The 55880-nt window shown below is 71.4% G+C and carries 50 protein-coding genes and 3 pseudogenes (2 of these 53 running past the window's edge); 19 read left to right on the forward strand and 34 right to left on the reverse strand.

Features of this window, described 5'->3' with window-relative positions; translation table 11 throughout:
- Nucleotides 1–197: the 5' end (the start) of a methyl-accepting chemotaxis protein gene (locus tag LV780_RS21090; protein ID WP_108222058.1), read on the reverse strand. Its footprint begins 1474 nt before the window's first position; the window shows 197 of its 1671 coding nt (coding positions 1–197); it begins with the start codon at nt 195–197; its stop codon lies off the left edge, out of view.
- Between the two features lie 681 nt (nt 198–878).
- Here LV780_RS21090 and rnk point away from each other — a divergent pair.
- Both rnk and LV780_RS21100 read left to right on the forward strand, forming a co-directional pair.
- On the forward strand, nt 879–1319 hold the full coding sequence (gene rnk, locus LV780_RS21095; RefSeq protein WP_011911143.1) for a nucleoside diphosphate kinase regulator: 441 nt from the start codon (nt 879–881) through the stop codon (nt 1317–1319).
- A 228-nt stretch (nt 1320–1547) separates the two neighbouring features.
- Nucleotides 1548–2483, forward strand: a complete 936-nt coding sequence (locus LV780_RS21100) for a mechanosensitive ion channel family protein (RefSeq protein WP_044249865.1) — start codon at nt 1548–1550, stop codon at nt 2481–2483.
- Between the two features lie 176 nt (nt 2484–2659).
- On the opposite strand, the gene torA is transcribed toward LV780_RS21100, so the two are convergent.
- The 3 genes from torA to LV780_RS21115 form a co-directional block, all read right to left on the reverse strand.
- Nucleotides 2660–5143, reverse strand: a complete 2484-nt coding sequence (gene torA / locus LV780_RS21105) for a trimethylamine-N-oxide reductase TorA (protein WP_108222060.1) — start codon at nt 5141–5143, stop codon at nt 2660–2662.
- Nucleotides 5144–5207: 64 nt separating this feature from the next.
- Nucleotides 5208–6794, reverse strand: coding sequence for a c-type cytochrome (locus LV780_RS21110; protein WP_233864346.1), 1587 nt, complete (start codon nt 6792–6794; stop codon nt 5208–5210).
- Nucleotides 6795–7120: 326 nt separating this feature from the next.
- Nucleotides 7121–7870, reverse strand: coding sequence for a sulfite exporter TauE/SafE family protein (locus LV780_RS21115; RefSeq protein ID WP_101342031.1), 750 nt, complete (start codon nt 7868–7870; stop codon nt 7121–7123).
- A gap of 92 nt (nt 7871–7962) precedes the next feature.
- On the opposite strand from LV780_RS21115, the gene LV780_RS21120 reads away from it, so the two are divergent.
- The 4 genes and pseudogenes from LV780_RS21120 to LV780_RS21135 all read left to right on the forward strand — a co-directional run bounded on the left by LV780_RS21120 (nt 7963) and on the right by LV780_RS21135 (nt 11436).
- On the forward strand, nt 7963–8658 hold the full coding sequence (locus LV780_RS21120; protein WP_108222064.1) for a FadR/GntR family transcriptional regulator: 696 nt from the start codon (nt 7963–7965) through the stop codon (nt 8656–8658).
- Nucleotides 8658–8909, forward strand: a pseudogene (locus tag LV780_RS21125) (TonB-dependent receptor plug domain-containing protein); the annotation flags it as partial. The gene LV780_RS21120 and the pseudogene LV780_RS21125, both read left to right, overlap by 1 nt.
- Before the next feature lie 34 nt (nt 8910–8943).
- A complete protein-coding gene (locus tag LV780_RS21130) occupies nt 8944–9300 on the forward strand; it encodes a hypothetical protein (protein ID WP_233864342.1) in 357 nt (118 codons plus the stop codon).
- Between the two features lie 201 nt (nt 9301–9501).
- A complete protein-coding gene (locus LV780_RS21135; RefSeq protein ID WP_108222066.1) occupies nt 9502–11436 on the forward strand; it encodes a TonB-dependent receptor plug domain-containing protein in 1935 nt (644 codons plus the stop codon).
- A 154-nt stretch (nt 11437–11590) separates the two neighbouring features.
- Here the strand turns inward: LV780_RS21135 and LV780_RS21140 are convergent, their stop codons facing one another.
- From LV780_RS21140 to LV780_RS21155, 4 genes are read right to left on the reverse strand one after another with little or no spacing between them, the layout of a single operon-like run.
- The gene (locus LV780_RS21140; protein ID WP_108222068.1) at nt 11591–12349 is read right to left on the reverse strand and encodes an iron ABC transporter ATP-binding protein; all 759 of its coding nucleotides are present in this window, start codon (nt 12347–12349) and stop codon (nt 11591–11593) included.
- Entirely contained in the window at nt 12346–13290 is a 945-nt protein-coding gene (locus tag LV780_RS21145) for an iron chelate uptake ABC transporter family permease subunit (RefSeq protein WP_108222070.1), read from the reverse strand. Before LV780_RS21145 ends, LV780_RS21140 begins: the two co-directional genes overlap by 4 nt.
- Complete coding sequence (locus LV780_RS21150) at nt 13283–14230, reverse strand: iron chelate uptake ABC transporter family permease subunit (RefSeq protein WP_108222072.1); 948 nt, start codon at nt 14228–14230, stop codon at nt 13283–13285. The genes LV780_RS21145 and LV780_RS21150 overlap by 8 nt, the downstream gene beginning before the upstream one ends.
- Nucleotides 14227–15108, reverse strand: a complete 882-nt coding sequence (locus LV780_RS21155; RefSeq protein ID WP_117345291.1) for a siderophore ABC transporter substrate-binding protein — start codon at nt 15106–15108, stop codon at nt 14227–14229. The genes LV780_RS21150 and LV780_RS21155 overlap by 4 nt, the downstream gene beginning before the upstream one ends.
- Before the next feature lie 122 nt (nt 15109–15230).
- Between LV780_RS21155 and LV780_RS21160 the strand changes: the two genes are divergently transcribed.
- Nucleotides 15231–15569, forward strand: coding sequence for a DUF2218 domain-containing protein (locus LV780_RS21160; protein ID WP_108222075.1), 339 nt, complete (start codon nt 15231–15233; stop codon nt 15567–15569).
- A gap of 122 nt (nt 15570–15691) precedes the next feature.
- On the opposite strand, the pseudogene LV780_RS21165 reads toward LV780_RS21160, so the two are convergent.
- Nucleotides 15692–16127, reverse strand: a pseudogene (locus LV780_RS21165) (Crp/Fnr family transcriptional regulator); the annotation flags it as partial.
- 159 nt (nt 16128–16286) lie between these two features.
- Between LV780_RS21165 and LV780_RS21170 the strand changes: the two are divergent.
- Nucleotides 16287–16523: a hypothetical protein gene (locus LV780_RS21170; protein WP_108222077.1), complete on the forward strand. Its 237-nt coding sequence runs from the start codon at nt 16287–16289 to the stop codon at nt 16521–16523.
- 178 nt (nt 16524–16701) lie between these two features.
- Here LV780_RS21170 and LV780_RS21175 read toward each other — a convergent pair whose 3' ends face one another.
- Nucleotides 16702–16911: a hypothetical protein gene (locus LV780_RS21175; protein ID WP_044249857.1), complete on the reverse strand. Its 210-nt coding sequence runs from the start codon at nt 16909–16911 to the stop codon at nt 16702–16704.
- Between LV780_RS21175 and LV780_RS21180 the strand changes: the two genes are divergently transcribed.
- From LV780_RS21180 to LV780_RS21195, 4 genes are all read left to right on the forward strand, one after another.
- Nucleotides 16898–17170 (forward strand): hypothetical protein, encoded by a 273-nt coding sequence (locus tag LV780_RS21180; RefSeq protein WP_152334879.1) that lies wholly within the window; start codon nt 16898–16900, stop codon nt 17168–17170. The genes LV780_RS21175 and LV780_RS21180 overlap by 14 nt on opposite strands.
- A 265-nt stretch (nt 17171–17435) precedes the next feature.
- The gene (locus tag LV780_RS21185; RefSeq protein WP_101342024.1) at nt 17436–17711 is read left to right on the forward strand and encodes a hypothetical protein; all 276 of its coding nucleotides are present in this window, start codon (nt 17436–17438) and stop codon (nt 17709–17711) included.
- A 96-nt stretch (nt 17712–17807) separates the two neighbouring features.
- Entirely contained in the window at nt 17808–18182 is a 375-nt protein-coding gene (locus tag LV780_RS21190; RefSeq protein ID WP_101342023.1) for a hypothetical protein, read from the forward strand.
- 251 nt (nt 18183–18433) lie between these two features.
- Nucleotides 18434–18640 (forward strand): cold-shock protein, encoded by a 207-nt coding sequence (locus LV780_RS21195; RefSeq protein WP_011911127.1) that lies wholly within the window; start codon nt 18434–18436, stop codon nt 18638–18640.
- Nucleotides 18641–18824: 184 nt separating this feature from the next.
- On the opposite strand, the gene LV780_RS21200 is transcribed toward LV780_RS21195, so the two are convergent.
- The 4 genes from LV780_RS21200 to LV780_RS21215 form a co-directional block, all read right to left on the reverse strand.
- Complete coding sequence (locus tag LV780_RS21200; RefSeq protein ID WP_146172319.1) at nt 18825–19235, reverse strand: hypothetical protein; 411 nt, start codon at nt 19233–19235, stop codon at nt 18825–18827.
- Nucleotides 19198–19992, reverse strand: a complete 795-nt coding sequence (locus LV780_RS21205; protein ID WP_108222079.1) for an SDR family oxidoreductase — start codon at nt 19990–19992, stop codon at nt 19198–19200. The genes LV780_RS21200 and LV780_RS21205 overlap by 38 nt, the downstream gene beginning before the upstream one ends.
- Nucleotides 19993–20032: 40 nt before the next feature.
- Entirely contained in the window at nt 20033–20800 is a 768-nt protein-coding gene (gene hdhA / locus LV780_RS21210) for a 7-alpha-hydroxysteroid dehydrogenase (RefSeq protein WP_101342021.1), read from the reverse strand.
- A gap of 114 nt (nt 20801–20914) precedes the next feature.
- Entirely contained in the window at nt 20915–21418 is a 504-nt protein-coding gene (locus LV780_RS21215; RefSeq protein WP_101342020.1) for a hypothetical protein, read from the reverse strand.
- 200 nt (nt 21419–21618) lie between these two features.
- Between LV780_RS21215 and LV780_RS21220 the strand changes: the two genes are divergently transcribed.
- Together LV780_RS21220 and LV780_RS21225 are read left to right on the forward strand one after the other, a co-directional pair.
- Nucleotides 21619–21912 (forward strand): SH3 domain-containing protein, encoded by a 294-nt coding sequence (locus tag LV780_RS21220; RefSeq protein ID WP_101342019.1) that lies wholly within the window; start codon nt 21619–21621, stop codon nt 21910–21912.
- A gap of 175 nt (nt 21913–22087) precedes the next feature.
- The gene (locus LV780_RS21225; protein ID WP_108222081.1) at nt 22088–22975 is read left to right on the forward strand and encodes a DMT family transporter; all 888 of its coding nucleotides are present in this window, start codon (nt 22088–22090) and stop codon (nt 22973–22975) included.
- 163 nt (nt 22976–23138) lie between these two features.
- Here LV780_RS21225 and LV780_RS21230 read toward each other — a convergent pair whose 3' ends face one another.
- The gene (locus LV780_RS21230) at nt 23139–24377 is read right to left on the reverse strand and encodes an Hsp70 family protein (protein WP_117345289.1); all 1239 of its coding nucleotides are present in this window, start codon (nt 24375–24377) and stop codon (nt 23139–23141) included.
- 258 nt (nt 24378–24635) lie between these two features.
- On the opposite strand from LV780_RS21230, the gene LV780_RS21235 reads away from it, so the two are divergent.
- Both LV780_RS21235 and LV780_RS21240 read left to right on the forward strand, forming a co-directional pair.
- Nucleotides 24636–25505, forward strand: a complete 870-nt coding sequence (locus LV780_RS21235; RefSeq protein ID WP_233864304.1) for a viral aspartic protease — start codon at nt 24636–24638, stop codon at nt 25503–25505.
- Nucleotides 25505–26581 (forward strand): lipocalin, encoded by a 1077-nt coding sequence (locus tag LV780_RS21240; protein ID WP_233864307.1) that lies wholly within the window; start codon nt 25505–25507, stop codon nt 26579–26581. The genes LV780_RS21235 and LV780_RS21240 overlap by 1 nt, the downstream gene beginning before the upstream one ends.
- Before the next feature lie 105 nt (nt 26582–26686).
- Here LV780_RS21240 and LV780_RS21245 read toward each other — a convergent pair whose 3' ends face one another.
- The gene (locus tag LV780_RS21245) at nt 26687–27583 is read right to left on the reverse strand and encodes a LysR family transcriptional regulator ArgP (protein WP_108222087.1); all 897 of its coding nucleotides are present in this window, start codon (nt 27581–27583) and stop codon (nt 26687–26689) included.
- A gap of 72 nt (nt 27584–27655) precedes the next feature.
- Between LV780_RS21245 and LV780_RS21250 the strand changes: the two genes are divergently transcribed.
- Nucleotides 27656–28285: a LysE/ArgO family amino acid transporter gene (locus tag LV780_RS21250; RefSeq protein WP_108222089.1), complete on the forward strand. Its 630-nt coding sequence runs from the start codon at nt 27656–27658 to the stop codon at nt 28283–28285.
- Here LV780_RS21250 and LV780_RS21255 read toward each other — a convergent pair.
- A pseudogene (locus LV780_RS21255) lies at nt 28230–28790 on the reverse strand (recombinase family protein). The gene LV780_RS21250 and the pseudogene LV780_RS21255 sit on opposite strands and share 56 nt — an antisense overlap.
- A gap of 668 nt (nt 28791–29458) precedes the next feature.
- On the opposite strand from LV780_RS21255, the gene LV780_RS21260 reads away from it, so the two are divergent.
- Nucleotides 29459–31147, forward strand: a complete 1689-nt coding sequence (locus LV780_RS21260; protein ID WP_101342014.1) for a methyl-accepting chemotaxis protein — start codon at nt 29459–29461, stop codon at nt 31145–31147.
- Nucleotides 31134–32090, forward strand: coding sequence for a phosphate/phosphite/phosphonate ABC transporter substrate-binding protein (locus tag LV780_RS21265; RefSeq protein ID WP_080517500.1), 957 nt, complete (start codon nt 31134–31136; stop codon nt 32088–32090). Before LV780_RS21260 ends, LV780_RS21265 begins: the two co-directional genes overlap by 14 nt.
- A gap of 534 nt (nt 32091–32624) precedes the next feature.
- On the opposite strand, the gene LV780_RS21270 is transcribed toward LV780_RS21265, so the two are convergent.
- From LV780_RS21270 to LV780_RS21990, 17 genes are all read right to left on the reverse strand, one after another.
- Nucleotides 32625–36434 carry a translocation/assembly module TamB domain-containing protein gene (locus LV780_RS21270; protein WP_233864310.1) on the reverse strand — a complete coding sequence of 1270 codons (3810 nt, stop codon included), beginning with the start codon at nt 36432–36434 and terminating at the stop codon, nt 32625–32627.
- Nucleotides 36435–36438: 4 nt separating this feature from the next.
- Nucleotides 36439–37068, reverse strand: a complete 630-nt coding sequence (locus LV780_RS21275; protein WP_233864312.1) for a hypothetical protein — start codon at nt 37066–37068, stop codon at nt 36439–36441.
- On the reverse strand, nt 37065–39023 hold the full coding sequence (locus LV780_RS21280) for an ATP-binding protein (protein WP_108222093.1): 1959 nt from the start codon (nt 39021–39023) through the stop codon (nt 37065–37067). Before LV780_RS21280 ends, LV780_RS21275 begins: the two co-directional genes overlap by 4 nt.
- Nucleotides 39020–40567, reverse strand: coding sequence for a hypothetical protein (locus LV780_RS21285; RefSeq protein WP_108222094.1), 1548 nt, complete (start codon nt 40565–40567; stop codon nt 39020–39022). Before LV780_RS21285 ends, LV780_RS21280 begins: the two co-directional genes overlap by 4 nt.
- 68 nt (nt 40568–40635) lie before the next feature.
- Nucleotides 40636–41769 carry a hypothetical protein gene (locus LV780_RS21290; protein ID WP_108222096.1) on the reverse strand — a complete coding sequence of 378 codons (1134 nt, stop codon included), beginning with the start codon at nt 41767–41769 and terminating at the stop codon, nt 40636–40638.
- 4 nt (nt 41770–41773) lie between these two features.
- On the reverse strand, nt 41774–44374 hold the full coding sequence (locus LV780_RS21985; protein WP_108222098.1) for a collagen-like triple helix repeat-containing protein: 2601 nt from the start codon (nt 44372–44374) through the stop codon (nt 41774–41776).
- Nucleotides 44368–46434 (reverse strand): phage tail protein, encoded by a 2067-nt coding sequence (locus tag LV780_RS21300; protein ID WP_233864315.1) that lies wholly within the window; start codon nt 46432–46434, stop codon nt 44368–44370. The genes LV780_RS21985 and LV780_RS21300 overlap by 7 nt, the downstream gene beginning before the upstream one ends.
- On the reverse strand, nt 46427–48817 hold the full coding sequence (locus LV780_RS21305) for a putative baseplate assembly protein (RefSeq protein WP_108222102.1): 2391 nt from the start codon (nt 48815–48817) through the stop codon (nt 46427–46429). The genes LV780_RS21300 and LV780_RS21305 overlap by 8 nt, the downstream gene beginning before the upstream one ends.
- A 4-nt stretch (nt 48818–48821) precedes the next feature.
- Entirely contained in the window at nt 48822–49220 is a 399-nt protein-coding gene (locus LV780_RS21310) for a GPW/gp25 family protein (protein WP_011911207.1), read from the reverse strand.
- A 103-nt stretch (nt 49221–49323) separates the two neighbouring features.
- Complete coding sequence (locus tag LV780_RS21315; RefSeq protein WP_108222104.1) at nt 49324–49719, reverse strand: PAAR-like domain-containing protein; 396 nt, start codon at nt 49717–49719, stop codon at nt 49324–49326.
- 1 nt (nt 49720) lies between these two features.
- Nucleotides 49721–50659, reverse strand: a complete 939-nt coding sequence (locus LV780_RS21320; protein WP_108222106.1) for a hypothetical protein — start codon at nt 50657–50659, stop codon at nt 49721–49723.
- A 106-nt stretch (nt 50660–50765) separates the two neighbouring features.
- Nucleotides 50766–51239 carry a phage baseplate assembly protein V gene (locus LV780_RS21325; protein WP_011911204.1) on the reverse strand — a complete coding sequence of 158 codons (474 nt, stop codon included), beginning with the start codon at nt 51237–51239 and terminating at the stop codon, nt 50766–50768.
- A complete protein-coding gene (locus LV780_RS21330; protein WP_108222108.1) occupies nt 51232–52413 on the reverse strand; it encodes a phage late control D family protein in 1182 nt (393 codons plus the stop codon). The genes LV780_RS21325 and LV780_RS21330 overlap by 8 nt, the downstream gene beginning before the upstream one ends.
- The gene (locus LV780_RS21335) at nt 52410–53102 is read right to left on the reverse strand and encodes a CIS tube protein (RefSeq protein ID WP_101341146.1); all 693 of its coding nucleotides are present in this window, start codon (nt 53100–53102) and stop codon (nt 52410–52412) included. Before LV780_RS21335 ends, LV780_RS21330 begins: the two co-directional genes overlap by 4 nt.
- Before the next feature lie 3 nt (nt 53103–53105).
- Nucleotides 53106–53285, reverse strand: a complete 180-nt coding sequence (locus tag LV780_RS21340) for a hypothetical protein (RefSeq protein ID WP_044249875.1) — start codon at nt 53283–53285, stop codon at nt 53106–53108.
- A 9-nt stretch (nt 53286–53294) separates the two neighbouring features.
- Complete coding sequence (locus LV780_RS21345) at nt 53295–53813, reverse strand: phage tail protein (RefSeq protein WP_101341147.1); 519 nt, start codon at nt 53811–53813, stop codon at nt 53295–53297.
- A 64-nt stretch (nt 53814–53877) separates the two neighbouring features.
- A protein-coding gene (locus LV780_RS21990) for a phage tail sheath C-terminal domain-containing protein (protein ID WP_108222110.1) crosses the window boundary here: on the reverse strand, nt 53878–55880 show its 3' portion. It continues 202 nt past the right edge of the window; 2003 of the gene's 2205 nt are visible here — the last part of the coding sequence; its start codon lies off the right edge, out of view; the stop codon is at nt 53878–53880.

A 55880-nucleotide genomic window follows, 5' to 3' on the forward strand; every position in this document is an offset into this window, starting at 1 on the left:
TTGTGCAGCGCGATGTCGAACTCGAGCTGCGCCGCGATCAGGCGGTCGCCTGCGCGCACATAGCCGAAGTCGCGATGGATGAGCGTGTCGAGAGTGCCGGTGGTGCGCCAGAGGCCCAGCCCGGCCAGACCGACCGACAGCCCGGAAAGGCAGAAGAACAGCAGGAAGCTCGCCGTCAGGCGCAGCTTGATTGTCATTCAAATTCTCCGTGGGAATCAGAAGTCTTCAAGACCAGATCGGATCTTGTGCCGCCAACAGGTGAACAGGATCCTGCGCGGTTGGAAAAGCTTTTATTCCGCCTTTCGGGGTGGGTGTGGCAATACGCTCCGGCCGCGCGCACCGCCGGGCAGGCGCGGGGTGGCTGCAACAGGACCGTGCCAGAAAGGCCACAGTGCGGGGCTATTCGCGGGATTCGTCGGGCGCTCTTGTTTTGACGGCCGCAGGGGCCTACCTTCCCTGCATGTTGACGCTCCTTCATATGGCCGGCTTCCGGGTCTTCTGCGGTTCGCTGCTCACGCACGCTCTGCCCCGGGCAGAGGCGGTCACCCGCTGACGCCTCTTCCCGGGGCGCTGTCGTCTTCCCAGATCCGGATCTGCCAGGCGGACATCGTCCGCAAGGAGCCATCATGCCATCCCCTTCCGAAGTCCCGCCGCCTCCGGGCGCGGGGTGCGTCCCGCATGGGTCCGGCGCCGCGCCGGGCCGGGATGCTCCGGCCGCGCTGATCAGCTGACGCTGGCTGCCTGAAGGGGCCTGCCGAAAGGCGGGCCTCGCGGGCGCATGGCGGGTGTCCGGGGGTCTCCCGGGCGCCTGCCGTGGCCAGCCAGCCGCCGGGTCCGCCCAATTCCCCCTTTTCCAGTCCCTTTTACGGAGGTTCCTCATGTCCCCCACTCCGCGCCGTTCGCAGCCGGCCATCGACGTCACCTTGATCGAGCGCCTGGACACGCTTGCCGGCGCCGCCATCGCGCGGCTGCCCGATGTGGCCTATCCGCTGATCAACAAGCTGACATCCGCACGACTGCTGGCCCCCGCCCGCCTGCCGTCCGATGTCGTCACCATCGGCAGCGAGGTGCTGTATCATGACGATCAGGGCGCGCGTGACCGGCGCGTGACGCTGTCCTGGCCCGAAGATGCCGACATCAGCCGCAGATCCGTGTCGATCCTGACCCCGGTGGGCGTGGCCCTGCTGGGTCTGTCGGCGGGCGATCGGTTCCAGTGGCAGACCCGTGCCGGAGAGCGGCGCAGCCTCACCGTGCTGCAGGTCGGGTCGGAGCCCCGGCCCGTTGCGGCCCCGGCCGCGCCGCGCCCCGAGCTGTCCTGACGGGCCAGGGAGGGAGGCTGCCATGTCGCATCGGATGATACCCGCCCGTTGTGCCGAATGCGGCGCGGCCATTCCCCGGGCCGCCGCCGGACGCTGTCCCTCCTGCCGGGTCGGGTTCGCCCCGGCGGGGGTCGGCTCAAGGTCACCCTCTCAGGGGGGGCCGATGTCCCACATCGGCCGCCCTGCCGGGAACGGCGCAGCCGCGCCCCGTCCGCCCGGGAGGCGGCCGTGATCAGGCTGCGCCCCTTGATCGCGCCCGCGCTTCTGCTGCTCGGCATCGCCGGCATGACCTTCGCGCAAGCCGAGGTGAGCCGGCGCTTCGACATGGCTCCGCTTGGCCGGAACGGGCAGAACGCGCTGCAGATGGCGGCCTATCTGGGCGTCGCCTGGCTTCTCAGCCGGATCCTGGGTCAGTTGCTGGCCCGGCTGAGGCCGCACAGCCGGCCGGTGCCGAAGCTGCTCGGCGACCTCGTCTCGGCCCTTCTGTTCCTGACGGCGATCGTCTCGGGGGTGCTGCTCATCCTGGGCCACGGCGCCGGCAGCGCGCTGGCGGGGTCGGGGGTCATGCTGGCCCTGTTCGGCTTCGCGATCCGCAACGTGGTGGCGGACACGCTCTCGGGGATCGCCCTGGGGCTGGAGGCCCCGTTCCGCATCGGGGACTGGGTTGATATCGAGGGGCTGGGCAAGGGCCGGGTGGTCGAGATCGGCTGGCGCACCACGCGGCTTCTGACGCGCGACTCGACCTATGTGATCCTGCCCAACAGCCAGGTCTCGCGTCAGCGCATCGTCAACTACAGCGCGCCCCGGTCCGAATTCCGGGCGCAGATGGAGATCAAGCTGGGACATGCCACTCCGGCGGCCGAAGGGGCGGAGCTTTTGCACAAGGCCCTGCGCGACGCGCCGCTGATCCGCCAGTCGCCCGCGCCCGACGTGCGCATCCAGGCCATCGAGCCCGATGGGGTGCGGTACGCGCTGCGCTACTGGCTCGGTCGGTTCGATCACGAATGGGATTGCCGCGATGCGATATGGCGTGAGGTGGATGCGGCGCTGCGCCGGGCCGGGATCTCGCTGCCGCAGCCCCCGGTCGCCATGCTCTACGCCCGTGAGGGAGGCGCGGTGCCAGGGGCGGGGATGCCGGCCAGCGTCCCCGTCGCCATGCGCTGACGCCCGGCGCTGTCGCAGATGGGCCCCGCAGGAGGGGCGCGAAGGCATGGTCCTCCGGGAAGGGACCCGCGCGTGGCCAGGATCTCCGGCTCAGGCAATGCCGGGGCCGGTCCTGCCGTACTGATGCCTGCCGCTTTGCCGAAGCCTTCGTGGCGCCGCGCCGGTCCGGGCCGGGATCATGCCCCCGGCTCGAGGAAAACCCGGACCTCGGGGGGCGTCCCCTCGTAGCGCTCGACCTCGCAGACGGCGGTCTGGCCGCAGTTGCCCTGCGACAGCCGCGAGGTGGCGATGCCGGTGGTCAGCACGTTGACATCGCCATAGCGGCACAGGCTGCCCGGCGTGCGGGGGTCGGCCGGGTCATACCAGCCGCCTTCGTCGATGCGCACCACGCCGGGGCGGATCTCGTCGGTGATGCGGATGCCGACAAGGATCTGGCCCCGGTCGTTGAAGGCGCGGGCCAGATCGCCGTCCTTCAGCCCGCGCGCCGCCGCGTCGGCCGGGTTCATCCAGCAGGGCTCGCGCCCGGCGATGGCGTAGTCCTCGCGCAGGATGGTGCCGCAGAGCTGCGAATGAAGCCGCTTCACCGGATGGTTGGCCGCCACGCCCAGCGGATGGTTCGCGGTGGGGCCGTCCAGCCGCTCGATGGGTTCCATCCAGGTCGGATGCGGCGGGCAATCGTCATAACCCATCGCCTGAACCGCGCGCGAGAAGATCTCGAACTTGCCGCTGGGGGTGCCGAGCGCGTTCAGCAGCGGATCGGCGCGGAAGGTGGCATGACGGACGAACTGGCGCTGCTCCTCGGGCAGGGGGAAGGCCAGCGGCTGGTTGCTGTTCCAGAACACGTCGAACACCGGCATTTCCATACCCTTGGCCCGCGCCTCGATCATCGCCGCCTCATAGAAGCTGCGGATCCAGTCCATCTCGGTCTGGCCCTCGGTATAGGCGTAGCCGAAGCCCAGCTTGTCCGCGACCGCGGTGAAGATGTCATAGTCGGACCGCGCCTCGTGCAGCGGCTCGATCAGCTTGCGCATCGCGACGATGTGGCTGAGGGCGTAGTCGCCCACCTGCTCGATGTCGTTGCGTTCGTAGGAGGTGGTGGCGGGCAGCACGATGTCGGCGTGGCGGGCCGTCGCCGTCCACTGGAAGTCCTGCACGATGAAGGTCTCGAGCGCCTGCCACGCCCGCACCATCTCGTTGCGGTCCTGATGGTGCGAGAAGGGGTTGCCACCCGCCCACCAGGCGAGTTTCAGCGTCGGCAGCGTGATCTTCGTGCCGTTGTAGTCCATCGTCGCGCCGGGGTTCAGCAGCGTCTCGACCAGCCGCGAGACCGGGATCGCGACCGTTCCGCCCGCCGAAAGCCACGCCGCGCCGCCGCCGGCCGACTGGCCGGGCGTGTCGGTGATGCTGGGCAGGATCGGCGACAGATGCGTGGGCGCGCCGCCGTTGGCATAGTGATAGCTGAGCCCGTAGCCGCCCCCCGGCAGGCCGATCTGGCCCAGCATGCAGGCCAGCGTGACCAGCATCCAGGTCGATTGCTCGCCATGGTGCTGGCGCTGGGTGGAATAGCCGAGCGCGAGCATGGTGCGGTTGGCGGCAAAACGGCGTGCCAGATCGCGGATGGTCTCGGCCGGGATGCCGCACAGGTTCGCGGCCCAGTCGGCCGTCTTGGGCGTGCCGTCGCTCTCGCCCAGCAGGTAGGGCAGGAAGCGGTCGAAGCCCACGGTGTATTTCGCGAGGAACTCCGCGTCATGCAGGTTTTCGCTGTAGAGCGTGTGGGCGATGCCCAGCATCATCGCGGTGTCGGTCTGCGGCCGGGGCGCGATCCACTCGGCATCCAGATATTGCGCGGTCTCGGTGCGGATCGGGTCGATGCAGATCGCCTTGGTGCCCTTCTGTTTCAGCCCGTCGATCCCGAGGAAGGCGCCGTGGTCGGCCACCTGCCAGCAGATCTCCGAGTTGCGCAGCGGGTTGGCGCCCCAGAACACCATGAGTTCGGTGTTCTCGACGACGTTCGGCCAGGCCGTGCATTGCTCGTAAACCTCGATCGAGCCGGTCACATAGGGCAGGATCACCTGGGCCGCCCCGGTGGAATAGTCGCCCATCGAGCTGGTGAATCCGCCGTTCAGCTTCAGGAGCCGCCGCAGCAGGGTCTGGCAGTTGTGCATCCTTCCCGGGCTCTTCCACCCGTAGGAGCCGCCGAAGATCGCCTCGGGGCCGTAGCTGTCGCGCACCCGCACCAGTTCGCGCGCGAGAAGCTCGGTCACTTCGTCCCAGCTCACCCGGACGAAATCATCGGTGCCGCGGCCGGCGGGGTCCGCGCCCGGCCCCTGTTCCAGCCAGGCCCTCCGTACCATCGGATACTTGATCCGCGTGGGCGAATAGATCGAATCCAGCACCCCCTTCAGTTGCGGCGAAGGCCAGGGATCCCCCTCCCAGGGCCGGATCGCGGTGGCGCGCCCGTTCTCGACGGTCGCGCGGAACATGCCCCAGTGGCAGCCGGTCAGGATCTCGGTCCCGGCCGACTGCGCGAAGGCTGCGCCGCGCGGAAGGGCGGCATCCGCCATGCCGAGGGCCGCCACGGTCGCGCTCTGGCGCAGGAAGCCCCGGCGCGAGAGGCCGCGTTTGCGATCGTCGCCCGGTCTGCCGCACGAATTGCTCATCTGAGGGTGTCTCCTCTGTCGTCGAATGTCGGATGTTGTCCTGCGGAGGCGGCGGCGAGGCGCCTCACTCCGCCTCGGCCAGTGGCCCGACATCCCTGGAATGGTTCTGCAGATAGGCCAGCAGCAGACGATACTGCTCGTCGTTCAGCGAGGTGAAACGCTTCATCGCGTTCAGGTTGCCGATCCACTGGTTCGCGAGGTAGCGGTCGGTGTGCGGCAGGCTGTGGCAGGTGGCGCAACTGCTGTTGAACAGATCGCCCGCATAGCCCCAGAGCGCCGGCAGATCGGCATGAAGCCCCTGCCCATCCACCCAGGCGGTCAGGCTGGCCCGCGCCCAGGGCTGCCCGGTGCCCGGATCTTCCTCCGGCGCCTTGCGGCTGACCGCGGCCATGGCCGCATCGCCCAGCACCGCCAGCAGGATGCGCTGGCCGCGTTCGGCATAGACCACCTGCTCGGCCCCCACGGCCTGCCAGCCGTCGAGGCGGACCTGCATCCGGTCGCCCTCGCGGGCCAGCACCTCGAGGCGCGCCCCGCCAAGGAGCTTGCCATCCTCGGCGCCCTCCGTGCCCACGCGGGCCGGATCGAGGAACAGCGGCTTTGTCGTCACCACATGCACGTCCGCGGCCTCGGCCAGCACCGCCACAGGGGATGTCGGCAGCACCGGCGCCTGGCCCGCGGGCCGCTCCAGCATCACCACGGTCGGTGTCCGGTTCGGCTCGGGGCGGCCGGGGCCGGGCGCGTCCACGGCGGGCACGGACTTGAGATACATCGCCATGGCGAGGCGATCCTCGCGCGAGAGCTGAGCGGTGTTCAGGATCACCTCTTCCATGTCGCCGCCGGCCTTCTTGCCGATCGGGCTGATCCCGGTCTCGAGATAGTTGGCGATGGCATTGACCGACCAGAAGCCGATCCCGGTCTCATCCGGCGAGATGTTGGGGAAATGGCCGTGGCCGTCGGGGGTGGGCCCGCCGCCATAGCGGCTGTCCGCGATCACGTTGCCCATGAAGCTGCGCGGCGAGTGGCACTCGGCGCAATGGCCCGCGCCTTCGACGAGATAGCGCCCCCGCGCCAGCAGGGCCTGATGCGGGTCGGCGCTGTCCTCGTCGGCCGAGGGCAAGGGCTGGCCGTCCAGGAACGCCAGCCGCCACAGGCCGATCCCGCGGCGGATGTTGTAGGGGAATGTCAGCTCGTGCTCGGGCACCTGTCCCGCCACCGGCTCGAGCGACATGATATAGGCATACATGTCGCGCAGGTCGTTGGCGTCCAGCCGCTGGTACGAGGTGTAAGGGAAGGACGGATAGAGGTTCTGCCCGTCCGGCAGTATCCCGTCGGGACCCACCCCCTCGCGCACCGCGCGGGTGAACTGGGCCAGGGTCCAGTTGCCGATCCCGTCCACCGGATCGGGCGAGATGTTGGGCATGTGGAACCGGCCAAAGTCGGTGTCCAGCACGCGGCCGCCGCCCAGCCTCGTCTGGTCGGGCTGGCCCGGCGTGGCGTGGCAGGTGGCGCAGTCGCTGGCAAGGAAGATCGTCCGGCCGTTCTCGAGATCGGCCGGGCCCGCGTCGGCCTGATCGCGCGTCGGATGGATCATCGACCAGGTGGCGGGTGAGGTCACGACCAGAAACCCCGCAACGCCCGCCAGCAGCACCATCGCAACGCGGCGCAAGCCGCGTCGCCGCGGTCTGGAAGCCTGTTCAAGCACGGCAGTCCCCTTTCGTAGGCCGTTCGCAGGAGGATCGCGTGATCCCGGAAGGATCGACCACTCGATACGAACCAACGTCAGCATGAATGACCGAAGACGGGACGTCCGCCGTCGGATCACAGTCGCTTGCCACGATAGCAGGGCAAGCCGCCCTCGCCTTGATGTGGGTCATGGCCCACCCCTCCGGCGCGCAGGCCCCGTTTCGGCCGGACCCTGCGATCCGGCCGCTGCAGGACAGGCACGGCCCGTTCGCCTGAGCGACTCCGGGCACGGTGTCACTGCAGGAAGAAGGCGAGCGACATGGTCGCACCGACCAGGGTGATGAAGACCCGGATCGCCTTCACATTGTGGATGCGCCGCGAGAGCGCCGCGCCGATATATCCGCCGACCGCCGAGGCCGCCCCCAGCACGAGCGCCTGTTTCCAGACGATCAGGCCGGCTGCGACATACACCGCCACGGACACCGCCGAGAGAACGGAGGAGACCAGATTTTTCAACCCGTTCATCTCCTTGAGGTCGGTCAGGCCGATCAGGCCGAAGGCCGCCAGCAGCAGGATCCCGACGCCGCCATTGAAATAGCCGCCATAGGTCGTGACGGCCAGCAGGACAGCCGCCGACTGGGGCAGACCGGGCGCGCCCCGTCCGGCACGGGCGACCTGCCGCGTGATCGCAGGCCCGAAGGCAAAGGCCGCGGTGGCGAAGGCCAGCAGCCACGGAACGATGCCCGAGAAAACCGCGTTCGGCGTCACCAGCAGCAGGGCCGCCCCGAGGATGCCACCCGCGGCGGACACCATCAGGACCAGGCGCACCGGAAGGCCGCGGCCCCGCCGGATGTCGGCCCGGAAGGCCCAGGCGCTTCCGAGATAGCCGGGCAGGGCCGCAAGGGTGGCGGTCGCATTGGCCATGATCGGCGGCACGCCGGTCCAGACCAGAGCCGGGAAGGACAGGAAGGTCCCCCCCCCGGCCACGGCGTTCAGCGCGCCCGCGGCAAGGCCCGCGAGGATCAGGACAAGATAGACGGTCATGGCAAGCTCCGGCCGGTGAATCACCGCTCTGCTCTTGCCCGTCGCCGGAATGGTCTGCAAATTGGTCCGCGAGGTCCCGGAGGGATGATCCCGTGCCAAGAACGAGTCCGGCCACTGCCCTGGAACGGTTGCGCCGTCTTGTCGACGCGGAAGCCCCCTCCCTCGGCGATCGTCTTCCCACCGAACGCGCGCTTGCGTGTCTGCTGGGCTGCAGCCGCCAGACCGTCCGCGCGGCGCTGCTCGAGCTGGAGCGGAAGGGCGAGATCTGGCGGCAGGTCGGCAAGGGCACCTTCCGCGGACCCGCCCCGCTTGGCCACCCCGTCAAGGAAACGATCCTGCTGAGTGCGACCGCCCCGGATCAGCTCATGCAGGCCCGGCTGATGATCGAGCCGCCCATTGCGGCCGAAGCGGCCCGACGCGCCTCGGCGCGCGACATGGCCTATCTTCAGGGCCTCGTGGCCCGGGGCCGGGGCGCGTCCGATCGCGGGCAGGCCGAGACGGCGGATGCCGCCTTCCATCGCGGCGTGGCCGAGGTGGCGGGAAATCCCCTGCTCCTGGGGTTTCTCGACTATCTGGCCAGCGCCCGGCGCCGCGCCGCCTGGCAACGGGAATGGGACCGGACCTACCGCAGGATCGGCGTCGGGGAATTCACCGGCCTGCACAGCGATCAGCATGCCGATGTCGTCGCGGCGATTGCGCGGGCCGACCCGCCGGCCGCCGAAGCCGCAATGCGCAGGCATCTCACAACCATCCTGGGCGCGATGCAGCGACCGGACGGGAACGGATGATGCCCCTGTGGGGTCGCCCCGCCAGATGCCGCCGAGGAACCGCAGACCGGGGCGGCGAATCCAAGAGCGTCAGCGAGGCGCTGCGCTACACGGCCGGCGTCACCTCGGACGTGTTCGGCGACGACAACGATTACGACTGGCTGCGCATCCGTGGCTTTCAGGCCGACCAGACCGGCGTCTTCCTCGACAATGCCCGGAACCTCTCGTTCGCCTTCGGCTCGTTCTACATCGACCCCTACACGCTGGAACGGATCGAGGTGCTGCGGGGCCCGTCCTCGGCGCTCTATGGCGGCTCGAACCCCGGCGGGATTCGTCAACTACGTCTCGAAGCGGCCGGGCGGCGACATCGGCGAGCTGACGTTCGGCCTCAACGACGCCACGAGCGCCTGGCTGGAGCTGGACTGGGGGCGCGATCTCGACGCGGGCCGGTCGGTCCGCCTGACCGGCCGGACCGAGGGCGGCGACAGGTACGACGACCTGAACGAGGGCTTCCGCGGCACGCTGGCGCCTTCCTACCGCTTCACCACCGCGAACGGGACCGAGGTGACGCTGCTGGCCAACGTGACCGGCTGCCAGACCGCCTATGTCTGCTCTTACGGCGCGGGCCGCGAGGTGGTTCTGGAAGTGACCAAGCGGCTCTGAGCCTCGCGCGGCGCCCCGGCCGAGGGGAGTGCAAGGGCATCCCGCGTCCGGGCCCCGCAATCATATCGAGAACTCGGGCGGCGCGCCCCCGCGCCGTCCGAACATGCGATTGCATCCGGCGCAGGCCTCCAGTAGCGTCACCGGAGCCAGGTTCCTCGTCCCAGCCCGCACCCCCTGCATCCGCTGAGAACCTGGAGTCCCATGTCCCCCCTGTCGTCCCGAATGATCCGGCTTCTGGCCGGCAGTGCCGCTGCCTTCGGACCGAGCACCGCGGCCCTCGCGCAGGATCTGGCCTTTTCGCTCGATCCGATCGTCGTGCAGTCCCGCGACGAGTTCGCCGAGGCCGCCGACCGTGCCACCTCGATGTATGTCGCCGATGCCGAGCTTGAGCGGGCCCGGACGGGCGACCTGAAGGATGTCTTCGCGGGCATCGCCTCGGTGTCGGTCGGCGGCGCGCTGCCGCTGACGCAGAAGATCTTCGTCAACGGCGTGGACATGCTGAACCTCGGCGTGAGCATCGACGGGGCGGCCCAGAACAACCGCGCCTTCCACCATGTCTCGGCCAACGCCATTGATCCGGGGCTGCTCAAGCAGGTGCGGGTGGATGCCACGATCTCGCCGGCCGACGCGGGCCCCTACGCGCTGGCGGGCTCGGTCGTGTTCGAGACGGTCGATGCGGCCGACATCCTGGCCGAGGGCCAGAGCTTCGGCGGCAACCTGCGCCTGAGCTATGGCGACAACGGGCAGACCGCGCAGGGCGCGCTGACGCTGGCCGGGCGCGAAGGCGGCTTCGAGTGGCTGGCCTACGGCAAGCGCGCCACGGGCGAGGATTACAAGGATGGCGACGGCGAAACCCGGCTCGGCACGGCGGCGAACCTCACGAGCGTTCTGGGCAAGCTGGCCTACGAGGCCCCCGAGGGGCACCGGGTCGAGCTGTCCGCCCTGCGCCTGCGCGATGACGAGCTGCGCCAGTTCCGGGCGAATTTCGGCGGCCTGAACGGGGTGGAGGATTCGCTCCGCCGCTATGACACGACGCGGGAAAGCTGGTCGCTGTCCTACGAGAACACGCAGGCCGGGGGCCTGTGGGATCCGAGCGTCCGGCTCGGCTATTCGGAGAGCGACATCGTCATCCCCGAGCCCTACGACAGCAACGGCCTGTCGGGCACCTGGTCGGCCACGGTCCAGAACGACTTTCACCTGAACGCGACCGACCGGATCTCGGCCGGCATCGACTGGCAGCGCCGGTTCGGGGAATATTCGAGCCCCACCTACGGCGAGTTCCTTGAGGAAACGTCGCGCAACATCGGCCTCTTCGCGCAGGCCCGGCTCGAGCCCACGGAGCGGTGGCGCCTGTCCTTTGGCGGGCGCTTCGACCGTCAGGATTTCGAGGGCGTCGATGGCAGCGACGAGCGCCATTCGGGCGGCTCGGGCAACCTGTCGGCCAGCTATGCGCTGACCGAGAGCCTGACGCTGCGCGGTGGCCTGTCCTCGATCTTTGGCGGCGTCGATATCGAGGACAACTACATCTTCAATCCGGGCTGGAGCTATGGGGACCTGCGGCCCTCGCGGGCGCAGAACGCCAGCCTCGGCTTCGACTGGGATGGGGGCGCGCTGAAGCTGGGGGGCGAGCTGTTCCTGACGGAGATCTACCGGGCCCGCAGCGCCTCGGAGAATTTCGACTTCGAGAGCCGCGGCTTCAACCTTGGCGCCACCTACGGTTGGGAGGGCGGGTTCGCGCGCTTCACCCTGTCGCACAGCGACGTGAAGGTGGATGGCGAGAAGGCCGCGGGCTACGAGGCGCTCGACTTCGGCGCGCCTCTGGGCACCGTGGCCGCGTTCGAAGTCCAGCAGGATACGACGCTGGCGGGCCTGCGCCTCGGCGGCGGGCTCGACCTTGCGCTGGATCACGACATGCCCGAAGCGGCCGATTTCGATCTCGAGGGCTATTCGGTGGTCAATGTCTTTGCCGAATATGTGCCGCCGCAGGCGCAGAACCTGACGCTTCGACTGCAGGTGGACAACCTGTTCGACACGACCTTCGCCGACCGTGCGACCTATGGCGCGGAATATGGCACCGTCACCTCGCTGAAGGAGCCGGGCCGGACCATCACCCTCAGCGCGGTGACGCGGTTCTGAGCGGGGCGGGGCGCCCTCGGGTGCCCGCCCTGGCCGAGGGAGGTCGGGGGTCGTGCAAGGTCTGGCCGGAGTGCCGGGCATTGAGCCCCGTGCACGGCCCGGCCGGAGGGCCGGGCCGTGGGTTTCGTGACCGGCCCGGCCGGACGGCCGGGCCTCAGGCGTGATGCAGGACCAGCGGGCGGCCCGCATGTTCCCCCACGGCGATGTCGATGCCGTAGAGATCGCGCAGCACCGCCGGCGTCAGCACCTCGGCGGGCGTGCCCTCGGCCAGGATCCGCCCGTCGCGCAAGGCCACGATGTGATCGGCCCAGGCGGCGGCGTAGTTCACCTCATGGACCACGAGGACCGCGCTCTTGCCGCCGTCCCGCACCGCCGCCCGCAACCGCTCGAGCAGGGCCCGCGCGTGGGCCATGTCGAGATTGTTCAGCGGCTCGTCGAGCAGCAGCCAGTCGGTGCCCTGTGCGAAGGCCATCGCCACGAAGGCGCGCTGGCGCTGCCCGCCCGACAGCTCGTCCAGAAAGCGGCCCGCCAGCGGTGCGAGGTCGAAGGCGGCCAAAGCCTCCTCCACGGCGGCGGCATCGGCGGGCGAGGGGCGGCCGCGGTGGTGCGGCCAGCGCCCGAAGCCCACCAGCTCGCGCACCCGGAGCCGGCTGGACACGCTCGTCTCCTGCCCGAGCACCGCCATGCGCAGCGCAAGCTCGTGCGAGGGGGTGTGCGACACGTCCATCCCCTCGACGCGAATGCGGCCCGCCGACAGCGGCAGAAGGCGCGCCACGAGGTTCAGGAGCGTGGACTTGCCCGCCCCGTTCGGCCCGATCAGGGCGGTCAGCCGGCCCCTGGGCAGCCGCGTCGTCACGCGGTCCAGGATGCGCGCCGCGCCCATGTGGTGCGAGACATCCTCGATCTCGATCATTTCACGCGTCCCCGCATCAGAAGCCACAGAAAGAACAGCCCGCCTGCGAACTCGACCACGATGCTGAGCGTGGCGCCCATCCCCAGGACCCGCTCGAAGAGTGTCTGCCCGCCCACGAGCAGCACGATCGCCACCAGCGCCGCGGCGGGCAGAAGCGCACGGTGGCGGGCGCTTGTCGTCAGGGAATGGGCGAGGGCGGCCACGATCAGCCCGAAGAAGCCCACGGGCCCGACGAGCGCGGTCGAGACCGCGACCAGCACCGCGACCAGCGTCAGCACCCCCAGCGAAAGCCGGTCGTAGGCCAGTCCCAGCGGCACCGCCGTCCGCCGCCCCAGCGCCAGCACATCGAGCCGGGGCGCCAGCGCCAGCGCCGTGCCGGCCGCCGCAAGGCAGAGGCCCGCGCCCAGCGGCAGCAGCCCGGCCTCGATGCGCGAGAAGGAGGCAAAGCTCTCGGCCTGCACCACCGAATAGGCGTTCGGATCGAGGATCCGGGCAAGGAAGGACGAGAGCGACCGGAACAGGATGCCGAAGATCACTCCCGTCAGGATCATCCGCATCATGTCCTGAGCCCCGCGCCGCAGCAGCGTGCCGAAGAGCAGAAGGCCCGCGGCCACCAGCACCGCCACCTCGACCGCGAAGGACAGGCTGGACGGGAGCTGCGCATGGGCCGTGATGCCGAGGCTGGCCACGAGCGTGGTCTGCATCAGCACATAGAGGGCGTCGAACCCCATGATCGAGGGCGTGAGGATGCGGTTGCCGCTGACGGTCTGGAACAGGACCGTCGCCACGGCGATCGCCGTTCCCACCACGACCAGCCCCGCCAGCTTGACCGAACGCAGGCCAAGGACGAACCGCCAGTTCGCTCCGCCCAGCCCCCAGAGCAGGTAGGTGGCGCAGACGATCAGGGCCAGCGCGGCCAGCCAGAAAAGCGCCCTATCCACGGACGGGCCTCCACAGAAGCCAGAGAAAGAGCAGCGAGCCGAGGACACCGAGCACCGTGCCGGCCGGCACCTCGTAGGGATGCCGCACGAGCCGCCCGACCAGATCGCAGGCCAGCACCAGCGCGCCGCCGGCGGCCGCCACGACGGGCAGCGAGGCGCGCAGGTCGTCGCCCATCACCCGCGAGACGAGGTTCGGCACCACCAGCCCCACGAAGGGCACCATCCCCACCGTCACGACCACCATCGCCGTCACCAGCGACACGACGCCCAGCCCCAGCCGCATCACCGCGGCGGCGTTCAGCCCGAGGCCGGTGGCCGTCCTCTCGCCGAGGCCCAGAATGGCGAACCGATCCGCCGCGAACCACGCGAGCGCCGCCGCCGCCCCCGCGATCCACAAAAGCTCGTAGCGCCCCGCGATCACGCCCGAAAACTCGCCCGACATCAGCCAGATGCCGATCAGCTGCATCATGTCGGCCTTCCAGGCGATGAAGCTGGCCACCGATTGCAGCACGCCGGCCAGCACCAGCCCCACGATCGGGACAAGCAGCACCTCGCGCGGTGGAAGGCGCCGGATCAGCGCAAGAAAGAGGCCCGCGCCCGCAAGGGCCGCGCCACTGGCCGCGGCCATCTTGATCCAGACCGGGGCCCCCGGCGCCAGAAGCGTGACGGCCAGCAGGCCGAGCGCCGCGCCCTCGGCGGTTCCGGTGGTGCCGGGCTCGACAAATCGGTTGCGCGCGACCTGCTGCATCACCACCCCCGCCACGGCCAGCGCCGCGCCCGACAGCACCACGGCGGCCGTCCGCGGCACCCGCGACACGGCCAGCAGCAGCCCCGCCTGCGGATCGGCCAGAAGCGCCGCGGGACCCATCCCCGCGGCCCCGACCACGAGGCTGGCCAGCATCAGCGCCACCAGCGCCAGAAGCATCAGGCGCAGGATCATCGGTCGAGGGCTGTGACGAGATCCTCGAGCGTGCCCATGAGCGAGCGGTAGCCGCCGCCCGCGACATAGACTTCGGCCGGATCGAGATAGACCACCTGACCGGATGTCCAGGCGGTCGTGTCCCGCACCAGCGGATTGTCGAGCACGGCCCGCGCCGAGGCGCCTTCGGCGCCGATGGCCGCGCCCCGGTCGATGACGAAAAGCCAGTCCGGGTTCGTCCGCGCGATGAACTCGAACGACACGGCGTCGCCATGGGTCGCCGCCTCCAGCTCGGGCACCGCTTCGGCCATGCCGGTCGTTTCGTGCAGCCAGCCAAAGCGCGATCCGCGCCCGAACGCCGACATCTTCGGCCCGTTGGTCAGGAGGATCAGAAGGCTCCCCTTGCCCTCGGCCGCGGCGGCAAGCTCGTCGAGCTTCGCCCCCAGCGCGGCGTCGAGCCGCTCGGCCTCGGCTTCACGCCCGAACAGGGTGCCGTAGGCCGCAAGCCGCTGCCGCGCATCGCCGATGAGGTCCGGCCCGATGGTCATGTCGAGCGTGGGCGCCACCTGCGACAGGGCCTTCACCTGCGCCGACGAGCGGCCCCCCGCGATCACAAGATCGGGCGCCAGCGCGGACAGCGCCTCGAGATCCGGCTCGAAGATCGTGCCGACGGGCGCCGCATCCAGATCGGCCAGCCCCGGCACAAAGGTCTGCACCGGCGCGCCATCCACGCGAACGCCAAGGGCTGTCACCGTGTCGAGCGCGGCGATGTCGAAGACCGCGACCCTCTCGGGCACCTGTCCGACGGTGACCGGCCCGAGGGCGGTCTCGACGGTCGCGGCGCTTGCGGGTGCCGCCAGAAGAAGCCCGGCCAGCAGGCCGGACGCAAGACGGATCATGGCGATCTCCTCTCGATGCTCCGGCGTGTGGCTTGAACTGGCTCCACGCATCGGGACGACACCTAAGGCCTTGCGCGCCTCCGGTCCAGCCCATATCCAGAGAAAAACAGTCGGAGATAGAGATGCTGACCACGACCGCCCGATACGCCACGCCCCACGCGGCGAAATATCTGCGGCAGCTGGGCAATCACTTCGCCCACAAGGTCGAGGTGCAGCTCGAGGATCACCGCGCGACCTGCACCTTCCAGACCGGCACCGCGGCGCTGGTGGCGGACGAGGGGGCCCTGACGGTCCGTATCGAGGCGCCGGACCCCAAGGGGCTGATCCAGACGCGCTTCGTGATCGACTCGCATCTTGTGACCTTCGCCTTCCGCGAGGCCTTCACGGGCCTCGACTGGAGCGCGGCCGACGGGGACGCCGCGCCCGACGGCTCACATCCGGCCGGCCTGCGGAGCGGCTGACAGCACCGCCACGGCGCCCCGTTCCTCGGATGGCCTCAGGCAGGTCGTGATGGTCATGCAGTTCACCACCGTTGCCACGATCCTGCCCACAAGGGCCAGAAGAACCACCGCGCCTAGCACGCCCCGACGCCCAGATGTTCAACCAGCATGGCCTCGTCGCGCAAGGCCGCCCACGGCACCGCCGCCGCCGGACGCGGCACGCGGTTGAAGTCCCTGAGGAGATCCTGGATCGAGACTTCGGAGGCTTCGATCCTCGTCACCGGCATGATGTTGTGATCGGACGTGCGGAACAGCAGCGACCGAAGCCCGAGGAACTCACGCGGGATCTGGACATCGACGATCTGCCGGCGCCCGTCCGGGAGCAGCTTGCAGGACGATGCCCAGCCGGAGGCGAGGTCATGGGGCGAGCGCCGCTCCTGCCCCTGATGGATCATGCCTGCCCCGGCGGATAGACGCGACGGCGTTGATGCATGGCCTCGAGAACCGTCAACTCGTCCTCGGAAAGCACGCGGCAAAGGCGTCGAGCTTGCGGCCGAGAGGGCGGTTCGCGATCGGCATGGCATCCCGGCCGTCGAAGAGCGGCTGACGTCGAACCTGTCCATCACGGCGAACCGGCATGACGCTGCTCTGGATCAGTGCCCGCCCCGCGATTGCTGCGATACTCGACGGCATCGGCAGCCAAGCATCCGATCACCACACCTGTCGTAAAGGTCCACCATGCAAGCGCCTCCCCCGGACACTGCAGGAGTCGCGGCCCTCGCGATCTGCGAGGCCCTGCTCCTCTCGCTGTTCGACAGGCAGATCCTGCCAGAGGCCGAGATCGTGGGCCTCCTCGAGGATGCGGCGGCGGCCCATGCGGGGCATCCCGAGGACGGTGATGCCGAGTTGCACAGGGAGGCGGCCCGGCTGATCGCCGGGATCAGCGTCGGGCAGAACACGCTGCGACGGCGATGAAGGGCTCGGGTGCGGCACGTCCGGACGGGGCCTGCGACGGGAGAGGGAATTCCTCGGTGCCTGATGATGCGGCGATATTCGGGCAGTTCGTTTCGTGACGGCGGGCCGGCTCTTTCGCAGGGAAGAGCCGGTTCTCATTATCCGTGGTCGAACCGGGCGGCTCCCCAGGGAACGGCGGTCATTTCCGGCCGGATTTCCGCACCGGCTTGGGCGCCGCGGGCAAGGCCGCGAGCGTCGCGTCGCGTTCGAGCCGGGCGGCCCGCTGGCGTGCGACCTGCGCATTCCGCGCATCTGTTTCGGCGGCGACAATTGCCTTGGAGGCAGCGTCGGCGCGCTGTGCGGCATGACCAGGGCCGGCGCGAACGGGGTCGGGCTTGGAGGATCGCATGGCTGTTCCTTGTTCTGTCATCGAGGTCCGTGGTCTCGCGCACATTCCGGCCGCCGCCGGGACGCGGGCGGATGCACCCGCCATCCCGCGTCGTGCCGTTCAGGGCTTCTTCAGGGTCCCCGAGCCCGACGACGGCGCCAAGGCCGTGTGGGTGCGCGTCACCGTAACGACGGCGGGCGCCTTCTTCGGCTGTTTCGGCTTTTTCGTCTGCCGGTTTCCGCGGATGTTCATGCCTTTGGCCATGGGGCTCTCCGGTTGAAGGGGTTCCGGCAGGCACGCGCCGGTCGAGGCTGCAGGAGGGAAGCCGCAGGGATTTTCGGGAAGAAGCGGGCTTCAAGAGGCGCCTCCAGTCCCGGCCCTGGTCCGAAAGGCGGCGCGGTGCAGGACCCGTGCCCTGGCTCGATATGGGAACGACAGATCCCGAACACAAGGGCCGCCGAGATCCGGCCCTTCAGGACGGCGCGCCATGCGACGCACAACGGCCCGCATCAGCGCTGCACGGTTGCTTGCAAAGGAGAGTTGCCATGAAACGGCGCACCTTCCACTGGAATGTTTCCTTCCAGGCCGCGTTCCGCCTGGGTGGCAACCTGTTCCCACCGGGGACGTACGAGATCTGGGCCGAGGTCGATGCCAGCCATCAACCGAAGGAAGTTTGCTGGCGGGAGATCCAGTTCTACATCACGATCGAGCACTGGAACCGGCGCGAGCGGCGTCCAATCGATCTCCGCGCCCTGGATGGTGCCCTGCGCCGGGATCGTGCCGCGGTCGCGAATGCAAATGTCGTCCCGTCGGACCTGTGAATACCGGCACCGCGCGGACGACCGCTCCGGACGCTCGTCGGGCATGAAGCGCCTCAGCGGGTCGCGAGCGGACCCCGAGACAGGAGGAGGACCATCATGGCCGACCGCATCGTCCGATCCACCGCGGTGTTCCTGCGGCCGTTCCGCCTGCCCGGCTTTGATGGTGAGCTTCCGGCCGGCCGCTATCAGCTGGATACCGAGATCCGGGCCCCGGCGGGCATGACGGATCCGGCGGCATGGCGGGCATCGGTTGTGGTCCATCTTCATCCCGCCGCGAACATGCCCAACCTCGCCCGGGCCCTGACCGTGCGGCTGGCGGACATCGACGCGGCGGTCGCGCGCGACGAAGCGTCGGGCCAGTCGCTCGACCGGTTCTTCCTGCAGGCGATGCTGGACGATCCCATGATCCGGATGGTCATGGAGGCTGACGGAGTGACCGAGGCCGACCTGCGCCGCCTCTACGAGCCGTGACCCATCCCGGGATGGGTCGAAGCCCCCGCTCGGGATACATGGCGCGAAGGACCCCTGTGGCTCCTGCTTCCGGCGCGGCGATATTCTGTTTTCCATCGAGGCTTGTCTTGACGGGCGATGTCTGTCATCAAGGTGGGGCAAAGCATCTTCTTTCGACCTTCTGTTTCCTTGCGGCTTCAGTTGCGACTCTGACGAAACTGAGCCAGGCCACCGCATCAAGCGGGTGGCGCACAAGACAAGGAAACATCACGATGGCCAACGGCACCGTGAAATGGTTCAACGCCACCAAAGGCTTCGGCTTCATCGCCCCGACGGGCGGCTCCAAGGACGTGTTCGTTCACGTCACCGCGCTTGAACGCGCCGGCATCCGGCAGCTCAACGACGGGCAGACCGTCACCTTCGACCTCGAGCGTGACCGCAACGGTCGCGAGTCGGCGACGAACCTCGTTCTCGCCTGATCGAACCATCTTCGGATCGACATGGACGGGCGGCCTATGGCCGCCCGTTTTGCTTGCAGAGTATCCATGGGGTATCGGTCGGCGGCAACCGCGAAGGGTCGGGCCGTGACGTTCCGCCAATGGCCCCCCGCAGACAGTCGGCCGCAAACGCCGCCCAGATCCCGCGCGCGAGCAGGGTGGCCGTTCACGCCAACCCGACGGCGCGCCCCAAGGCGTCGAGCAGACGCCACGGGTGGACCGGCTTGCCGACACTCTCGGCGCTCGCCAGAGCCTCGCCGCCGTCAAAGCCCGTGGAGGCGCAGGCCGAGCCGAGCGCGAAGGGCATCCCGGATTTCGAAGCCGCACGGCGACCGGCACCACCAGCTTGCCGCGCAGGTTCAGATCGAGCGTTGCCACATCGGGATGCGCGCTGGATCGGCTGGCCCACCGCGGCCTCGGGCAGGGGCAGGACCGAGGGGCCGAACTGGCCCGGCCCGGCGTCCTGCGCCAGCGCCGCGGCGCCCGTCAGCACAAGGCCGCAGGCCGCGGCGAGGGTCGGTCCGCCGCGACGGCCCACCTCACGACCCGAACAGGCGCACCACGGTGCCGCCGCCATGGACGTTGATCGTCTGCCCGCTGACCCAGGAGGCGGCGGGCGAGCAGAGCCAGAGCATGGCGTTGGCAATGTCCTGCGGCCGGCCGGGATGCCCGATCAGGTTGTCGGGATGCATCATCCGCTCCTGCATCTCGGGCGTGATCCCGGCGCTGGCATAGCCCTCGGTGATCACCGTCCCGATCAGGATCGAGTTCACGCGGACCCGCCGGGCCAGCATGTGCGCGAGCGAGACCATCATCTGGTTCAGCGCCGCCTTGGCCGTCGCGTAGGGCAGGATGTCACTGGCCGGCACCGCCGACGAGAACGAGCCCGAATTGGTGATCGAGGCGTTCTTCGCCTTCTCGAGCCAGGGCAGGCAGGCCATGCTCATGCGGTAGGCGCTGATCGTGTTCAGCTTGTAGGAGGCGAGGAATTCGTCCTCGGGGATCGCGGCCGGGTCCGGCTGCCGCCCGCCCCAGCCCACGTTGTTGACCAGCGTCGAGATGCCGCCGAAGGCCGCGACCGTCTCCTTCACCACCACATCGATGTCCGCGGCGTCCGTCACGTCGCAGGCCATGCCGCGGCAGTCGTTCCCGGTCTCGCGGGCGATTTTGGCGGCCGTTTCGTGGGCCATGTCGCCGTTCCGGTCGGCGATCATGACCCGGGCGCCCGCGCCCGACAGCGTCCGGGCGATCCCGGCGCCGATGTTCTGCGCGCCGCCGGTGATGATGACCGTGTGGCCGTCCATGCGGAATTCGGCAAAGGCGTCGAAGCTCATGGCGTGTCCTCGGCGATGGATGGGAAGGGTAAGGGCCGGGTCAGTCGAGTTCCTGCACGCCGCCGCCCGAGACGGTCAGGATCTGCCCGCTCACCCAGGCCGCCGCGGGCGAGCAGAGGTAGAGAGCGGCCGCGGCGATGTCGGCGGGCACGCCCAGCCGCTTGAGGGGCGTGTGCTTCAGCATCGCCGCCTCGACCTCGGGCGTGAGCACGGTGGCCAGCGCGTCGGTGCGGATCGCGCCCGGTGCGATGGCGTTGACGCGGATGTTCTTCGGCCCGAGATCGAAGGCGATGTTGCGGGTCAGGTGGCTGATCGCCGCCTTCGATGACCCGTAGGAGGCCATGCGCTGGTTCCTGTTCTCTCCCGACATGGACGAGATGTTCAGCACCGCACCGCCGCCCGCGGCCTCCATGTGCGGCACGGCCAGCTGTGTCAGCCGGAACGGGGCGAAGACGTTGAGCTCGTAGGCCCAGCGGAACTCCTCCATCGGCATGTCGAAGGGTTTCGGCCCGCCGCCCCCGGCGTTGTTGACAAGGATCGTGAGCCCGCCGAACCGATCGACCGCCGCCTGGACCGCGGCCTCCAGATCCTCTTCGCGCGTGACGTTGCAGGCGATCCCGACCGCCTGGCCGCCGGCGTCGCTGATCGCCGTGGCGACCGATCCGGCCGTGTCCTGCCTGAGATCGCTGACCACGACCGAGGCGCCCGCGCCGGCGAACATCTCGGCGATGCCGCGGCCGATGCCGGCTCCGGCGCCCGTCACCAGCGCAATCTGCCCATCCAGCCTGAAAAGACCTGGGTCGAACATACCGACGTTCCCCCGAACATGACGATGGTTGGCGCGTCAAGAGGTAGCACGGCTTCGGGCAACCGCTGAGGGGGCACCTGCCCAAAATGGGCACCCCTGCGGCCTTGAGACGCCTCAGCCGCCGGGGCGATCGCACAGGGCCTCGAGATCGGCGACGAGTCGGGCGACGCGGCGGCGTGACCTCAGATCCACCTCGGCGAGGTCGCGGCGCACCCGCGTGTCCGTCCCGCTTTCGTCCGCGAGGATGAACCATCCCCCGTCCGCCGCCTGCGCGATCCAGCCCCGCTCCTCCATCCGCGCCAGCTTGCGCCGGACCGACTCGCGCGGGATCCCGGTCACATCGGCCAGCCGGGAGGCCGAGACCGACATCCGCTCGGCCGGAACCGCGCGCGGGTCGCCTCCGGCCTCGCGGATCGCCCGCAGCCGGCGCTGGCCGATCACCGCCAGCAGGAGCATCTTCTGCAGATCGCCCTCGAAGCTGCGCGCGAGATCGGTGAGATGGTCCACCACGAACTCCACGAAGGCATATTGGTAAATCGGATAATGTTCGGCGAACCGCTCGAGCAGAACCTCGGTCCGCCCGTCCCGATCGACCTCCGCTGCCCGTGTCCTGGCCATCGCTGACCCCCCCCTCGAACCGCGCATCCCGGCAAACCGGTCCGGCCTGCGCAATGGAAGGGCACGGATGGCCTGCGTGACAACGGTTCTTTGGAGGTATCGCCTTTCGGCCCCTCCGGGCGCGGCGACCCTTGCCAGAGGGGGGCTTTCTCGTCCACATGCAGGTCGCAGCCCGCCGGATCGGGCAAAGGGGGTCCGTCATGCGTTACATGTTCCGTCCCGTGCTGGCAGCCATTCTGCTCGTGGCCGGTTGCGCTGGCGACGCAGGCGGCATGGGCAGCCGGGTCACCGTCGAACGCGCGGGAGGCGAGCTTCTGAAGCTCCGCGCCGGGCCGGGGCTGGGCTATCGTGTTCTCCTCGGCCTGCCGGATGGCACGGCCCTCGTGCGCCACGGGTGCGTGACCGAGGTGGGCCAACGCTGGTGCCGGGTCTCGCTGGTCGAGGCGCCGCGCCTGACCGGCTATGTCGCGGCCGACTATCTGTCCCGGCGCTGACCCTTGGGCGCCTGCGGCCCGACAGGCAGCCGATGCCGCACGGTGGCACCCGGTCCGCACGTCCGACTGAAACGCCATTGGTTCACCGCCGGCACACGATTATGCACGGCCGGGTTTCCCGAATGACTGGGGCGCCCGCGGTCATCGGGACCCGCCCCCTGCGGGAGCCCTCCGCATGAAGGCGCTGGCCGCCCCGACCGGCGAGCCGCTGGGCATTGTGCTGCGCATCGGCTCGACGCTCGCCTTTGCGGCGATGGGCGCCTGCATCAAGGCCCTGGGCGACGGCGTGCCGCTGGGGCAGGTGGTGTTCTTCCGGTCGGCCGTGGCGCTGGTGCCGCTGGCCCTCTTCCTGTGGTGGTGCGGCGGCATCCGCGAGGGGATCGCGACGCGCCGCCCGCTGGGCCACATCGGCCGCTGCCTGATGGGCGCCGCGGCCATGTTCACCTCCTTCGCAACGATCCGGCTGCTGCCCCTCGCCGAGGCGACGATGCTCTCCTATCTCGCGCCCGTCATGCTGGCGCTGCTGGGCTGGGCCCTGCTGGATGAGCGGCTTGGGCCGCGGCGGCTGGGCGGCGTGGCGCTTGGCCTCGGCGGAGGGGTGGCCTTCTGCCTGCCGGCCTTCTCCGGCAGCCTGCCCGCGGGGGCGGGGGTGGGCGTGACGCTGGGGCTTGTGACCGCCGTCCTGACGGCCGGCGCGCTGATCCAGGTGCGGCGTCTGACGCTGGCCGGAGAGCGCGCAGGCGCCATCGCCTTCTGGTTTGCCGTGGTCTCGGCGTTCGCGGGCCTCGCCACGCTGCCGATGGGCTGGACCTGGCCCGGAGCTGCGCAGGCGATGCTGCTGGTCGGTGCGGGCGTCTCGGGCGGCGTCGCGCACATCCTGATGACGCTGTCCTTCCGCCACGCCGAGGCCGCGGCCCTTGCGCCGTTCGAATATCTCTCGATCCTCTGGGCCGCGGCGGCGGGTGTGCTGTTCTTTGCCGAAGTCCCCGGCGCGACCTTCCTTCTGGCCGGGCCGCTGATTCTGGCCGGCGCGGTCATCGCCTCGTCGCGGGGGCGGTCGTGACGCTGGCGCCCGAAGTGTCAGGACGGATCCCGGAGACCGGCGTCGGCTTTCGCCCTAGCAAGCGGGTGGGGAAGGGGGCGCTGCTTGTGGCGCCCGATCCGTGGCCGTTCTGGGGCTGCCGGCGCTTTGTGCCCGGTCCCGCGCGGGCCGCGGCCGCCTCCGCCTAGCGGCCAGCGGTCGCCAGCGCCAGCCCGTCCACCACGGCGGTGAAGGCCTCGGCGCTCTCGATCCGGGCCGCGGGGCAGAGCGCGCGCGCCTCCTCGGCCACCAGACGCATCAGGCTCGACCCGCCGACGAGGATCACCACCGCCACGTCCGACGGCGCGACCCCGGCCTTCCGGCAGGTCTCGGCCGCCGCGTCGCGGATCAGGTCCCGATGCCGGGCGAGGGCCGCGTCCAGCGAGGCGCCGGTGATCTCGGCATAGAGCCCGCGCTCGATCCGGCCCATGCGGATCATCGCGCCGGGGCGGCCGGCGTTGGCGTCGATCTTGCCGCGCTCGACGGCAAAGGCGAGATCATGGCCCAACTCATGCTCCAGCACCTCGGCCAGACGGCCGAGCTTGCCCGGCTCAACCGCGCGCTTCGCGAGCCCGGCCACGGCCTGACGGGTCTCGCGCGTGTAGAGGAAGGGGATCTTCTCCCATGTGGCGAGATCGAGATAGAGGTCGTTCGGCATCGGCAGGCGGCCGGGTCCGAACTCGCGGCGCAGTTCTCCGCCGCTGCCCAGAAGCGGCATGGCATGGGAAAGTGAGATCGCGCGGTCGAAGTCAGTGCCGCCCAGCCGGATCCCGTGGCTGGCGAGGATCCGGCAGCGCCCCTCCTCGCCTTGAAACAGCGTGAAATCCGAGGTGCCGCCCCCGATGTCGAGGATCAGGCCGGTCTCGCCCTCGCGGCCGAGGCCGTGGCTGGCCAGCGCCGCCGCCTCGGGCTCGAAGAGGAAGGCCACCTCCTCAAAGCCCGCGGCCCGGTAGCAGGCGCGCAGATCGGCCTCGGCGCGGGCATCGCGGTCGGGGTCTGGGTGGAAATGCACCGGCCGGCCCGACAGGACGCGCGGCAGGGGACGGCCGACCTCGGCCTCGGCGCGCCGCTTCACCTCGGCCAGGAACTCGGTCACCACATCGGCCAGCCTGCGCCGCCGGCGGCCGATCAGGCGCGGTTCCTGCAGGAGGGGCGCGCCGAGCACGCTTTTCAGCGCGCGCATGTAGCGGCCCTCGTCGCCTGCGACCAGCGCCGCACCGGCGGCCGCCCCGATCCGCATCGGCCCGCCATCGGCGGGGAAGAAGACGGCCGTGGGCAGCGTCTCGCCCTCGCCCGCGAGGCAGATCCGCCGGGGCCGACCCTCCTCCAGCACCGCCGCGGCCGAGTTGGAGGTGCCGAAGTCGAGGGCGAGCGTGTCGTTCATGGCGGTCTTCCTCTGCGGCAGGGCGCGCGGGTTACCCGGCCGCGGCGCGCTCGGCAAGCCCGGAAAACGGCGACGGGGCCGGGGGGGGGGCGTCTTTCTCATGCCGGCAAGTTCGCCACGATCGGCCAGGAAATTCTCATGCCGGCTTGCAACCGGAGCCGTCCGGGGGTCCAGATGGCCGGGCCCCGGCGGAGCCTCTGCCGGCGGCAGGGGCGATCCGAAGGCGGAAGGGACGGATTTCAGATGATCTCGGCAAGGATGGCGGACGAACGACCGGCGGCCCGCAGGGGGGTGCGCGCCGCGCTCTGGGCGGCGGTCTGCTGCAGCCTGGCCGCATGCGGCGGTGGGGGCGGCGGCGGCGGCCAGCCCGAGCCGAACTTCCCCGGCCGCGAGGTGGTGACCGAAGGAATCCAGAATTACGTCACGGACCACAACGGCTACAGCCGGGTCCGCATCGACAACGCCACGAGACAGGCCGACCGCGACGCGCTTGGCCAGTTCGACGACGCCGATCCCGCCTCGCCCGCGGGCTACCGCAGCCTGATCGAGGAGGCGGAGAACGGCTTTCCCGACTCGGTCTTCGTCGAGGTCATCGCCCGGATGGACGGGAGCGGCAAGGACGGCGGCAAGGTCGTGAAGGTCCTGCGCCTGACCGCGGACCAGGCGCCCTTCGACAATGTGGACAAGGCCGGCAATCCGGTCGGCAGCGGCAAGTATTACTTCCGCGGCACGGGCAGCTTCCGGGTCTATGCGAGCGTGGACGGCGGCGGGGTCCTGACCGGGAAGGGCGATCTCGAGAACCTGACCATCGACTTCGACAAGGGCACGGCCGCGATCAACCTGCGGACGGGCGTCAACGACACGTCGCAGATCGAGACCCAGATCCTCGCCGACGATCTGGCCTTCAACATCGTGACCGGCACCTTCGGCGGCGCCATCACCCAGACCGCGCGGGTCGGAGGCGAGACGCTGACGGCCCGCGGCCACCTGCGCGGCAGCATCAGCGGCACCGAAGACAGCCTCAAGCGGCTGAACGAAAGGATGACGACCTCGGGGGTCTTCAGCGCCGATGGCGAGCGACTGAAATCCGACGGGATCTTCTGGGGCAGCCAGCTCAACTACCGCTGATGGTCCGGGGAAAGTGCCGGGCCGCGCCCTGGGGGTGGCTGGGGGCGTGGATCCTTGTCCTGATGCTCGGGGTGGCCGAGGCGCGCGCCCAGAGCTACGAGCTGGGCCGCAGCGGCGATCTGGTCGTGTCCGAGCGGCTGCGGATCCTGGCCCACGGCCGGGCGCTGGCCGACGGGGCGAGCCCCATGGCGCGCATCCGATCGCTCAAGGCGGACATGACCGCGCAGGGCTTCTACCACGAAGGCCCCGGCCTCGCCTGGGTGCTGGCCGAGGCTTCGCTGCGTCCGACGCTCGGCTGGTCGCCCAACCTGAACGGGGGCGTGAGCCGCCGCCGGATCGAGTTCGGCGGCGGCTGGCTTGAGATCGACCCGGCCTATGTCGCGCGCGCGGGCGCCACGGCCGGCCTCCGGTTCGAAAGCGAGGCGCGCCTTGCCTGGGGGACGGGCCGGTTCCTGCAGGCGGAACTGGACGGCGCCATCTCGCGCGCGCGCGAAAGCGGCTATGAGCGGCGCGACCGGCGGTTCCTGCTCTGCAGCGGCAATCACGTCACGGGCTGGACCTTCCTCGACCTGTGCCTGCGGCAGACCGAGAGCGACCGCAGCCTGAGCCAGTCCGAACAGCGCGACGGGTCCGTGGCCGTCTCGCGGCTGTTCGCGGCCCCCGGCAGCTATCACGAGATCCGCATGGAACTGGGCGAGCGTCGCAGGCCGGGCATGGGCCAGCCGCGTGTCGGCCTCGAATGGCATTCGGTCTGGTCCGGCGCCGCCACCCGCTTCGGCCTGGATCTGGGACGTCCGGTCAGGGACCAGACGGTCGAGCGGCTGGAGGCCTTTGCCGAACTGCGCTGGCGCATGGGCGGGGCCGTCACCGGCCTGTCGCTCTGGGGCTCGCACGCCTCGGGCGGGCAGGTCTTCGGGATCGGGCAGAGGGATCGGACCCTCGGGCTCGCCCTGTTCCGGCAGATCACGCCCCGGCTCGACCTGTCGGTGCAATATGTGCAGACCGACTCGACCGTGGATCTCTTCGACAGCCGCCAGGTGGGCCTCGACCTGTCATGGCGCCTGCGCCTGCGGTAAGCCCTCTGCCTGCCGCACGGAGAACGCCCCCGCATACCCGACCCCGCGGGAGAAGGCCGCAGCCTTCATCACACAACATAATTCGCATTAGCCGACCGGCTTGCCTCACGCGGTCATGACCAGGCGACGACGCGCTTCCGCCGCCACCTCCCTTGTCAGCGCCTCGAGAAGGCGCGCGCCCAGTCGGGCGTGCTGCCAGTGCAGGGGAACGTCCAGAGGGCGCCCGGGCACGAGTTCGGCCAGGCGGCCCGCCGCGAGATGCCCCGCCGCCAGCGGCAGCGGGTTCAGCGCCCAGCCGAGCCCCGCGAGGCTTGCATCGAGAAATCCCTGCGTCGAAGGCACCCAATGAGTCGGCGCCTTCAGCTCGTGCCCGATCGTCTGGCGCACCCAGCGCGCCTGCAACCCGTCCTTGCGGTCGAACCGCAGGACGGGCGCCCGCGCGAGGGCCGTGGGGTTGACCCCCTCGGGAAAGTGCCGGGCCAGGAATGCGGGGCTCGCACTGGCGACGTAGCGGAGGGCGCCGAGCGCGCGTGTCCGGCAGCCGGTCACGGGTGTCGGATCGGCGGTGACGGCCGCGAGAACCTCGCCCGTGCGCAGGCGCGCCGCGGTATGCTCCTCGTCCTCCAGCACGAGGTCGAGGAGTGCCCCCGTGGCCGCCGAGAAGCGCGCCGCGGCGGGCAGGAACCAGCTGCCGAGCGAATCCGCGTTCACCGCCACCCGGAGCGTCGCCGGCCCCTCCTCCGGTCCCGCCAGCGCGGGCAGGTCGGCCAGCTCACTCTCCAGCAGACGCACGCGCTCGACATGGGCGCAGAGCCGCGCTCCGGCCTCGGTCGGCACCGGCGGCTGGCTGCGCACGACCAGCGTCGCGCCCACCCGCTCTTCCAGCGCGCGGATGCGCTGCGACACGGCCGAGGGCGTCACGCCCAGCACGGCCGCGGCCCGGTCAAAGCCACCCTCGCGCACCACGGCGGCAAGGGCGGCCAACAGCGGATAGTCCAGCATCCTTAGCTCCGCTTCATCAGCATTAGCATCCTGAACTGGACTACACCCGCCACCCGCGGCAGGAAAGCCGTCATGCCAGACCTCGCCCCCTTCCTCACCGGCTTCGGCCTGTCCCTCGGCCTGATCGTCGCCATCGGCGCGCAGAACGCCTTTGTCCTGAGGCAAGGGCTTCGGCGCGAACATGTGGGAGCGGTCGTGGCCTTCTGCGCGCTGGCCGATCTGGCGCTGATCGCGGCAGGCGTGGCGGGTCTCGGAGCGGTTCTGGGGCGCGCGCCCGCGCTGGTGACGGGTCTGTCGCTGGGTGGCGCGGCCTTCCTCGGCTGGTACGGGCTGTCGGCCCTGCGCCGGGCGTGGCACCCCGCTCGGCTGGTCGCCGAGAACGGGGGGGAGGCGCTGACGCGGGCGGGGGCGCTGGCCCGCGTGGCCGCCTTCACCCTGCTCAACCCGCACGTCTACCTCGACACCGTGCTTCTGGTGGGATCGGTCGGGGCGGCGCAGCCCGTGGGCGCGCATGGGCCCTTCGTGGCCGGCGCGGGCATGGCCAGCCTGGTCTGGTTCGCCGCCCTCGGCTTCGGTGCCCGCCTGCTCGCGCCGCTGTTCGCCCGGCCGCTCGCCTGGCGCGTTCTTGACCTGCTGGTGGGCGCTGTCATGATCCTGCTTGCCGCTGGCCTTCTGAACCACGTCCTGACCGCCGCCGCCTGACCCGTCCGGTCGCGTCCAGTAGCTTGCCGGATAGCGCAGCCCGTGAGCCATGCATGCGCCTCAGCTCTTTCTGCTGCTTTTCCGATAGTTTGGGCAGCTTGCCCCGCGCCCTCGCGATCGCCATTCCTTCTCGCGTCCGCGCGCGGATGAGGCCAATGCGCGAAGGCCATCCAGCTCGCGCTGGGGATATTCCTTCTCGCGTCCGAACGCGGATGAGGCCGGCCTCGAACTCCGCGAAGGTGGCGAGGATGTTGAAGAACATCTTGCCCATCGGGTCCGTGGGATCGTGAACCCACCGCCCCCAGCGCAAGCCTCACGCCCTTGGCGGCGAGCTGGTCGGCGATGGCGCGGGCATCCGGAACCGACCGCGCCGGCGATCGAGCTTGGAGACCACGAGCGTGTCACCCTCCCGGACGGCGGCGAGCGCCTGATCGAGACCCGGCCGGGCGCGACTCGTCCCGGTCAGGCCGTGGTCGGTGCAGATGCGAACTCCCGCGACGCCCAAGGACGCCAAGGCCTGCTTCTGCGTCCGCAGAGGGTTCCTCTTGCGGACAAGTTCTTGTTAGCACAGGGCGAGTTCGTATCGGATGTGACGCCGCACGAACGAGATGTGCCTGGTCCTGGTCTCAAGCCTCGCCGACCGTGATCGGGCTGCTCTGTGCCAACGCGCTGGTCGCGGCCACGGTTCGGATATCAATTGGGGCAGCCTTGGAACCGCATCTGGGGCCACACATCCTTAAGATGGCATCAAGACCCGAATTCCCGGATCAGATTTCTGACAGAGCTACGCTAGAGACCACTGCATGCCGGATCAGAGCGACGCCAACTTGATGTGACCAAACTTCGTTCTCAGGACCAGCTGTATCAGTATCGAGGCCTGAATCCTGATGTGGACCGCACGGCCGGCTGCTCCTGATGCCGCTGACGTTATGCAACTTCGCGCGCCGATCATGGCCGGGCGGCGGAAAAGCACCGCCAGCGGCCGGCTTCAGCCCTTGTTGACGATCTTCCCGGATACCTGATCCGGAAGTGGGAGATGTTGTTCGGAAGAGCGACTGCGATTTTCCACGTCCCTTCAATCCCGCCCATCCGACGCACGGGCCGACTCTGCCCGTCGGCCGGCGCCCATAGCCAGCATCATCGCACGTGCCTTCGCAGGAGTTGCCATTCCCGATGTCCATCAAGATCAAGCTCGCCCTCGCCTTTCTGTTCGTCTTCACGCTCTTCCTGATCGCAACCGGCCTGTCGCTCCAGCGCCTGCAGGCGATGAATGCCCGCATCGAGACTCTGGCGCAGGTCGAGTTCCCCGCTGCGGTTCTTGTCGAGCGGATGGTGGCCGAGCAGCAGCGGGAATCCGCAGCACTCCGGGATCACATGGTGGCGACCGAGGATGCAGAGCTCGAGAAGTTCGAAAAGGCGGTCTTTGCCGCCCGAAATGAGCGGGACTCCCTCCTCGCGGAGCTTCAGGCGCTGGTATCCAGTGAGGCCGAGCGGGCGAAGCTTGTCCGGATCGGCGAACTGAACATCGAGGGGAACAGGCGCAACGACGCCGCGCTGGAGCGGTCGAAGCTGTTCGACCTCGGCGGGGCCGCACATGTCCTGCACGACCCGTCCGCAAGCGGCAGCCGTGCCGAAAGGTCGCGCCTCCTGAGCGAGTTGCGAGAGCATCAGGCGGCCGACGTTGCCGCGGCTGTCAACGCGTCTCAACAGACCTACAGCACGGCGCTGCGCGACCTGCTGATCGCGGTGGGGACGGCCATCGTGACCGGGGCGATCGCGGCCTTCCTGATCACCCGCTCGATCGTGCGTGGCCTCCGCGAGGCGCTGGCTCTGAGCGAACGGGTAGCCAACGGCGACCTGATCGCCACTTCGAACCTACGCGGCCGCGACGAGATCGGCCGGCTGCTGACCGCGAACAACCGCATGATCCTGAAACTGCGCGAGGTGGTCGGAACCGTCGGCGCATCGGTGCAGCAGGTGACCGCCAACAGTTCTGCGATGGCAGCGACGTCGGAAGAACTGTCGCAGGGCGCGCAGGAACAGGCCTCGGCCACCGAGCAGGCCTCGGCCTCTGTCGAGCAGATGGCGGCCAACATCAAGCAGACAGCGGACAATGCCGGTGCGACCGAGATCATGGCCCGGAAATCGGCTGAACGGGCGCGCGCCTCGGGGACGGCGGTGGCCGAAGCGGTCTCCGCCATGCAGGCGATCGCAGAGCGGATCAACGTCGTCCAGGACATCGCACGTCAGACCGACCTTCTGGCGCTGAACGCCGCGGTCGAGGCCGCACGCGCCGGCGAGCATGGGCGCGGCTTCGCGGTCGTGGCCTCCGAGGTCCGAAAGCTGGCCGAGCGCAGTCAGACCGCCGCGAGTGAAATCTCGGCTCTCTCGACGCGCACGGTCCAGACCGCGACCGCTGCCGGCCAGATGCTCGGCGAACTCGTGCCCGACATCGAGAGCACCTCCAACCTCGTGAGCGGCATCTCGGTGGCCTCGCGCGAACTGGCGCTGGGAGCGCAGCAGGTGGCCACGGCCATCCAGCAGCTTGATACGGTCACGCAGCAGACGACGTCGGCATCAATTGAACTGGCGTCCGGGGCGGAGGTCCTCTCCGGACAGTCCGAAGAACTGCAGCGAACGATGACCCATTTCCGTCTGGAGGCGACAACCGCCACCTCCAAGGCACCGGCAGCAGGGTCGGCCGTGCATGTCGAGGGTCCGGCTCGATCCCCTCGCCGGGCCACCCCGAACCTCAAGGCAACACCCAAAGCGAAAGCACCCGGAGGCTTCGCCTTGGACATGGAAAAAGGTGCCTCCGACGACATGCTCGACAAGGATTTCCGCCGCCATGACGCCGCATGACCGCAATCGTGGCGCCGCCACGCTCCTCCGCGCCCGGCTGCCGATCCCGCTTCTGGCCGGGCTACTCCTGGTCCTGGCCGCACCGGAGGCTGTGCTCGCCGCGGGGGACATAACCGAATTCCGCCTCGGTCTCGCTGGGGGTGAGTCCCCCGAGGCTGCCGTCGTTGCAAACGAGTGTTACCGGGCGAAGCTCGAGGAGGCGCTCGGGGTTCCGGTACGGCTCGTGACCAGCCCCACCTATGATGGCGTCATCGACGGGTTCCTCAAGGGCGCGGTCGACATGGCCTGGCTCGGGGCCTCGTCCTTCGCCAAGATCCATCTGTCCAACCCCGATGCGGTGGACGTCACCCTGACCAAGCAGAACAAGTCCGGGCTGACCGGGTATTTCTCCTATGCCTTTGCACGCAAGGACTCGGGCATCCGATCGATGGAGGATGCCCGCGGCAGGACCTTCGCCTTCGGGGAGCCGGATTCGACCTCGGGCTACCTGATCCCCGCGGCAGAACTTTCGGCGAAGTATGGGGATCTCTCGCGTTTCTTTGCCGCCACCCCCTTTTCGGGCGGGCATGAGAAGACGATCGTAGGCGTAGCTCAGGGTCAATACGACGCCGGGGTGAGTTCCGGCGATGGTGTGGGTTCCTGGGACGAGGGGTTCAGTTCGGGGCCGTTGCGCAAGGCCGTGAGCGCCGGGCTGGTCCGGATGTCGGATCTCGTGATGCTCTGGCAGTCGCGCATGATCCCCGAGGGACCGCTGGTAATCAGCCGCAACGTTCCGCAGCCCGTCCGTGACACCGTGGTTCCCCTGACGGCACGGCTCCATGAGACGGATGCCGCCTGCGCACGGCTGGTGGCCGGCGGTGAGGCGAAGGACTTCGTGCCGACGACCATCCGCGCCTACAGCGGGATCATAGAGGCCCGAAAGCTGCAGGAGGCGAGTCCCTGAGCGCCGGTGCAAGGCCATCTGCGGGAGTGTGCGGTCCTGGCATCCTCCGGCGCAGCCTGACCGCTGATCTCCCGCGGGGATATCCTGATCGCGGCAGTCAAGATCTGATCTTGCTGCGTGAAATGCGGTGGGCCGGGCTCAGAGGCTCTTCCCCGGGCTGAACCCGATGGGCGCGAGCATGTCATGGTTGTGCAGGAGATCGGCGCAAGACCGACCTGCCGGCGCTTAAGGCCGCTTGGCGATCTCCGTCGCCAAGGCGTCCGATGCACCGCCAGACCTGCGGTCAGGACCACCGCCGTCGCACATGTCCGAAGGCGGGCCACCACCCCCGGAAACCTGGACCGGACCACGAACAATACACTCCGACTCGTAATGTCGGAACGCCACGCACTGACCTGCCGCGGGTCAAGCCGCCGCCCATGACGCTGCCGCGCAATCCCGTTTCCTGCGGCACGTTCGATGCCGGGGCTGACGTTCAGGGCATTCCAATTCGCTGCGTCCTTCATCATGGGCCGTGACCGTTTGCAGAAATCGTCACGGGCCAGCGCCCGACCCGGCCGAGGCAATCGCCCGTTCCAGCCGGGCGCCGATGCCGTCCTTGCCGCCCCAGGCGTTGATGATCCGCGTCAGCACGCCCCTTTCGGCCGGCGAGCCGAGGAAATCGACCGTGGCGCCGGTCGTCCCGATCCGGTCATAGACCTCGAACAGCACCTCCTCCGAGACATCGCCGAAGCCCGGATGATCCTGCAGCACCGCCGCCACGCGGCTCCGCGATCCCAGCTTGACCACGGCGGCCGCGATCGCGGCGCCGATGTGCGGCGGGAAGCTGGTCGGCGTCTCGCGCGAGGACCGCGGGGCCGTCAGGGCCTGATCCTGCGGCCGCTCGGCCTGCAGCGCCGCCGCGGTCGGATCGACCAGCGCCTGCGTGAAGTCGTTCAACTCGCCCTCCTCGGCCTGCGAGGCGGTCCGGTAGGTCGAGGCGATGGTGACATGCCGCGTGAGGTTGGGGATGCGGTCGAGGTTGGTGTCCAGCGCCGCGGCCGTCGCGTCGACCACGGCGTCGATCTTCTTCAGCCCTCCGGTCGCCCGGCTCAGTTCGGGCCTGGCCTTCACCTCGACCGTGTAGTCGATCCAGAGCTTGCGGTTGTTCACCCAGTCCTTGGCGTAGGATTCCACCGCGCTTTCGTGCTGGGCATTGGCCGAGGCGGTGATCGGAAAGAGGTTCATCGGATGCCCGAGCCCGCCGATGTGATCGTTGAGAAGGTGGCCGCGGACATAGCGTTGCGCGGTGTCGGAATAGATCCGCGGGTCCGTCGGCAGCTGCGCCATCAGCGCGTCCTGGCCCGTGGGCCCCGAGCCCTGCTGGTGGTCGGGCCCCAGCGGCCGGGCCCGCATCGTCAGCCCGACCTGCGCGCCGCCCAGCTGGCTGTGCTCGTGGACGATCTTCGTGACATGCCCCGAGGCCAGCGCGCCCGGCAGCCCGGTCCCGCTCAGGGGTTCGGCCACCCGGCGCTTGAACTCCGGGTTGATCCGCCCGACCACGGCAAAGCCGCGCTGGAAGTCGCCCTCGTAGCCCAGCGAGACCAGACCGAACCGCTGCTTGATCCGCGGAAAGTAGTTGTCGAGCGCGTCGCTGTCGGTCGCCTGCGCGCTGGCCAGCTCGACCATGCGGCTGGCGGCCGCGACATCCTCGGCCTCCTGCGAGAGGGTGCGCGGCATCGGGGCCGGCGGTTCGTCGAGCATCTTCAGCGTGATCGGATGCGGATAGCGCGGCTGGTCGGACCCGGGCAGCGAGCCTTCGGGAACCGCGGCCGGGATGTTGCTGTCGGGCGCGGCCGCCCGGTCCACGGCGTCGCTGCGCGCGGGCAGGTTCGCCTCGTTCGGGCTGGCGCCCGGTTGCGTCTGCTGCGCCGTGGCGGGGGCCGCGGGCCCCGCGGCGGGCGTGGCGGCCGGCGGCCCCCCCGCGGCCTTCGGCGGCCGTGGCGGGGCGGGCGGCGGGGTGGCGGGCTCGGCCTGCTGCGCCACCTGTTCGGGCGGCACCGCGGCGGCGCGCTGCGCCTGCAGCTGGCCCTTCCATTCGGCCTTGTTCTGCAACGCCTCCCGCGCGCCCGAGGGGGCGGGCCCGTCCTTGGGCATCGCATCCTGCACAAGGCGCGCCGTGTCGATCTCGGACGAGGTCATCTCGATGGTCGGAGGCTCGGGGCGGCCGAACTTGTAGGACATGCGCGCCTGAAGCCCCAGATCGGGGCCGACGGGCATCACCACCTCGGCCAGCTTCCACTGCTTGTCCCAGACCGTGACCCAGAGCGCCTCGATCTCGGCCCAGGCGTTCAGCCCGAGCTTGAGGCGGGCTCCCGCGGCGAGCGTCGCCACCCCCTCGATGCCCCAGTCGCCATCGGCGTAGGTCAGCGCCGGCTCGACCGAGATCGCGCCGTAAAGGCCCGCCGTCCCCACCGCCTCGATCCCGCCGGTCAGCTCGCCCAGCACCACGTCGAGCCCGAGCCCCGCGCCGATCGCCACATAGCCCTCGACGAAGGCCGGCACGAACAGCTCGCCCGAGATCGTGAAGGAGGGGTCGGCCTCGGCCGAGCCGATCGTGTAGGAGCCTTCGACGCGGATGTTGCGGAAGACGCCCGGCCCCACGCCCGCGCGCACGCCCGCCCGGATGCGGATCACCGCGACGAGGATCGCCCAGAGCGGGATGTTCTGCGCATAGCGGAACAGCTCGCGGTCCATCCGCTTTTCGGGGAACAGCTCCAGCGGCTCGGTCACCTCGATCACGCCCGAGATGTCCACCGCCCCTTCGGGCAGGATGCGCGCGGTCAGCGTGCCCTGCAGGCGCGGCGCAAGCTGGGCCGTCACCCGCCCCTCGCCGCCCAGTTCCAGCGCGCCCGCCTCGGTCTGCGCCACGGTGACGGTGACGGTGCCCGACAGCTTGCCGTTGTCGGCCGCGAAGTTCAGCGTGGTCTCGCCCGACCAGCGGTTCTGCGCGTAGCGCACCGTCACCGAGCCGTCGAGACCGGGCAGAAGCTGCGTGTTCACCGGCACCTGAACCTCGCCCGAGATCTCGCCGTTGGCGTAGCCCACGCGGGCGGTCACGGTGGTCAGGCCCGGAATGGTCAGGGTCACGTCGCCGCCGAAGCTGAAGGCGCCGGTCTCGGAATAGGCGGCCGAGAAGCTGCCCGTGCCGGCGGGGCCCAGATCGACGGTGGCCGAGCCATCGACGCCCACGCGGCCCGTCTCGGCCAGCCGCACCGTCAGCGAGGGGCGGCGCACCGGCAGTCCGGCCGGGAAGGCATCGGCCCCCAGCCGCAACAGGCCCGAGACGCGGCCGTTGCGGATCGTGACCCGGCCCGAGGCCTCGTTCAGCCCCGCCACCTCAAGCGCGAAGCGCCCGGTTCCGGCAAAGCCCGAGGCGGCGATCGTGGCCTCCTCCAGCGTCACCGAGCCGAGGCCCGCGTAGGTGGCCGCAAAGCCCTCGATCCCGCCCGAGGGCCGCCCGTTCAGGTAGCCGAGCGTCAGCGTGCCCCCCGTCAGCGACAGACCCGGCAGACTGGTGCGCATGTCGCCCACGCCGATCCGCGCGTTCGCGGTCAGGTTGCCGGCCTCGTCGGCCGCCAGATCGCCGCTGACCTCGTTGACGAAGGGCGGCGTGACGCGGAAGGTGCCCTCGGCGGTGAAGGCGCCGGCCTCGGTGAAGGCAAAGCGGACGTTGCCGTTGCCCAGATCCTGATAGGTGATCTCGGCCGACCCGTCGCCCGAAAGGCGCCCGTCGCGCAACCGGATGCTGCCCGATCCGGTGGCCCGCGCGCCGCGCCCCAGACCCGAGGGCAGGAGCGACAGGTCCCGAAAGGTCAGCTCGCCCGACAGCGCGCCGGTCTCGCCCATCGCGATCGTCAGGCGCGGATTGCCGAGCGCGGGCAGCGCAAGCCGCTTGGTCGCCGAACCCGAGATGCGGGCCCGGCCCTCGCGATCCACGATCACCTCGAAGGCGGCATCGTCCAGATAGGGGATCGACAGCCCGCCCCGCAGGCGCAGCTGCCGGTTGCGCCACTGCACCGTGTCGATGCGCAGGCCGGGGACGGGCTGCGGCAGGTCGCGCAGCGGCACCGGCTCGCCGGTCAGGAAGGCGGCGCCGAGCTGCCAGCCCGAGGGCCCCAGCCGGGCCACGAAGCCCGCGCTTTCGGGCAGCAGCCCGAAGACCGCGGCGGGCGTGCCGGCCGTGGCATCGGGCCCGCGGTCGGGCGTCCGATCCGGCGTGCGCTGCGCCGGCGCCCGGTCGCGTGCGGGCGGAGCGCCTTCGGGCGACGGCGGGGGGCGTCCGCTGGAGGCGCGCTGCACCATGCCCCTACTCCGGCGGTGCGGGGGGTGGCGGGGCGGGCGGCGGCGCCGCACCGGGCAGGGCCAGCGCCCCCAGACGCGCCCCCAGCGCGCGGCCAAGCGCCGAGGCCGGGGCCGCGCGCACGAGGCTGGCCAGAACCGGCCGCAGCCTCCGGCGCAGATCCGCCTCGGCCCGCAGGTAAAGCGCCACCAGCGCATCGGCGGCCAGCGCCGTATCGGAGGCCGGCGCCGCCTCGAAGGCCCCGACCAAGGGCGCGAGGACAGCATCCTCAGGGCCCTGCAACAGCCCGGCCAGTGCGCCCGTCAGCATCCGTTCCCGCCGGCGCCGCGCCTCGGCCTCACCCGCGCGATCGGGCTCGGGCTCCTGCCGCCGCGCATCGGGCGCACGATCGGCTTGCGGTGCCTGCCGCACATCGCCCGCCGTCTCGCGGACCCCCGCCGTCCCGGCCGCGCGCAGCTCCTCGCGCGCGGGCAGCGGCTCGGCTGCGGGCTCGGGGCGCCGCGCCGCCGCCATCGCCGCCATCAACGCGGGGTCAGAGGGCAGCACCCGCGGCCCCTCGCGCAGCGGCTCCCGGGTCGCGGGCAGCGGCAGGGGCGGCTTGTCCTCACGCATCATCTCGCTGTCGAAGTCGGTCATCCCGCCCCTCCCCGCGCCCGCACATAGTGGCTGCCGAAATCGGCCTTCTTCAGCACCTTGCCCTGCTTGAGCAGCTCGGCCGCCACCGCCTGCAGGATCAGCTCCATGCCCACGGCCGAGCCGCGCGCGGCCGCCCGGTGCGCGGCGTCAAGCCAGCAGTTGCGGATCTCGGCCCCGGTCATCTCGAACCGCTCGGCCAGCGCGCCAAGATCCAGATCGGCCGCGATGGGCGCCGCCGAGCGCAGCCCCCGCTCCCACAGCGCGCGGCGCAGATCCGGGCCCGGCATGGGAAACTCGATCACATGATCGAAGCGCCGCAGGAAGGCCGCGTCCAGGTTCTGCGCCAGGTTGGTGGCGAGGATCGACAGCCCGTCGAAACTCTCCAGCCGCTGCAGCAGGTACGAGGTCTCGAGATTGGCGTAGCGGTCGTGGGCGTCACTGACCTCGGACCGCTGGCCAAAGAGCGAATCCGCCTCGTCGAAGAACAGCAGCGCGTCCGACCCTTCGGCGGCCCGGAACAGCCGCTCGAGGTTCTTCTCGGTCTCGCCGATGTATTTCGACACCATCGCGGCCAGGTCCACCCGGAACACCGGCAGGCCGAGCCGCGCCCCCACGATGGCCGCCGCCATCGTCTTGCCGGTGCCCGAGGGCCCCTTGAACAAAGCGACCGTTCCGCGGCTCTTGCCGAAGAGCGCGCCAAGGCCCCAGTCGCCCAGCACCTGCGCCCCGTGGGTCTGCCAGTCGATCAGCCGCTCCAGCGCCGCGCGCGTCGGGCGCGGCAGCACCAGATCCTCCATCCCCTGCCGCGTCGCGATCCGCCGGGCGTGCTGCGTCAGGGCGGCGGTCGCCTGCGCCTCGGCGCTGTGGCGCAGCGCGTCGGGGCGCGGGTCGCGCGCCTTGCTCCGCGCCAGGCGGAGCAGGTCGGCATGGCGCGCCTGCGTCAGGGTGGCGGAACCGAGCAGCCGCGCCTTCCAGACGGCGTGGCGACGCTCGCAGGCCACGGGGTCGATCTGGTCCGCCCGCAGCCCCGCCTCCTGCCAGGGCTGTGCGTCGGGGGTGATCAGCACCGCGCCCTCAGCCAGAAGCGGCGCGAGCGCCGCGCGCTCGGGCGCGCCCGCGGCCGGATCGGGCACCACGGGCACCGCGCCGGCCAGCCGCGCGGCGCGAATGCGGGCCGCCAGCAGGTCGGACCGGCCGTCCTCGGGCAGCAGGCACAGCGCCCAGCCGCGCGCCTCGCCCAGATCCAGCACGGCGGTCGAGATCGCGTCGGGGGTGCCTGCGGTCACGATCACCGCGCCCGTCTCACCCCCCTGCCCCAGCGGCAGCACCGGCCCCGGCGGCCGGGGCGGCGCGCCGAGCAGCAGATCCACCACCTCTTCGTCGATCCCGAGCGGCGCCTCGATCCGGGGCGCCGCCTCGTCCAGCCGGAGCAGCGCGAACAGCCGCAGCGGCGCGGCGGGCGCCAGCATCCGGCGCAGCGTCAGCGCATCCAGCCGGTGGGGCAGCAGCCGGTGCGCCAGCGCGGGCGTCAGGTGGCGGCGCGTCACGTCCTCACCAAGATAGCCGTAGGCCCGCCCGAACCGCGGATCGAGCGCCGGCGCCGCGGCCAGCACCAGCAGGTCCAGCTCGGCCTCGGCCAGCCCGAAGACCTGCGCAAGCCGCGGCCAGATCCCCAGCGGCTCGCGGCGGCGCAGGGCGGCATGGTCGTGCCACGCCGCCATCACCGCATCGAGCGCGGGAACCCCGCCCGCGGCCGCAAGCCGGCCCGACATCTCGTCCAGCATCGCCTCGGCCTCGGCGTCGCTGAGAAAGAGGCCGAGGAACTGCTCGCGCCGGTCCTCGCCCCGCAGCGCGCGGGTGAGGGCGACCTCGTGGCGCAGGCGCAGCGCCAGAAGCTGAAGCGCGCCTTCCAGCCAGACGGCAGGATCGGAAAAGGGGCGCGCCTCGTCCCTCATGGCTCGCCCCCGATCTGCAGAACCAGCCGGGGAAGGCCCGGTTGCGGCAGCCGGCCCTGCGGCCCGGTCAGCCCCGCCATCCGCAGCAGGATCCCCAGAGGCAGCGGATCGAGCCGCACCGTCAGCCGGTCGGGGCCACGGTCGAACAGGCCCGGCCGCTGCAGGAACTGCCGCCGCAGGTAGGGGTGGGAGCTGCCGTGCAGCCCGCGCAGGCGGCTGGCCAGATCGGCCATCAGCAGCGCCGACCAGCGGCGGGCGGGGTCGGCGCCCTCCATCACCCGGCGGGCCTCGGGCGCAAGCCCCCGCAGCAGCCGCGGGGGCGGATCGGGCTGGGGCGCCGCCATATCCACCTCGCGCGGCTCGACCGGCAGCATCCGCTGAAGCGCGCCGTCGTGCGCGGCATCGGCCCAGTCTTCGGGATCGAGCGCCTGCCACAGGGCCTGCGCCAGCGCCGTGGGCGCCAGACAGGCGGGGGCGTCGAGCAGCAGGGCCGAGGGCATGAGCAGCGCGAGCCCCGCCCGCGGGCTGCGCGCCGCCGGGGCCTCGGCCGCCGCGGGACGCGCGCGCCCGGCCAGCCCCGGCGCAGCGGGATCGGCGGTCGTCTCCTCCGGCGCGGCGGGTTGGCCCGCCGGGCGGGCAAGGCGGAACAGCAGGCGCCGCGTCGTGGGCCCGGCCGCCGCGCAGGCCACGGCCGCCGCCAGCGCCGGCGCCTCGGCCTCCGGGCGCGTGGGCGGCTCGGCCCGCGCTTCGCCCGTGGGGCGCGCGGCGCGCTCCTGCAAGGTCAGCACCGCAGCCACCGCCAGAAGCAGCGCCTGCGGGGCGATCTCGCGCCCGCCCCGCGCCAGCAGGCGCAGGGTCACGCGCAGCGCCTCGGCGGCGATCAGGGCGGCGGAGCGGCGGGCGGGCGGCGGCAGGCCCGCCTCCTGCAAGAGCCGCAGGGCGTCCTCCAGCGGCGGGGCTTCGGCCGCCGCCTGCATCAGAAGCGCGCGCGCAAGGGCGGCCTGCGCCTCCGCCGGCCAGCGCGCCACGGGATCGGCGGGATCGCCGCGCGCGGCCGGGGCCACCGCCAACCGGGCCAGCACCTCGGGACGGGCGAGGATCAGCTCGGCCGCGGCGCGTTCGGCCGGAAGATGCTCCAGCGCCGCGAAATCGGGAAAGGCCCAGCCCTCGCCCGGCCCGAGGCCCGCGCGGAAGAGAATGTAGGCCGCCATGTAGCTGGCATGGTCCGGCCAGTGCCGCACCTCGCGCGCGCCGCCCGCCAGCGCCGCCTTCAGCGCACCCACGATCCGCTCGGCCAGCAGGCGGGCAAAGGCCGCCTCATCGAGCCCGTCGCCGAGATCGAGCCGGATGCGCAGGCGCCGCAGCCGCACCACGCCCTCCTGCGCCGAGATCACGGGCGCCGCCGCGCACGCCAGCGCCGCCGGAAGATCCTCGCGCACGGCCCGATCGAGCCGCGCGCCCGTGGCCACGGCCACCGCCGGGCCCGCGACGGCGGTGCAACGGGTCGCGACGCGCCCGAGGACGAGGCGGTCCGCCCCCGTCATGGCCACCCCCGCCCCGCCGGCCGCCAGGCGCCGGGCCTGCGAGGGATGATGCGGCGCGGGCGCATGGCTCAGAACCCCGGACCGCGGGCGAAGACGGCCAGATCGGCCAACTCGGCCTTCATCTCGGTGATCTGCGCGACGGTGCGGCCGAGCGTGGCCGCAAGCTGTGCCTCGTCGGCCTCGAGGAAGGCCGCGGGCGTGGCGATGCCTTCCGCCGCGAGCTTGTCGCGGATCGAGACATCGGTCACGAGGTCCGGGATGCGCAGCCGTTCGGGCGGCAGCACCTCGGCCAGACGGAAGCCGTTGGCCACCAGCACGCCGCGGAAGTCGTCGAACGGGCGGTCGAACACCGGCGGCCTTCGGTCGGGGGGCCTTCGGTCAGGCGGCTCGACCACCACCTCGCCCGGCTCGGTGGGCGGCTCGGCGGGGCGCGGCACGGTCAGCGGGCAGATGCAGGCCTGCAACCAGTCCTGAACCACCGAAAGCGGCAGCACGGCGCGGCGGTCCAGCGGCTGGAAGCGGGAGCCCTCGGCCCCGGCGAGGATGCGCCCAAGCACCAGCAGGTTGTCCTCGGGCGGCGGTTCGGCCGGCATCGGCAGCATCTCGGGCGGAGCCGCGCAGAAGAAGGGCGCCAGCGCGTCGCAGGCCGCCGCCGGCACCGCGAACGAGGGCGGCAGCGCGCACAGAAGCTCGATCGACACCACGTCGCAGGCCCGGCTGGGCCGCAGCCGGTTCGCCGGGTGGCCGCAACCCTCCGCCACGCCGGGCCGCAGGCTGCCCTCCTCCTCGGCCGGGCGCGCCACCAGCCACGCGGTCACCGTCTCCAGATCGGCCGCGCCCGCCCGCCTGCGACGCTCGTCGGGATCGACCACCTCGCAGGACAGGGGCCCCGGCCCGCAGCAGCCCCAGACCCGGCCGGTGATGTCGGGCACCGTCAGCGCCTCGGTCAGGTAGATCTCGTCGCCCGTCCGGGTGATGCCATAGCCGGCGGACAGGGTCAGGCTGTCGTCCCGGCCGATCACCGGGATGAGGCCCGCCACCACGCCCCAGCCGTGCAGAAGCCGCCGCATCCGCGCCAGTTCCCGGTCGTGCGACCGGCGGTCCAGCGTCAGATCCTCGGCCCGTATCACCTGCCGGTCGAAGTAGAGCGGCGTCACGACCCCGTTCTTCGCCTCGGCCAGCGCCTGCGCCTTGCGCTCCACGGTGCTACCTCTCCTCCCTGACATGGAACCAGCTTCGGAACGTGCCTCCCCCGCCCGCGGCGCCGGTGGGCAGGCGCCCGCCGATGAAGGCGCCCGAGACGGCGATGCCGTCGGGGTCCGTCACGAAATCGGCGTGAAAGACGACGCGGAAGGGCAGCCGCAGATCAAGGCGCAGGTCGAAGTGCGTGTTGTCATCGCCCCGCAGGCAGAAGCCCTCGACCTCCTCGGCCTCGTCGAGCACATCCCAGCCCTCGAGCAGGTCGCCCGCGATCTGCAGGTTCTCGATCGGATGGGCGATCATGCGCGGCCGCGCCCAGTGGATGAGGCCGTGATCGTCCTCCACCGGGATCTCGAGTTCCGCCACGACCGAGGGCCCGGCCTTCGTCTGGCCCGTGAAGGCGGGCCACAGCACCTTGCCCTTGAAGGCGATGGCGAGCCCCGGCCCCTTCACCTGCTCGCTCAGGCCGCCCAGCCCGCCGGGGAAGGGCTCGGCGTGCCTCCAGCTCAGCGCGACGATGGGAATGCCGGGCAGAAGCCCCGCCCCGTCCGCGCCGTCCCGGCCATCCTGGCCGCGGGGCCCCCGCTCGCCCCGGTCGCCCGTGTCGCCTTTGGGGCCGGCCTCTCCCCTTTCGCCCGGTTCGCCCCGGGGGCCCTTGCTGCCGGGCGCGCCGGGATCGCCGCGGGGCCCCGGCGGGCCTTCGGCGACACCCTGTTCCAGGATGCAGTCGATCACCTGCCGCAGCGTCGCCGCCGAGGGCACGAGCGGCCGGTGGGTCAGGTTGTCGAGGAACAGTTCGCCCTCGCGCGCCTCGGCCCGGTCGTGGATCACCGGCAGGTCCGCGTCCGGCCCCGGCCAGCGGTAGCCCGCGACATGGCCCAGAACGACCCGGTGGGGGCCCTCGCCACAAAAGCGGCAACCCTTCAGCGCCTGAAGGAAATGCGCCCCGCAATCCTCCTCGGCGATGTCGATCACCGCCACCACCCCGCGCTCGGGCAGGGTCTCGGGCTGGTCGGCGGCCGCGGCATAGATGCGCGTGCCGTTCGCGTTCATCGCAAGGTTGAGGCCGATCCCCTCGATGCGGAACGCGTCGGGCGACAGGCCCAGCGTCGGCGGATCGCCTGCATCCTGCGACTTCACCGGATCGAGCGGAACGGTGGTGAAACGCGTCACGCCCTCGGCATCGGCCAGGAGCAGGTAGGCCCGCATCTCGGTCGGCGCGAGGGCCATGTCGAGGGCCCGGCCCGCCATCCGAACGCCGCGCCCGCTTTTCTGCACGCTCGCCCCGGCGTCGATCAGCCGGTACCGCTCGAGCCGGATGGTCTCGTCCTCTTGCGAGGCGGTGTAGAGAAAGCCGTCGTCAAAGCTCCAGTTCAGCAGGACCAGCCGGGCGCCCGGCGCGGGGGCGTAGCCGCTGGCTTGCGCCGCCTCGGGCGTCAGCGCGCCCTGACGGAAGAGCGCGGTGTCGATCAGGTAAAGCCGCCCGGCCGCATCGCCCTCGGGCGTGGCGATGGCCAGGAAACGCCCGTCGCGCGTGATCTCGATCATCGAGGCGCCGCGGGCGGCCGCATCCTCCGGCCCGCCGAACCCATGCCCGAAGGCGAGGCTCGGCTGCCCGTCCAGATGCCCCGTCTCGCCGGTCTCGAGATAGGCCTCGATCACCTCGCGGCTGTAGGAGACGAGGCGGCTGTCCGCGCCGTTCACGTCCAGCACATAGAGCGTCCCCGAGGTGGGCGACACCGCCAGCCGCGCCGCCGCCCCCGCGGTCGGGATCACGCGCAAGGGCTCGACCGGCGTTCCGAGCGCCCCGGCCCGCCAGATCCCCACGCCGTTCGCGGCCGCGCCGTCAAAGCCGCCACCGGCGACGAACAGAAGCCGCGCCTCGCGCGCCGAGGCGGTGTCCGAGATACTGGCCGACCCGCCGATCAGCGCCTCGAGGTCGTGGGTGTTGCCGTCATGGGCCAGAAGCCGCGCCCCGAGCGCGTCCTGAACGCCCAGCTGCACCAGCGACTCGCCCTCGTTCACATGCACGGCCCGAGGCACCGCCCCGGCGAAGGAAAAGCTGTGAACCCAATCGAGCCGGGGCGCCTCGACCGGCTCGTGCCGGGCCAGATCCTCGGGGCGCCCGGCGTGAAGGACGAAGCGGTAGCCCTCGGCCACATGGGCGAAGGCGCCCTCGCCCTCGCAGCCGGGCAGGATGACCGGGGCCTTCTCCTCGCCGCAGTCCTGCCGCTCGATGGCGATGAAGAGATGCGCGCTGCCGTCGAGCTGCTCCTGCAGGGCAAGGTCCGCCCGCAGCAGATCCGCGATCCGCACCAGCCCCCGCTTCGGAACCACGATCTCCTGTCCGCAGCAGTCCAGCGCCAGACCCGGCTCGACCACGACAAAGTCGCGCCGGCAGGTCTCGGACGGGTGCTGGACCAGCTTCAGCCCGCAGACCGTTCCGGCCCCGTGCAGCAGCGCGTTGTGCATCTGGCGATGGCCCCGGTGGTAGTCCTGCTCGGTGATGAAGTCGCGGGCGAAGAGCGGCTTGCCGTCGTAGTAGTTGGTGCGGATCGGTTGATGCAGGCCGCAGGGCAGGCAGGATTTCTTGCTGGCGTCTAGCATGGGAGGGCTCCTTCGCCGGGGTCGGCGCTCAAGACATGCGGAAGGTGGAGCGCGTCCGCGGGCCGCGGCGGCGCGGTGGTGAGGCTGGCCCCCAGCCGGCCGGCCCCCAGCGGCAACCCGGTCGGGCCAAGGATCATGTCCACCCCCAGCGTGGACCGGCGGCCGATCGCAACTCCCGGCTCGAACAGCCGCAGCGCGAAACGCGCATGGGCGGGAACCGAGGCCGCCACGAGGCGCTCGATCGTCGCCCGCGCCTCGGGCGTCGCCGCGAGATGGGCGGGCAGGACGATGGTGAAGCGGTGCGCGGGCGCGGCCGGATCGAGCGGCGCGCCGCCGATCACCGGCCCGTCCGGCGCCCCGAGATGCTGGGCCACCGGCGGCAGGCGGAAATGCTCGATCACCTGCGGCAGGGGCTCGGCCAGCCCCGTGTGCCATTGCAGGATGCGCTTGAGGCCCGCGATCGTGCCGCGCTGGCGGAAATGCCCGATCGCCTGCGCGATCATCGCGCGCCGGGTCGCCTCGGGCCAAGAGGCCAGGAACTCCAGATCGAACCAGGCGCCGAGCCAGGACAGGAAGCCCTCCGGCACCACCCGCGGGTCGAGGATCTCCTCCATGCTGCGATGACGGGCGGCGATCTCGGCGAAGACCGTGTCGAAATAGCCCAGGAACCGATCGAGGAACCGCGCGCTTTCGGGGTCTTCGTGGAAGGGCGCGGGCAGGTGGCGCAACGAGCTGCGCCGCGGCCCGTGGATGTCGATGACCCGCACGAGGGGCGAGGCGCGGCCGTCGCCCGACAGCTCGACCCTCAGCCACAGGAAGCGTCCGGGGCCGCTCTGGACCAGCCCCTCGGGCAGGGCGCCGCGCCCGAGGACCAGCGGGCGTGACCAGCGGTCCTCGGGCACCAGCGCCAGCCGATCGAAGGGGATCGCCGCATCCGCCGTCAGCGTCGCGAAGACGAGCCGCGTGTTCACCGGCAGATCGAGGTCGAAGGTGATCCGGTCCCAGGCAAAGCCGGTGCGCCCGCTGTCGAGCGCCAGCGTCGTGAAGCCGCCCGCGCGCGGCACCTCGATCCGCCGCGGCAGGGCGATCAGCGGCCGCCGGCTCGGCCCGTGCCGCCCCGTGGCGTCGGGCGCGAGGCCCCGGAACAGGATCGGCGCGTGCCCCGGCCACCCCGGATCGGCCCAGGCCAGACCCTCGGCCGTCCGCCGAAGCGGCGGCAGCGCCAGATCGAGCGCATCCTCGGCGACCGCCACGCCCCGGCCCCGCGCGTCGTACGAGACCATGCGGCCGCCGTCGATGGCGTGGATGACGGCGGGCGGCGGCGGGATCGCGGCGCAGCCGTCGCCCGCGCATCCGCCGCCTGAAGGCGCGCGCGCGGCCGCCAGCGCGGTGGGCTTGCGCAGCGGGATGCGCGGAAAGGTCGGATCCTCCCGCAGCGCGCCGTCATGGCGGCGCAGGTGTCCCGGATCCGTCAGCGCCACATAGAGCCGGCCGGCCGCGTCATAGGCGATGGCCTCGGGGCGGCCCCCCTCCAGCACGGCCGCATGGCGCAGCGCCGCAAGCGGCAGGGCCAGCACCAGAAGCCGCCGCGCGCCGCGGTCGAGGATCGCAAGGTCGCCCGACGGGGCAAGCGCCACGTCCACCGGCTCGACCAGCGCGAACGGATCACGCGGCGGGCCCTCCTCGGCCGGATCGCAGGGCGACGGCGCGGGCAGCGGCCGCGCGGGCCAGAGCGGCTCGAAGGGACCCATCGGCCCGGCTTCGGCCCCCGCCTGCGCCGTCAGGATCACGCGGCGCACCGGATCGGCCAGATACATCCGCCCGTCGCTCGAGATCGCGAGGCCCTTCGGCAGCGTCCGCCCCCCGAAGGTGCCGAAAGGCTCGGCCAGCGGGATCGCGCTGCGTCCGGCGATGGCCAGCGCCAGCGGGCGGTCGGCGTGGGGAATGCCCGGCCGGCTCTCGGGCGGGCCGAGAGGCCAGCCCAGCCGCGCCGACAGCCGCAGGAACGGCGGCGCGGTGTCCTTGACGCGCGGCGACGCCGGGGGGCCAACATCAGTCATGGGCGGCCACCAGATCCACCGCATCGCGGCCGAGGGACGGCAGATGGCCCTCGGGGACGGCCACGATGTCGCCCGAGGGCGCGGGCTGCCCCTCGAGCGCGATCGCCAGATGCGAGGCGCGCCGCACGCCGGCCACCCCCAGCATCCGCGCATAGAGATCCCCCAGCGCGATGTCGGCCCCGAAGGGCCAGCCGGTGCCCGCCTCGCCCCCCGTAAAGGGGCTGAAGAACGCCACCAGCGACGCCGCCACCGCCTCGGTCACCTGCGCCAGATCGCGGTCGCGCGCGACCGTCAGCCGCGCCGACAGGCGCGCGACGCGCACATAATCCGGGCCGGTGATGTGCAGCTCGGTCGTGATCAGCCGGCGCGGCTCCAGCCAGCGGCAGATGGCGCGCTTCTGGTCCTCGCTCGGCTGGGGCATCGCCTGCGCGAGCCGCGGCACGACGACCAGCGTCACCGCCCCGTCCTTCTCGACCAGACCCGCCGCGCCGACCGCCCGGCGCGGCAGGGCGTGGGCGCTGTGCAGCGCGACGCCGGGCGTCCGCATCGCGAGATCGGCGAAATCGGCCGCGCTCACCGCGCGGTCGCGCATCCGCAGATCATGGGGCGCGCGCAGCTTCACCTCGTCCAGCGGCTCGGCGTCCGATCCGTCGTGGGCCGCGCGCAGGTTCGTCACGCCCTTCACGTCGCGCAGCCCACCCTTGAGCTTCGTGACCAGCCCGGCGCCCGCATTGCCCGCGCGGCCCCCGCCCACCCGGTAGCGCACCGCCGTCACGGCCGCCCCCGCCACGGGGATGCGCCCGCGCCGCCCGTCGCCCAGCCGGATCGTCCCGGTCGCGGGATCGAGCAGATAGTGCGGCGACTCCAGGCCCGAGAGGTGGAAATCCTCGACCCGCTGCCACCCCGGCGCCTGCCCCTGCTCGGCGATCTCGAGGTCAAGGTCCGGCGCCCCGGTCGCCGGGTCGATCAACACCGGCCCCTTCGGCAGGCGGAACTCCTGCGCGGGGCGGCCGTTCGAGCGGCCCAGCCGGTCGTCGAGCCGCGTCGCCGCCTGCGTGGCGGGCACCGTGTTCAGGTGAAAGCCGCGCAAGGCCACCGGGGGCGCGGCCTCGCCCGGCGGGCGCAGGAGCGCCCTCAGCCAGTAGAGCGGCAGGTAGCCCCGGTCGTTGCGCGGAAGGGCCGCGCGATAGCCTTCGTTCACCTTGATCCAGTCGGCCAGCGTCAGCCGCGAGGGATCGAGCGCGAAGCCACCCGGCCCGGCATCCTCGATCAGGTCGGCCACCGCGCCCGGATCTTCGCCGCAGGCCGCCACCTCGTCCAGCTCGGCCTCGGTCGCGCCCATCTTCGTCCAGTGGTCGGCCAGCCCCTCGAGGATCTCGAGCGGCCCCTCGCGCAGCTGCTCGACCAGATCGCCCCGGTCGCGCGGCGGGCGGACGGCGCCGAAGCTGCTCCAGAACCCGGCCGAGAGCTTCATCGGATCGAGCGGCGTGACGGCGGCGGGCATCTCGAACACCAGATGCCCCGAGCCCGACAGCGCCGCGGTGCCATCCTCGGTCAGGGCCAGCCGGGTCCAGCCCGCGCTGGCCTCCGGGTCCGAGAACGGGTCCGGTTCGTCGCCCGTCCCGGTGAAGACGTGCCAGACCAGATGATCGAGAGGCACCCCGGCCGCGCCGGGCGGCGGGCAGGCGGTGCCGATGGGCCCCTCGACAATCCCCGCGCCGTCGCCCGCACCGGGATCGCCCACCCCCACCGCATCGACAAAAAGATCGAGCGGCCCCGCGGGAAAACGGTCCTCGGAATAGTCGCCGGCCTTGTCCTCGCGCCCCGGCCGCAGCCGCAGCCCGAGATGGAGCGCGACCGGACCCTCCTGCCGCCCGAACGGATCGAAGCTGTAGGCCCAGCTCGTCACGCCCTTCTCGAACCGGGTCACCAGATCGCGGCTCTGCCCGCCCGAGGGCGCGGGCCGGGCCACCACCAGCGCCCCCACCGCGGCATCGAGCGCCGCCAGCGTGCGGTCGGTCTCGAACACGAGATCCGAGGGCACCTCGGGGTCTTCCACCCCCACCCGCGTCAGCCGCGGGATCGACACGCCCACCCGCACCGGGTCCTTGAGGGTAAAGGTCAGCTCGGTGCGGGCCGGCCGCGCGGGTTCGGGGCGGATGCCCAGCAGGTCGAGGAACCGGAGGTAGTTCAGCTCCGGCACCCGGTTCAGCTCGTAGAGGATCGTCTCGGTCATCCAGGCGTGCAGCTGCACCAGCGCCATGCCCGGATCGCTGTCGTTGAAGTTCGTCCATTCCGGCGTGTAGCGCGGCAGGCGCGCCCGCGCCTCGTCGAGCAGATCCTTGAAGGTGCGGCTGTCCAGCGGGGGCGAGGGAAGCGGCATCGGCTTACTCCATGCCTTCCAGAAGGTAGAACGGATAGACGATGTTCTGCGCGGCGTTGTTGGCGCGCAGCCGGTAATCGACCGACAGAAGCAGCGTGTTGGCGGTGTCGGGCGGCGAGGCGGCCGAGACGGCGAGGACGTCGATCCGCGGCTCCCATCGGATCAGCGCCTGCCGCACCTCGTCCATGATCGCGGCGCGGGTCGCGGGATTGTTGGGCGCGAAGACATGGTCGTGGATGCCGCAGCCGAAGGTGGGGCGCATGATGCGCGACCGCCGCGGCGTGGAAAGGATGATCCAGATCGCCTCGCGGATCGACTCGGGGCCCGCCGACCAGTCGAGCCCGCCCTGCGCGGTGACGCGGATGGGAAACCGCCAGCCCTGTCCCAGAAAGGCGTCGCTCATGGCCCGGCCTCCTTCGGCAGGGCCCCCGGCGCGCCGGGCGGGGCTGCGCTCCGGCGCCGCGTGGGGCGCGGGCTCGATCCGCTGCGGGGCACGGCGCGCATAGTCAGTCCCCCACCAGCACCGAGGGCAGGCCGGCCAGCACCACCCCCTGCGCGTTGTCGTTGTTCTGCGCCGTCCGGTCGAGCTGGCGGACGATGCCCTTGCCGTTGGCCTTCACGCTGCGCGAACAGCTCGTGAAGGTGCAGGCCTGGTTGAACGTCCCCGAGGTGGCGCCCCCACCCGTCCCCGCCTCGCCCCCGGTCGAGGTGGGGATGCGGCTGTCTTCGAGGATCACGGGCTTGCCGCCGGCCATGACATCGGCCGAGGCGCCCTGGGCATCGGCCAGCTGGGCGATGTTCGGATAGGGGATCGGCACGAGCGCGCCGCTCGGCGTCGGCGTGTTGAGGATGTCGGGGAAGGCCATGCAGGTGCCCTCGGTGCGCGCGACGGGTTTGCCCATGTCACTCCTCCTCCCGGATCTGGACGCTGCGATAGCGGTCCGGGGGCTCGGTCCCGGCGGCCCAGCGAAGCCGCCACAGGATCTCGGCGCGGTGGGCCGCGGGATCGACGATCAGCGTGTCCGCCCGCATCGCCCCCAGCGGCACCTTGCGCCAGCGCGGCGGCCAGTCGGGGCCGTGGCCGCACCAGACCCGCAGCCGCACCCTCGGCACGAGGTCGGGCAGGCGCAGCGCGTAGGGCGTGCCGGTCGTGGCATTGTCCTGAAAGATCTCGACCCGCCCGCCCGCGGGAAGCGCCGTGCCGGTGCCGCTGTCGTCGAACATCCCGCCGCCGCGACGGTGGAACGGAGCGAAAGCCGCGAGGTCCCCCGCCAGCGCGCGCCGCGCGTCGCTGCCGCGGGGCTCGAAGCCGAAGAGGTTCCGCGCGCTGTCGCCATCCGCGTCCGCGGGCGGGAGGTCGCGGCCGAGCCAGAGCGTCTCGTCCACCGTCACCGCGCCCCGCCGCGAGGCGCCGATGAACCCCAGCACCACGATGTCGGCCCGCGCCTTCTCCAGCGCGGTATCGGCCTCGCGGGCGACGCGGAACTCGAGCCGCTTGTCGGGGTCGGTGGCGATGTCCTCGGTCTCGAACGTCTGGCCCGCGACATCCAGCACCTGCACGGCCGGAGGGGTCTCGCCCGGTCGCGGATCCAGCCGCAGCGCCCCGGCCGGCACCTCGGCCTGATCGACGGGCGGCGCCAGATCGGTGGCGCTGAACAGAAGGACACCCTGATCCGCCATCAGGATCGCCCGCCGCGCGGCATCGGCCGAGGGCACCATCCGCCGCGCCCCGGCCCCGTCGGGCACGAGGTCGTAGGCCGCCTTCATCACCACCGCCAGTCCCGGCGCCCCCGCCAGCACCGCGGCCGAGAAGATCGCGGGATCGGGGGTTTCGACGATCATGGCGCGGCCCCCTGCCCGGCGGGCGCGCCCGCGGACCCGTTGGCCGGGTGGGGCCCTGAAGGGGGGCGGGCGCCGCGGGCCTTGGGGCGGGGGACGGGCTGTCGCATCAGTTCAACTCCACCGTGGCGCCCTTGATGGCGGTCTTGCCCGAGGCTTCGAGCGTCAGGTCGCCCTTGCTGCGGATGGTGATCCCGTCGGAGGTCATCAGGATCTCGTTCTCGTGCCGGTCGCGGATGGTGATCCCGCTGCGGTCGCCGTCGATCAGCACGACCATGTTCCGGTCGCGCGAGACGAGGCTGCGCTCGGTCAGCTCCTGCGTGGCCGCCCCGCCCTCGCCCGCCGTCAGGAATCCCAGGATGACCGGGCTCTTCGACGCAAATGCCAGCACGGCCAGATCGTCCACCTCGGGGGCGAAGAGCGCGCCCACCTCGGGCCCGGCCATCGGCGAGGCGACCTGGACCCAGTCGGTCACGATCCCCTCGGGCCGGTCGAGCCGCTGCACCCGCGCGCAGAGCCCGCGCTCCGAGATTTCCACCTCGACGACCCGTCCCAGCACCAGCGCGGTCGGCAGATCAGCCATCCAGCACCTCCTTTCGACACTGGAAGCTGGTGGTGTAGCCCGCGCCGCCGATCGCGTGCGTCGTCTGCGTCAGGCGGTAGATCCCGTCAAAGCGCGCGCCCATGCCCGACATGGCGACGGTCTTTCCGGCGCGCAGCGCGGGCAGGCCGATGGCGCTGCCCGCGCCGGTGATCATCTCGGCCGCCAGCTCCTGCAGCCGCGCCAGCGCCGCGCGCTCGGCGTCGGCCACGGTCTGCACCCCGGCGGGCTTGATGACCTCGCGGATGCCGCGCACCGCCGTCTCGAGATCGGCCACGCGCGCGGGCCCCAGCGCCTCGGGCGAGAGGCCGATGTCGGCCCATGTCCGCACCACCTCGATGTTCTGCGCCGATCCGGCGGCGTGGGGATCGCCGCCCCGGCAGACCACGGCCGAGACCTGGTTGGCCGCCGACAGGGCCGGGGTAAAGGAGATCAGCGTGCGCCCCCAGACGAACTCGGCCACCGGCCCGTCGTTCGACTGGCTGGGCCGGGCAAGATACAGCACCGGCTCCTCGCCCGGCGCGTCCGGCGGCACGACCGTCATGACCAGACCGTAGCCCTTGGCGCGCCTGGCGATCTCGTCATAGAGCGTGCCCTCGACCTCGACGTTCGTCTCCGCCTCGCCCTCGGCCTCCAGCGTGGCCCAGCGGACGCTCACGCCGTTCCCGGCGCAGATCGCATCCACCACATCCTTGGGCGTGCCGTTCTCGTTCTGCTCCACCCGGATCTTCTGCAGCCCCCGCAGGAAGGCGTTCAGCGCCCGCACCCGGCAGGTCGGCGTTCCCGAGGCGGGAAAGACCGGCGCGAGCGAGACCACCTCGCCCTCCATGATCAGGGGCAGCGCCCCGTCCTCGAGATAGCCGAGATAGAGCGCGACCCGCGCGCCCGGCTCGAAGTTCGGCACCTCGGGCCCGCCGTCGTGCAGGGTGAAGGGCTGGCCGTTGGCGTCCCACGGGCTTGAATAGCGCGGGCGCAGCGCCACCGGATCCCAGTCGTGCAGCACGAACTCGAAGCTGGGGATGTTGGCCAGATCGTCGGTGAAGGACACCTCCAGAACGTCCGAGATCACCTCGGGGCCGGTGCTGCGCCCATCGAGTTCGATGCGGAAGGCCGGGGTCAGGAAGGCCCGGCCCGAAAGGAAGGTTTCCGCCGTCATGGCGTCACCAGCGGCGGCAGTTCCAGCAGTGCGCCCGGCACCAGATCGCGCACGTCCGACAGGTTGTTGTGCCGGGCGATCACCCGCCAGAGCGCCGCGTCGGAATAGGCGTCGAAGGCGATCAGCGGCAGGGTCTCGCCCTCGGCCACCACATGCAGCCGGGTGTGGTCGGCCGACTGGTAGTTGATCGCGGCCACCTGCTCGGCCACCGTCGCGTAATGCTTCAGCGCCAGCGTCACCGTCGCGCGCAGCGGCTTGCCGTCCGGGCTGAACAGCGTGAAGCGGCGCGCGACCGACAGGACCACGGCCTTGAAGCTCTCGCCCGCCGTCTCGGTCGCGCCCATCGAGCTGCCCGGAAAGTCGTCGCCCCACGACACCTTGACCAGCGGCGGCGCGTGCAGGTCACCCTGGATCTGCACCAGCTTGTGAAAGGCCTCGACCTTGCGGGTCACGGCGGTGGCCGCGGGCCCCGTCCCGTCCTGCGTGGAATCGAAAAACAGCTCCAGATTCAGCGTCTCGGCGTCGCCCCGCACGAACTGCAGGATCGGCTGTTCCAGCCCGGGTATCGCCACCTCGGCAAATTGCGCGGCCTTGGAAAAGGACAGCTCGGCGGGCGCATAATCCAGCAGCATCGGCTCGCCGATGGCATTGCCCTGAAGGTCGATCTTCTGGAACATCAGTTGCCGCATGGCTCAGCGCCCCGGCGGCGGGGTGGGGCTGCGGTCGCGCTCGCGCCGGCCCTTCTCGAGATCGTCGCGCGCCAGCTCCTCCTTCACCAGCCGCACGATGCGCGCGATGAAGCGCGGATCGTCCAGCAGTTTCGGGTCGGTCGCCGTCACCTGCGTCTCGACACTGCCGATGTGAACATCCATGGCCGCCTCCTAGATGCCGATGGCCCCGGCGAGCGCGCCGAGCGCCTTGCCGGGGCTGAGGGTGAGGGTCAGTTTCTCGTGCGCGATCTCGAGCTTTTCGACCGCCGCGGCCGAGCTTGCGGCGTTGAGCGCCGGCCCCGACCATTTGACGGGGATGCCGTTCTCGAAGGTCCAGGCCTTGATCGGCACGCGCCGTTCGTTGGCGAGAAAGATCAGCCCGTTGCGCCGCTTGCCCTCGCCCTTGAGGAACCCCTCGTGCCAGAGGTAGAGATCCTCGGAGAAGCCCACGCCCCGCGACAGGGTGATGTTGGGATAGGCCGCGCGGCCGGGAAAGCGGAACACCCGGTCGTTGATGCCCCCGGCCGCGTACTCCTGGATCTGGATCTCGCTCTCGAGGCCCGAGGCCTCGGAAAAGCCGCCCAGCACGAAGGCCTGCCCCACCGCCGCCGCCGTCTTCAGCGGATTGTCCGCATCCTCGATCAGCGCGATGTAGAAGTTGAAGCTGGGCAGGGGATCAAGCCGGATCATCGCGGGCGCTCCTTCGGGGCCGGGGATCGGGAGGGGACGGCCGCAGGGCCGAGGCAGGGGCGGCTCATCGCGTGGCCTCCGTGACCTTCAGCGCGTCCAGCGCGTTGCCGAGGCGGAAGAGGATGAACTCCAGCGGCGCCGTCGGCGCGACGGCCACATCGACCACAAGCTGCCCGGTGGCCCGGCCCTCCTCGGGGTTGTTCTCGATGTCGCATTTCACCCCGTAGGCTTCGGCCGGGGCCGAGCCGGCCAGCACCCCCTCGCGCCACAGCCGGTCGAGCAGCGCCACGGCCGACTGCGCCACCGCGTGCCGCGTCATCAGGTCGTTGGGCTCGAACACCATCCAGTGCAGCCCGCGCTCGAGCGTCTTCTCGATCGCATCCACCACCCGGCGCGCGGTCAGGTAGCGCCATTCGGGATCGGCCGAGAGGGTGCGGGTCCCGTAAAGCCGGATGCCCCGGCCCGCAAAGCTGCGGATCGCGTTGATGCCTTCGGGATTGATCAGCCCGTGCGCCGCCTCGTCGATCTCAAGGGTCGGCGCCTCGACATGGCGCAGCGGCAGGTTCGCCCCGGTGCGGTGGATGCCGACCGAGAGTTCCGCGCGCGCAAAGGCGCCGCAGACATGACCCGAGGGCGGGCACACCGGCAGCCCGCCCGGCCCCGGCCCCGCCCCCTCCGGCGGCAGACGCAGCCAGGGCGCGACGAAGGCCATCCGGTTCGACTCGCCCAGCCGCGCGCGCCAGGCCCGCAGGTCGTCGAGCGTGGCATCCGGGCGCGGCGGATCGACCACCGCCACCTTGTAGGGCCCCACGAGAGCGGGATCGGTCATCGCCGCGACCACGCGCAGCACCTCGTCGGCGACCAGCGCGCGGGGCAGCGTCAGCGGCGCCATCGACAGCGTGACCGGCGCGGCCGGCACATGGCCCTCGGCCTGCACCACCACTTCGGCCGGGATGTAGCCGTCCTTCGACAGCCGCAGCGTGGCGAGGCCCACCGGGATGCCGGTGGCGAGAAAGACCCCCTCCGCATCCGTCCGCGTCCGGCCCCCCGGCCCCAGCACATCCACCTCGACCCCCGCCAGCGGCGGCGCAGCGCCGTCCGCGCGCTCTTCCACCACCCGCGCCAGGATCATCCCCGGCGCGCGGGGGCTCAGGTCGCAGCAATCGGCCGGCTCGGGCGGCATGGGCTCGGCCGGATCGGGCATCAACGGCTGCAGCACCAGATCGGGGGCCGCGATCAGCGCCGCCTCGTCCAGCCGGGCCACCTGCGCCAGCCCCGCAAGCCAGTCGCCGGCCGAGACCGCATCCAGCCCGTCGCTGCCGCCCGTCAGGCGAAAGCTGCCCTCGGCGGGCCAGTGGGCCGGATCGGCCCAGTCGTCCCCGCCCACGTCCTCGGGCAGCAGCGCGACCGAGCGCGCGGCCGCCCCCATCACTGCCGCGATGCTTGCGGAATGGCGCGGATCGGGCGCCAGCGCACGGAACGCCTGCTCCAGCTGGCCCGCGGCCCGGATCTCGATGTCGAATTCGACCGATGTCACCTGAACCGGCTGGTCCGGGGCGAACTCCACCGGCCGGCCGTGCGCGTCGCGCAGCCCGGTCAGGCGCTGCGGCAGCAGGAGGCGCTGGCGCGCCGGGTCCGTGCCCGCGACCGAGACCGTCACCTCGCGGCTCGCGCCCTGCCGCGTCTGGCCCAGCACCACCACCGAATGCGCCTCGAGCCCCGCAAGCGACCGCAGCCAGAGCGCGCGCGGATCGTCGAGCGCGGCCGGGATGCTCTCGGTCCGGGCGCGGGCGGTGCGCACGATCCGCACGTCGCACGCGTTGCCCCAGGCGCCGGGCGCGGGGCTGCGCGGGCCCGTAGTGCGGAACACCTCTTCCACCAGCTGCACCCAGGTCGCCTCGTCGGGGCGCGCCTCGCGCCGCCTCTCGCGCGGGTCCACCAGGCTCCAGCCAAAGCTGGCCCGCGCCACCCAGCCGCCCACCCGTGCCGAGGCCGTGCCCGCCGACGGCGGCACCAGGCGGATCACATAGGCGGTGCGGCCGCCGTTCTCGAAAAAGCCCTTGAGGC

The sequence above is a fragment of the Cereibacter azotoformans genome (genome assembly GCF_021391315.1).
Classification (GTDB): Bacteria; Pseudomonadota; Alphaproteobacteria; order Rhodobacterales; family Rhodobacteraceae; genus Cereibacter_A; species Cereibacter_A azotoformans.

What these genes read in the sequence shown, in the direction of transcription:
- rnk (WP_011911143.1), top strand. Translation starts at nt 879, where the DNA reads ATGTCCCCCACTCCGCGCCGTTCGCAGCCGGCCATCGACGTCACCTTG.
- torA (WP_108222060.1), bottom strand. Translation starts at nt 5,143, where the DNA reads ATGAGCAATTCGTGCGGCAGACCGGGCGACGATCGCAAACGCGGCCTC.
- LV780_RS21110 (WP_233864346.1), bottom strand. Translation starts at nt 6,794, where the DNA reads ATGGTGCTGCTGGCGGGCGTTGCGGGGTTTCTGGTCGTGACCTCACCC.
- LV780_RS21115 (WP_101342031.1), bottom strand. Translation starts at nt 7,870, where the DNA reads ATGACCGTCTATCTTGTCCTGATCCTCGCGGGCCTTGCCGCGGGCGCG.
- LV780_RS21130 (WP_233864342.1), top strand. Translation starts at nt 8,944, where the DNA reads ATGGCGGCTCGAACCCCGGCGGGATTCGTCAACTACGTCTCGAAGCGG.
- LV780_RS21135 (WP_108222066.1), top strand. Translation starts at nt 9,502, where the DNA reads ATGTCCCCCCTGTCGTCCCGAATGATCCGGCTTCTGGCCGGCAGTGCC.
- LV780_RS21140 (WP_108222068.1), bottom strand. Translation starts at nt 12,349, where the DNA reads ATGATCGAGATCGAGGATGTCTCGCACCACATGGGCGCGGCGCGCATC.
- LV780_RS21150 (WP_108222072.1), bottom strand. Translation starts at nt 14,230, where the DNA reads ATGATCCTGCGCCTGATGCTTCTGGCGCTGGTGGCGCTGATGCTGGCC.
- LV780_RS21155 (WP_117345291.1), bottom strand. Translation starts at nt 15,108, where the DNA reads ATGATCCGTCTTGCGTCCGGCCTGCTGGCCGGGCTTCTTCTGGCGGCA.
- LV780_RS21160 (WP_108222075.1), top strand. Translation starts at nt 15,231, where the DNA reads ATGCTGACCACGACCGCCCGATACGCCACGCCCCACGCGGCGAAATAT.
- LV780_RS21170 (WP_108222077.1), top strand. Translation starts at nt 16,287, where the DNA reads ATGCAAGCGCCTCCCCCGGACACTGCAGGAGTCGCGGCCCTCGCGATC.
- LV780_RS21175 (WP_044249857.1), bottom strand. Translation starts at nt 16,911, where the DNA reads ATGCGATCCTCCAAGCCCGACCCCGTTCGCGCCGGCCCTGGTCATGCC.
- LV780_RS21185 (WP_101342024.1), top strand. Translation starts at nt 17,436, where the DNA reads ATGAAACGGCGCACCTTCCACTGGAATGTTTCCTTCCAGGCCGCGTTC.
- LV780_RS21190 (WP_101342023.1), top strand. Translation starts at nt 17,808, where the DNA reads ATGGCCGACCGCATCGTCCGATCCACCGCGGTGTTCCTGCGGCCGTTC.
- LV780_RS21195 (WP_011911127.1), top strand. Translation starts at nt 18,434, where the DNA reads ATGGCCAACGGCACCGTGAAATGGTTCAACGCCACCAAAGGCTTCGGC.
- LV780_RS21200 (WP_146172319.1), bottom strand. Translation starts at nt 19,235, where the DNA reads ATGGCGGCGGCACCGTGGTGCGCCTGTTCGGGTCGTGAGGTGGGCCGT.
- LV780_RS21205 (WP_108222079.1), bottom strand. Translation starts at nt 19,992, where the DNA reads ATGAGCTTCGACGCCTTTGCCGAATTCCGCATGGACGGCCACACGGTC.
- hdhA (WP_101342021.1), bottom strand. Translation starts at nt 20,800, where the DNA reads ATGTTCGACCCAGGTCTTTTCAGGCTGGATGGGCAGATTGCGCTGGTG.
- LV780_RS21215 (WP_101342020.1), bottom strand. Translation starts at nt 21,418, where the DNA reads ATGGCCAGGACACGGGCAGCGGAGGTCGATCGGGACGGGCGGACCGAG.
- LV780_RS21220 (WP_101342019.1), top strand. Translation starts at nt 21,619, where the DNA reads ATGCGTTACATGTTCCGTCCCGTGCTGGCAGCCATTCTGCTCGTGGCC.
- LV780_RS21225 (WP_108222081.1), top strand. Translation starts at nt 22,088, where the DNA reads ATGAAGGCGCTGGCCGCCCCGACCGGCGAGCCGCTGGGCATTGTGCTG.
- LV780_RS21230 (WP_117345289.1), bottom strand. Translation starts at nt 24,377, where the DNA reads ATGAACGACACGCTCGCCCTCGACTTCGGCACCTCCAACTCGGCCGCG.
- LV780_RS21235 (WP_233864304.1), top strand. Translation starts at nt 24,636, where the DNA reads ATGGCGGACGAACGACCGGCGGCCCGCAGGGGGGTGCGCGCCGCGCTC.
- LV780_RS21240 (WP_233864307.1), top strand. Translation starts at nt 25,505, where the DNA reads ATGGTCCGGGGAAAGTGCCGGGCCGCGCCCTGGGGGTGGCTGGGGGCG.
- LV780_RS21245 (WP_108222087.1), bottom strand. Translation starts at nt 27,583, where the DNA reads ATGCTGGACTATCCGCTGTTGGCCGCCCTTGCCGCCGTGGTGCGCGAG.
- LV780_RS21250 (WP_108222089.1), top strand. Translation starts at nt 27,656, where the DNA reads ATGCCAGACCTCGCCCCCTTCCTCACCGGCTTCGGCCTGTCCCTCGGC.
- LV780_RS21260 (WP_101342014.1), top strand. Translation starts at nt 29,459, where the DNA reads ATGTCCATCAAGATCAAGCTCGCCCTCGCCTTTCTGTTCGTCTTCACG.
- LV780_RS21265 (WP_080517500.1), top strand. Translation starts at nt 31,134, where the DNA reads ATGACGCCGCATGACCGCAATCGTGGCGCCGCCACGCTCCTCCGCGCC.
- LV780_RS21270 (WP_233864310.1), bottom strand. Translation starts at nt 36,434, where the DNA reads ATGGTGCAGCGCGCCTCCAGCGGACGCCCCCCGCCGTCGCCCGAAGGC.
- LV780_RS21275 (WP_233864312.1), bottom strand. Translation starts at nt 37,068, where the DNA reads ATGACCGACTTCGACAGCGAGATGATGCGTGAGGACAAGCCGCCCCTG.
- LV780_RS21280 (WP_108222093.1), bottom strand. Translation starts at nt 39,023, where the DNA reads ATGAGGGACGAGGCGCGCCCCTTTTCCGATCCTGCCGTCTGGCTGGAA.
- LV780_RS21285 (WP_108222094.1), bottom strand. Translation starts at nt 40,567, where the DNA reads ATGACGGGGGCGGACCGCCTCGTCCTCGGGCGCGTCGCGACCCGTTGC.
- LV780_RS21985 (WP_108222098.1), bottom strand. Translation starts at nt 44,374, where the DNA reads ATGCTAGACGCCAGCAAGAAATCCTGCCTGCCCTGCGGCCTGCATCAA.
- LV780_RS21300 (WP_233864315.1), bottom strand. Translation starts at nt 46,434, where the DNA reads ATGACTGATGTTGGCCCCCCGGCGTCGCCGCGCGTCAAGGACACCGCG.
- LV780_RS21305 (WP_108222102.1), bottom strand. Translation starts at nt 48,817, where the DNA reads ATGCCGCTTCCCTCGCCCCCGCTGGACAGCCGCACCTTCAAGGATCTG.
- LV780_RS21310 (WP_011911207.1), bottom strand. Translation starts at nt 49,220, where the DNA reads ATGAGCGACGCCTTTCTGGGACAGGGCTGGCGGTTTCCCATCCGCGTC.
- LV780_RS21315 (WP_108222104.1), bottom strand. Translation starts at nt 49,719, where the DNA reads ATGGGCAAACCCGTCGCGCGCACCGAGGGCACCTGCATGGCCTTCCCC.
- LV780_RS21320 (WP_108222106.1), bottom strand. Translation starts at nt 50,659, where the DNA reads ATGATCGTCGAAACCCCCGATCCCGCGATCTTCTCGGCCGCGGTGCTG.
- LV780_RS21325 (WP_011911204.1), bottom strand. Translation starts at nt 51,239, where the DNA reads ATGGCTGATCTGCCGACCGCGCTGGTGCTGGGACGGGTCGTCGAGGTG.
- LV780_RS21330 (WP_108222108.1), bottom strand. Translation starts at nt 52,413, where the DNA reads ATGACGGCGGAAACCTTCCTTTCGGGCCGGGCCTTCCTGACCCCGGCC.
- LV780_RS21335 (WP_101341146.1), bottom strand. Translation starts at nt 53,102, where the DNA reads ATGCGGCAACTGATGTTCCAGAAGATCGACCTTCAGGGCAATGCCATC.
- LV780_RS21340 (WP_044249875.1), bottom strand. Translation starts at nt 53,285, where the DNA reads ATGGATGTTCACATCGGCAGTGTCGAGACGCAGGTGACGGCGACCGAC.
- LV780_RS21345 (WP_101341147.1), bottom strand. Translation starts at nt 53,813, where the DNA reads ATGATCCGGCTTGATCCCCTGCCCAGCTTCAACTTCTACATCGCGCTG.